Origin of the sequence: Pseudomonas sp. PS01298 (genome assembly GCF_029959745.1) — a bacterium.
Taxonomy (GTDB): Bacteria; Pseudomonadota; Gammaproteobacteria; order Pseudomonadales; family Pseudomonadaceae; genus Aquipseudomonas; species Aquipseudomonas aylmerensis.
This window is the reverse complement of the sequence record NZ_JASCPP010000041.1, coordinates 1-51094: the sequence shown is the minus strand read 5'-3', so window position 1 is coordinate 51094 and position 51094 is coordinate 1. Positions and strand designations below refer to the sequence as shown.

Annotated in this window: 40 protein-coding genes and 1 pseudogene; 17 read left to right on the top strand and 24 right to left on the bottom strand. The window is 63.0% G+C overall.

Translation table 11 applies throughout. From position 1 onward, the window contains the following. Positions 1 to 88 precede the first annotated feature (88 nt). The 5 genes from QMX97_RS16200 to QMX97_RS16180 form a co-directional block, all read right to left on the bottom strand. Positions 89 to 1258: a hypothetical protein gene (locus QMX97_RS16200; RefSeq protein ID WP_282397248.1), complete on the bottom strand. Its 1170-nt coding sequence runs from the start codon at positions 1256 to 1258 to the stop codon at positions 89 to 91. 84 nt (positions 1259 to 1342) lie between these two features. Further along, on the bottom strand, positions 1343 to 2983 hold the full coding sequence (locus QMX97_RS16195) for an ABC transporter ATP-binding protein (RefSeq protein WP_282397247.1): 1641 nt from the start codon (positions 2981 to 2983) through the stop codon (positions 1343 to 1345). A 2-nt stretch (positions 2984 to 2985) separates the two neighbouring features. Continuing rightward, positions 2986 to 3822 carry an ABC transporter permease gene (locus QMX97_RS16190; RefSeq protein WP_213554549.1) on the bottom strand — a complete coding sequence of 279 codons (837 nt, stop codon included), beginning with the start codon at positions 3820 to 3822 and terminating at the stop codon, positions 2986 to 2988. Beyond that, positions 3819 to 4772, bottom strand: coding sequence for an ABC transporter permease (locus tag QMX97_RS16185; protein WP_201144220.1), 954 nt, complete (start codon positions 4770 to 4772; stop codon positions 3819 to 3821). The genes QMX97_RS16190 and QMX97_RS16185 overlap by 4 nt, the downstream gene beginning before the upstream one ends. A gap of 49 nt (positions 4773 to 4821) precedes the next feature. After that, entirely contained in the window at positions 4822 to 6465 is a 1644-nt protein-coding gene (locus QMX97_RS16180) for an ABC transporter substrate-binding protein (protein WP_282397246.1), read from the bottom strand. Between the two features lie 256 nt (positions 6466 to 6721). On the opposite strand from QMX97_RS16180, the gene QMX97_RS16175 reads away from it, so the two are divergent. Beyond that, entirely contained in the window at positions 6722 to 7654 is a 933-nt protein-coding gene (locus tag QMX97_RS16175; RefSeq protein WP_065906715.1) for a LysR substrate-binding domain-containing protein, read from the top strand. A gap of 104 nt (positions 7655 to 7758) precedes the next feature. On the opposite strand, the gene QMX97_RS16170 is transcribed toward QMX97_RS16175, so the two are convergent. Further along, positions 7759 to 9063, bottom strand: coding sequence for an ATP-binding protein (locus QMX97_RS16170; protein ID WP_065906717.1), 1305 nt, complete (start codon positions 9061 to 9063; stop codon positions 7759 to 7761). Then, the gene (locus tag QMX97_RS16165; protein ID WP_282397245.1) at positions 9060 to 9800 is read right to left on the bottom strand and encodes a response regulator; all 741 of its coding nucleotides are present in this window, start codon (positions 9798 to 9800) and stop codon (positions 9060 to 9062) included. Before QMX97_RS16165 ends, QMX97_RS16170 begins: the two co-directional genes overlap by 4 nt. 237 nt (positions 9801 to 10037) lie before the next feature. On the opposite strand from QMX97_RS16165, the gene QMX97_RS16160 reads away from it, so the two are divergent. The 5 genes from QMX97_RS16160 to QMX97_RS16140 all read left to right on the top strand — a co-directional run bounded on the left by QMX97_RS16160 (position 10038) and on the right by QMX97_RS16140 (position 14505). Beyond that, a complete protein-coding gene (locus tag QMX97_RS16160) occupies positions 10038 to 11072 on the top strand; it encodes an isopenicillin N synthase family oxygenase (protein ID WP_282397244.1) in 1035 nt (344 codons plus the stop codon). 13 nt (positions 11073 to 11085) lie between these two features. Continuing rightward, positions 11086 to 11880, top strand: a complete 795-nt coding sequence (locus QMX97_RS16155; protein ID WP_282397243.1) for a MetQ/NlpA family ABC transporter substrate-binding protein — start codon at positions 11086 to 11088, stop codon at positions 11878 to 11880. Beyond that, the gene (locus QMX97_RS16150) at positions 11877 to 12623 is read left to right on the top strand and encodes an ATP-binding cassette domain-containing protein (RefSeq protein WP_201144223.1); all 747 of its coding nucleotides are present in this window, start codon (positions 11877 to 11879) and stop codon (positions 12621 to 12623) included. The genes QMX97_RS16155 and QMX97_RS16150 overlap by 4 nt, the downstream gene beginning before the upstream one ends. After that, the gene (locus QMX97_RS16145; RefSeq protein WP_106804093.1) at positions 12620 to 13285 is read left to right on the top strand and encodes a methionine ABC transporter permease; all 666 of its coding nucleotides are present in this window, start codon (positions 12620 to 12622) and stop codon (positions 13283 to 13285) included. The genes QMX97_RS16150 and QMX97_RS16145 overlap by 4 nt, the downstream gene beginning before the upstream one ends. Positions 13286 to 13425: 140 nt before the next feature. Then, positions 13426 to 14505 carry a sigma-54 dependent transcriptional regulator gene (locus QMX97_RS16140; RefSeq protein ID WP_106804092.1) on the top strand — a complete coding sequence of 360 codons (1080 nt, stop codon included), beginning with the start codon at positions 13426 to 13428 and terminating at the stop codon, positions 14503 to 14505. Here QMX97_RS16140 and QMX97_RS16135 read toward each other — a convergent pair. Then, positions 14483 to 15892, bottom strand: a complete 1410-nt coding sequence (locus QMX97_RS16135; RefSeq protein ID WP_282397242.1) for a PLP-dependent aminotransferase family protein — start codon at positions 15890 to 15892, stop codon at positions 14483 to 14485. The genes QMX97_RS16140 and QMX97_RS16135 overlap by 23 nt on opposite strands. A gap of 123 nt (positions 15893 to 16015) precedes the next feature. Here QMX97_RS16135 and QMX97_RS16130 point away from each other — a divergent pair, with 123 nt between their 5' ends. The 3 genes from QMX97_RS16130 to QMX97_RS16120 all read left to right on the top strand — a co-directional run bounded on the left by QMX97_RS16130 (position 16016) and on the right by QMX97_RS16120 (position 19067). Continuing rightward, on the top strand, positions 16016 to 16648 hold the full coding sequence (locus QMX97_RS16130; protein WP_282397241.1) for a LysE family translocator: 633 nt from the start codon (positions 16016 to 16018) through the stop codon (positions 16646 to 16648). 82 nt (positions 16649 to 16730) lie between these two features. Further along, complete coding sequence (locus tag QMX97_RS16125) at positions 16731 to 17789, top strand: diguanylate cyclase (RefSeq protein ID WP_282397240.1); 1059 nt, start codon at positions 16731 to 16733, stop codon at positions 17787 to 17789. A 48-nt stretch (positions 17790 to 17837) separates the two neighbouring features. After that, positions 17838 to 19067, top strand: a complete 1230-nt coding sequence (locus QMX97_RS16120; protein WP_106804088.1) for a M20/M25/M40 family metallo-hydrolase — start codon at positions 17838 to 17840, stop codon at positions 19065 to 19067. Between the two features lie 176 nt (positions 19068 to 19243). On the opposite strand, the gene QMX97_RS16115 is transcribed toward QMX97_RS16120, so the two are convergent. The 4 genes and pseudogenes from QMX97_RS16115 to QMX97_RS16100 form a co-directional block, all read right to left on the bottom strand. After that, positions 19244 to 19552: a contact-dependent growth inhibition system immunity protein gene (locus QMX97_RS16115; RefSeq protein ID WP_065906731.1), complete on the bottom strand. Its 309-nt coding sequence runs from the start codon at positions 19550 to 19552 to the stop codon at positions 19244 to 19246. Next, positions 19549 to 20875 (bottom strand): annotated as a pseudogene (locus QMX97_RS16110) (RHS repeat-associated core domain-containing protein); the annotation flags it as partial. The pseudogene QMX97_RS16110 and the gene QMX97_RS16115, both read right to left, overlap by 4 nt. A 296-nt stretch (positions 20876 to 21171) precedes the next feature. Beyond that, on the bottom strand, positions 21172 to 24255 hold the full coding sequence (locus QMX97_RS16105; protein ID WP_282397239.1) for an efflux RND transporter permease subunit: 3084 nt from the start codon (positions 24253 to 24255) through the stop codon (positions 21172 to 21174). Between the two features lie 2 nt (positions 24256 to 24257). Beyond that, on the bottom strand, positions 24258 to 25364 hold the full coding sequence (locus QMX97_RS16100; RefSeq protein ID WP_282397238.1) for an efflux RND transporter periplasmic adaptor subunit: 1107 nt from the start codon (positions 25362 to 25364) through the stop codon (positions 24258 to 24260). 101 nt (positions 25365 to 25465) lie between these two features. On the opposite strand from QMX97_RS16100, the gene QMX97_RS16095 reads away from it, so the two are divergent. From QMX97_RS16095 to QMX97_RS16065, 7 genes are all read left to right on the top strand, one after another. Then, positions 25466 to 26671 (top strand): multidrug effflux MFS transporter, encoded by a 1206-nt coding sequence (locus tag QMX97_RS16095; RefSeq protein WP_282397237.1) that lies wholly within the window; start codon positions 25466 to 25468, stop codon positions 26669 to 26671. Between the two features lie 76 nt (positions 26672 to 26747). Then, positions 26748 to 27614, top strand: coding sequence for a pirin family protein (locus QMX97_RS16090; protein ID WP_065909908.1), 867 nt, complete (start codon positions 26748 to 26750; stop codon positions 27612 to 27614). 166 nt (positions 27615 to 27780) lie between these two features. Further along, entirely contained in the window at positions 27781 to 29226 is a 1446-nt protein-coding gene (locus QMX97_RS16085; RefSeq protein ID WP_282397236.1) for a mechanosensitive ion channel family protein, read from the top strand. 122 nt (positions 29227 to 29348) lie between these two features. Next, positions 29349 to 30773, top strand: a complete 1425-nt coding sequence (gene aldA / locus QMX97_RS16080; RefSeq protein ID WP_213554559.1) for an aldehyde dehydrogenase — start codon at positions 29349 to 29351, stop codon at positions 30771 to 30773. A gap of 142 nt (positions 30774 to 30915) precedes the next feature. Beyond that, entirely contained in the window at positions 30916 to 32229 is a 1314-nt protein-coding gene (locus QMX97_RS16075; protein ID WP_282397235.1) for an MFS transporter, read from the top strand. A gap of 1 nt (position 32230) precedes the next feature. Further along, a complete protein-coding gene (locus QMX97_RS16070) occupies positions 32231 to 33448 on the top strand; it encodes a mandelate racemase/muconate lactonizing enzyme family protein (RefSeq protein ID WP_065909902.1) in 1218 nt (405 codons plus the stop codon). A gap of 26 nt (positions 33449 to 33474) precedes the next feature. Next, on the top strand, positions 33475 to 35088 hold the full coding sequence (locus QMX97_RS16065; protein ID WP_282397234.1) for a GMC family oxidoreductase N-terminal domain-containing protein: 1614 nt from the start codon (positions 33475 to 33477) through the stop codon (positions 35086 to 35088). 159 nt (positions 35089 to 35247) lie between these two features. On the opposite strand, the gene QMX97_RS16060 is transcribed toward QMX97_RS16065, so the two are convergent. Beyond that, the gene (locus QMX97_RS16060; protein ID WP_282397233.1) at positions 35248 to 36351 is read right to left on the bottom strand and encodes a DSD1 family PLP-dependent enzyme; all 1104 of its coding nucleotides are present in this window, start codon (positions 36349 to 36351) and stop codon (positions 35248 to 35250) included. Between the two features lie 57 nt (positions 36352 to 36408). On the opposite strand from QMX97_RS16060, the gene QMX97_RS16055 reads away from it, so the two are divergent. After that, positions 36409 to 37035, top strand: a complete 627-nt coding sequence (locus QMX97_RS16055) for a PAS domain-containing protein (protein WP_120448449.1) — start codon at positions 36409 to 36411, stop codon at positions 37033 to 37035. A gap of 1 nt (position 37036) precedes the next feature. Here QMX97_RS16055 and QMX97_RS16050 read toward each other — a convergent pair whose 3' ends face one another. The 11 genes from QMX97_RS16050 to QMX97_RS16000 form a co-directional block, all read right to left on the bottom strand. Next, on the bottom strand, positions 37037 to 37414 hold the full coding sequence (locus QMX97_RS16050) for a RidA family protein (RefSeq protein ID WP_120448450.1): 378 nt from the start codon (positions 37412 to 37414) through the stop codon (positions 37037 to 37039). 12 nt (positions 37415 to 37426) lie between these two features. Next, on the bottom strand, positions 37427 to 38674 hold the full coding sequence (locus tag QMX97_RS16045) for a dicarboxylate/amino acid:cation symporter (protein ID WP_282397232.1): 1248 nt from the start codon (positions 38672 to 38674) through the stop codon (positions 37427 to 37429). Positions 38675 to 38808: 134 nt separating this feature from the next. Continuing rightward, positions 38809 to 39768: a threo-3-hydroxy-L-aspartate ammonia-lyase gene (locus tag QMX97_RS16040; RefSeq protein ID WP_282397231.1), complete on the bottom strand. Its 960-nt coding sequence runs from the start codon at positions 39766 to 39768 to the stop codon at positions 38809 to 38811. Positions 39769 to 39873: 105 nt separating this feature from the next. After that, complete coding sequence (locus QMX97_RS16035; RefSeq protein ID WP_065909916.1) at positions 39874 to 40662, bottom strand: ABC transporter ATP-binding protein; 789 nt, start codon at positions 40660 to 40662, stop codon at positions 39874 to 39876. Between the two features lie 11 nt (positions 40663 to 40673). Then, positions 40674 to 41435, bottom strand: a complete 762-nt coding sequence (locus QMX97_RS16030) for an ABC transporter permease (protein WP_106804076.1) — start codon at positions 41433 to 41435, stop codon at positions 40674 to 40676. An 8-nt stretch (positions 41436 to 41443) separates the two neighbouring features. After that, a complete protein-coding gene (locus QMX97_RS16025) occupies positions 41444 to 42196 on the bottom strand; it encodes an ABC transporter permease (protein ID WP_120448455.1) in 753 nt (250 codons plus the stop codon). A 215-nt stretch (positions 42197 to 42411) separates the two neighbouring features. Beyond that, positions 42412 to 44877 carry a TonB-dependent receptor gene (locus QMX97_RS16020; RefSeq protein ID WP_282397230.1) on the bottom strand — a complete coding sequence of 822 codons (2466 nt, stop codon included), beginning with the start codon at positions 44875 to 44877 and terminating at the stop codon, positions 42412 to 42414. A gap of 151 nt (positions 44878 to 45028) precedes the next feature. After that, positions 45029 to 47269, bottom strand: a complete 2241-nt coding sequence (locus tag QMX97_RS16015) for a TonB-dependent receptor (RefSeq protein WP_282397229.1) — start codon at positions 47267 to 47269, stop codon at positions 45029 to 45031. A 329-nt stretch (positions 47270 to 47598) separates the two neighbouring features. After that, positions 47599 to 48657 carry an ABC transporter substrate-binding protein gene (locus QMX97_RS16010; protein WP_065909890.1) on the bottom strand — a complete coding sequence of 353 codons (1059 nt, stop codon included), beginning with the start codon at positions 48655 to 48657 and terminating at the stop codon, positions 47599 to 47601. A 102-nt stretch (positions 48658 to 48759) separates the two neighbouring features. Continuing rightward, positions 48760 to 49809 carry an ABC transporter substrate-binding protein gene (locus tag QMX97_RS16005; protein WP_065909885.1) on the bottom strand — a complete coding sequence of 350 codons (1050 nt, stop codon included), beginning with the start codon at positions 49807 to 49809 and terminating at the stop codon, positions 48760 to 48762. 20 nt (positions 49810 to 49829) lie between these two features. Next, complete coding sequence (locus QMX97_RS16000) at positions 49830 to 50981, bottom strand: LLM class flavin-dependent oxidoreductase (RefSeq protein ID WP_065909883.1); 1152 nt, start codon at positions 50979 to 50981, stop codon at positions 49830 to 49832. Between the last annotated feature and the right edge of the window lie 113 nt (positions 50982 to 51094).

Genomic DNA, 51094 nt, shown 5'->3' with positions numbered 1-51094 from the left:
GGCAAGCCCGCTCCCACAGTTGGACCGCGGCGCCGATCAAATGTGGGAGCGGGCTTGCCCGCGAAGGCGTCAGTAATGACGCCGCCTATTAGAAGTAATACCCAATGTTCATGTACAGCTGATTTTCCCATTGGTTACTACCCCCAGCCCCCAAGCTCTGGGTATAGCTGCTCCCACCAATATACGGATCGTTCTTGCCGATCAACCACTCCGTCGCCACCCACAACTTGCTGACCGAAAACGACGTCCCCAGAATCACCCGCTGCGAGGTCTTGAACTGATCCTCGGATTTATCGAACGCACTGTAGTTGGCATACAGCTTCACCCCACTGACCTGGTCGAACAGGTACTTGCCGCCGACGTCATAACTCAGGTCCGCCACGTACAAATTGCCCCGGCTGGCCACGTTGAAGGTGCCGTCATAACCGCCCAACGTCACCACGCTGTCGGTGCCCGGGTTGCGCGGTGACATCTGTTGGCGCGCTGCCTGCAGCTGCAGGCCCCACGGGCCGTTCTTGCCCAGGTAGTGGACGGCTACTGCGTTGCGGCGGCCGTCGTTGCCGGTGTCTTTGTTTTCCAGGGTCGAGGTCAGGCCGGACACGCCGACTTCGGACTTCCAGCCGCCCAGGTCGAGGGCCTTGGCCACGCGCAGCACCACGGTGTTGCGTTCCTGGTTGTCGCTGCCGTCGGCGACGTAGCTGTCGGCGCCGGAGATCACGCTGGAATAGGTCACGCCCTTGCTGGTGCCTTTGCCTTGCCAGGCCGGGCGCAGGTAGTAGCCGGCCTGGACGTTCCAGTCGCCGGTCTGCTGCACGTACTTGGCACCGACCTGCTGCACGTCTTCCAGGCCGATCACGTTGCCCAGGGTTTCATAAAAGGTGCTGCCGAAGTACGGCTGCAGCCCGAACGGCACGGTGTTGAGGCCGACTTGCACCTGTTGCTCGGGGTTGAACTTGTAGCCGACCCAGGCGAACTTGGCGAACTGGATATCGCCGTAGTTCTTGGTGTACTGGTAGGGGTACGAGCGCCCGTAGAACCGGTACTGCGCTTCGCCGATCCAGCTGTCGGAGTTGTACTTGGCGCTGAGGTACACGGTGTCGAGGCCGAACTTCTGGATGTCGCGGTCCGGGTCATAGTCCCAGCGTGCCCGGATGGCGCCGCCGAGGTCGAGGTTGTCGGTGACTTGCACGGCCATGGCCGGCGCCGCGAGGGCGCCGAGCACAGGGATAAGGGTGAAGTAGCGCATCGTTGGTCGCATGGTTTTACTCTCGTTTTTAGTTATTTTTGGCAACAGCAGCCCGTTGCCGCAGCGAACGCTGCGACGCGGGGAAAAGGTTTCAACTCAGTGCGCGGCGGGGCGGATCAGCCGTAGCGGCGGCCCGGCCGCCGGCAATTGCGACGCGCCGGGAGCCGCGGCGAGCAATGCCTGGGTGTAGTCGTTCTGCGGGCGCAGCAGCACCTGTTCGGCGGTGCCGTATTCGACCACCTCGCCCTGGCGCATCACCGCGATGTGGTCGCTGATCTGCGCCGCCACGCGCAGGTCGTGGGTGATGAACAGGATGCTCAGGTTCAACTGCTGCTGCAGCGTGGCGAGCAATTCCAGTACCTGCTTTTGCACCGACACATCCAGCGCCGACACACTTTCATCGGCGATCAGCACTTCCGGGCGCATCGCCAGGGCGCGCGCAATGCCGATGCGCTGGCGCTGGCCGCCGGAGAACTGCCGAGGCTTGCGCTGCAGGGCATCGCGCTTGAGGCCCACCTGCTCAAGCAGGTCGCCGGCTTCGGCCCAGGCATCCTTGGCCGACAGCCCCCGCAATTGCGCGGCGCGCGCGATGATGTCACCGACACGGTGGCGGGGATTGAGCGAGCCATACGGGTCCTGGAAAATCATCTGGATACGCCGGCGATTGGCGGCCAATGCCGCGCCGCGCAGGGCCAGGAAGTCGGTGTCGCCGACCCACACATGGCCACTGTCGCTGTCCACCAGGCGGATCGCAGCCTTGACCAGCGTGCTTTTGCCCGAGCCGGATTCGCCGACAATCGCCAGCGTCTTGCCGCGCGGCAGGTTCAGCGACACATCGCGCAGCGCCGCCACCGAGCTGCCGCCGACCGTGTAGGTCTTGGTCAGGTGCTCGATGCGCAAGGCCATTTCGCCGTCCTCGCTCGGCACATGCAGTTCGGGATGCAGTGCCGGCACCGCCGCAATCAGCTTGCGGGTGTAGGCATGAGCGGGCGCATTCAGCACCTGGTCGCGTGCGCCGATTTCCACCAGGCGGCCACCTTCCATCACCGCGATGCGGTCGGCAATCTGCGCCACCACGCCAAAGTCGTGGGTGATAAACAGGATGCCGTGCTGCCCGCGCCCACGCAGGTCGCGCACCAGCTTCAGCACTTGGGCCTGGGTGGTCACGTCGAGGGCGGTGGTGGGTTCGTCGGCGATCAGCAGGTCCGGGTTCATCGCCAGGGCCATGGCAATCACCACGCGCTGGCATTGCCCACCGGACAACTGGTGCGGGAAGCTGTTGGCGATGCGCGGCGGGTCCGGCAGTTGCGTGGACGCCAACAGCGCAAGCATGCGTTCGCGGCGCTCGGCGGCGGGCATCTGCGGCGCATGAATGTCGAAGATCTCTTCGACTTGCCTGCCGATGCGAATCGCCGGGTTGAGTGCGGCCATCGGCTCCTGGAAAATCATCGCAATGCGGTTGCCGCGCAATGCCCGCAGGCGCGCGTCGTCGAGGCGGCAGATATCCTCGCCGAGGAAGTCGATGACCCCACCGGCATGCCGCAGGCCCTTGGCGTAATCGCCCATGATCGCCGCCGACAGCACGGACTTGCCCGAGCCCGACTCGCCGATCACACAGAGGATTTCGCCCTTGCGCACGTCCAGGCTGATGCCTTGCACGGCGTGGCTGCGGTCGGCGCCCTTGGGCAGTTCGACGGACAGGTTGTCGACCCGCAATACGGTTTGCTGGCTGCTCATGCTCAACTCCTTGCGCCTTGCTGCGCGTGTTCATCCAGCCCGTCGGCGAGCAGGCTCAGGCCGAGCATCAGGGTGGAGATGGCGATGCAGGGGAAGATCACCAGGTGCGGGAAGGAAATGGCCATGGCGCGGCCGTCATTGATCATGCCGCCCCAGTCCGGGGTCGGTGGCGGCAGGCCGAGGCCGAGGAAACCGAGGGCGCCGATCATGATCGCGGTGTAGCCGATGCGCAGGCAGAAATCGACGATCAGCGGCCCGCCGCAGTTGGGCAGGATTTCCACCAGCATGATCCGCAGCGAGCCTTCGCCCTGGGTGATGGCGCTGAGCACGTAGTCGCGCGAGCGGATGTCGATGGTCAGCGCGCGCATGATGCGAAAGATCGCCGGCGCGCTGGTGAAGGTCACCGCGATCAGGATGTTCAACGCCGAAGCGCCGAGGGCGATGATGATCACGATGTACAGCACCAGCACCGGGAACGACAGCACGGTGTCGGCCACATACGACAGCACCGCGTCGACCCAGCCATTGAAGTAACCGGCGCACAGGCCCATGGCGATGCCCACGGCAAAGGCGGTGAGGGTGGCGAGGATCGACCAGAACAGCACGGTGCGCGTGCCCCAGATCAGCCGCGAGAGAATGTCGCGGCCAATCATGTCGGTGCCCAGCAGGAACCGCGCGCCGTCATCGCCGGCAGTCAGCGGGGTCAGCAGCGGCGTGAAACTTTCCAGCGGATCATGCGGCGCCAGCCACGGCGCACACACGGCGATCAGCACCCAGCCGCCGACCAGCAGCAGGCCGAGCAGCGCCAGCGGATGCTTGAAGGATTTGAGCAGGTTCATGGGCGGCCTCCGCCGAGACTGCGCAGGGTGATGCGCGGGTTGAGCCAGGTGTAGGCGAGGTCCGAGAAGATCTTGCTGATGCCCACCACCACGCCGCTGATCATCGCGCAGGCTTCGATCAGGTAGACGTCATGGTTGAGCGAAGCGGTATAGAGCAGCGAGCCGAAGCCCTTGTAGGCGAAAAATACTTCCACCACGATCACGTTCGACAGCAGCCAGGGGATGTACAGCATGATCACCGTGACCGGCGCGATCAGCACATTGCGCAGCGCGTGGCGCAGCACGATGCGTGCCGTGGAGGCACCTTTGAGGCGCGCGGTGCGGATGTACGGCGCTTGCATCACCTCGACCATCGACGCGCGGGTGATACGCGCCAGGTAGCCGATGCCGAACAGGCACAGCACCATCAGCGGCAGCACCAGTTCGACGGCGCTGAAGCCGTCACTCATGCTGCTGACACCGGGCAGCCAGTTGAGCCAGAACACAAAGATCGCCGAGACGAATACGGCGCTGGCGAAGTCCGGGATCGAGGTGGTGACGATCGACAGGAACGACACCAGCCGGTCGACCGGCGAGCCCTGGCGGATCCCCGCGAGGACGCCCAGGGTCAGCGCCACCGGCACCATCACCAGCAAGGCCAGCCCGGCCAGGGTCAGGGTTTGCCAGAGGTTGGGCAGCAGCAGCTTGAGCACCGATTCGCGAAAGTACACCGAAGTGCCCCAGTCGCCACTGACGAAATCCTTCAACCACACCAGGTAACGCCACGCGAACGGCTGGTTATAGCCGTGTTCCAGCAGCCACGCGGCGCGCTGGTCGGCGGCGGAGTAGGGGCCGAGGACGTTGATTGCCACGTCCTCGATATTCAGTTCCAGCGCCAGGAACACAATCAGCGATACCGACAGCAGGGTCGCCAGCAGCATCAGCAATTTGCGCAGTAGAAAATGAGCCATCAGGTGCACGCTCCGACGGGGGGATGGGAAGGGGTGTTGCGCCTGTCGATCAGGCGCTCAGCCAGACACTGCCCATGGGGTAGAAGTCGGAGGGGTGGACCTGGAAGCCCTGGACCTTTTTGCTCACGGCGGTGAACTTATCGCCCCAGAACGGCTGCACGATCACGCACGCGTCCTGCAGGATCTGCTCGACGTCTTGCATGGCCGCCGCGCGTTGCTTGGGGTCGATGATGCCCATGGCCTTGTCCAGGGCCGCATCAAAGGCCGGGTCGTGGTAGTGGCTTTCGTTCCAGGCGCCGCCGCCACGGTAGGCCAGCTCCAGGGACATCACCCCGAGCGGGCGGTGGGCCCAGTAGGTCAGGCTGAACGCGGCCTTGTCCCAGATCGGCCAGTACTGGGCCGCGGGCACCACCTTGAGGTTGATGCGGATGCCGGCTTCCAGGCAGTTCTGTTGCAGGATCTGCGCGCAATCCTGCTCATAGCGGCCCTGGGTGTTGCCGACGATCAGGTCGATGTCCAGGCCATTGGCAAACCCGGCCTCGACCAGCAGTTTTTTCGCCGCCGCCACGTCGCGCTCGCGCTTGGGCAACGCAAAGTACTCGGGATGAGAGGGCGCCACGTGGTGGTCTTCGCCGAGGGTGCCCATGCCGCGATAGGCGACCTTGAGCATTTGCGCGTTATCGGCGCACAGCACCACGGCCTTGCGCACCCGCACATCGGTGAACGGCTTCTGGTCGCAGGCCATGCGCATCACCACGGTCTGCGCGGATTTGCAGCTGAGCAGCTGCGCGCCCGGCAAGCGCTTGGCCAGGTCGAGTTCGGCCACGGTCACGCGGTACAGCACGTCGACCTGGCCGGCCTGCAGCGCGGCGAGGTGGGTGGACACGTCGGTGCCCATGTCGATATAGCGCAACTCGTCGAGGTTGGCCGGCTTGCCCCAATAGTCGGCGCGCTTGGCGAACGTCGCCTGCTTGTTGACCGCGAATGACACCAACTTGAATGGCCCGGTCGCCAGCGGGTTCTTGGCCCAGTCATCGCCAGCCTTGAAGCTGCGATGGACCATGGCGCAGGTGAACGCGTTGAGCATCTCCGGGATCGCCAGGATCGGCCGCTTGAGTTGCAGGCGGAACTGGTAGTCGCTGATTTTTTCGAAGGCCTTGATGTCCTGGAACGCCGTGCGGTTGACCGACTTGGAGTCGGCGGCGATCCAGCGCTGGATATTGTGCTGGACATCGTCGACGTTGAAGCTGTCGCCGTTGCTCCACTTCACGTCCTGGCGCAGGTTGAAGGTCCAGGTGGTGAGGTCGTCGGACGGGCTCCAGCTTTCGGCGAGGTACGGGTGGGTGATGTTGTCGGCGTCGACCCAGGTCAAGTATTCCAGCGCGTTGCGCAGCAGGTTCGACGCCTCGATCCAGGTGATCAGCATCGGGTCCTGGATTTCCTGGATCGCGCAGGCAAAACGCAGGCTGCCGCCTTGGCGGGCCGGCGTACCGTCGGCGGCCTGGGCATCGTTGCCGAGCAGGGCTGTGCCGATAAAGCTGCTGGCGCTGGCCACGGTGATGCCAAGGAGGGCGGCGGTGCGCAGGAATTGCCGGCGGTTGATCTCGCCGCTTTGCACTTGATTGCACAGGGCTTCGACGGCGGGGTGCGGCGCGTTACCGTCCAGGGTCGCTAAAACGTTGGAATCGGACATGGGGCTGCTCTCATGTTGTTTTTATTAGAGATGCCCGCAGTTTTGTCATCGGTGCGACGATCGACAAACGATAAATTCAGCGGTTAAACGTTCCTTAAACGCATGTTAGTCGGCGTGGCGGTGGCGGTGTGTCGAGATAGACGCGCCGCTGGCGTGGCGATCGTTACTGCGCGATACAAAAAATCATGTTGGCTAGGAAAAAACTGCTGGCTCATGGGATGCTTGGCGCCTCGTCAGTCGTCCTCGAGTGCTTCCCATGAAACGCAAAATGCCCGGGCTCAATGCCCTCAAGGCTTTCGAAGTGGCCGGCAGTACCGGCAGTTTTACCCGGGCTGCCGAGCTGCTGAACGTGACCCAGAGCGCGGTCAGCCGCCAGGTCCGGCAGTTGGAAGAGCAGCTGGGCGAGAACTTGTTGGAGCGTCGTCACCATCACCTCGAACTGACCAGCGCCGGGCGCGTGTTGCTGCGCGCGCTGCACCAGTCGTTCGACAAGATCGAGTTGACGGTGCGCAGCATCCAGCAGAAAACCCATTCCAACCGATTGCACGTCAACGCGCCGCCGACCTTCACCAGCCGCTGGCTGATGCCCCGTCTGGGCCGCCTGCGCGAGGCCCATCCGGAGCTGGAACTGAGCATCACCACCTGTTTGCAGGACAGCCTGGCGCAGACCAGCACGCTGGATTGCGCGATTCGGTTTGGCAACGGCGAATGGGATGGCCTCGACAGTTCGTTGCTGATACAGGAGCGGCATATCGCCGTGTGCGCGCCGTCGCTGTATGCCCGTGAGTGCAGCGACGAGGGCGTGGACCTCAACCGCATGACCTTGTTGCATGTGCTGGCCAGCGAAGACCAGCGCTATCTGACCTGGAAACACTGGCTGGACGCGGCGCGCATCCACGGTGTGGATACCCAGGGCGGGTATGAATTCGACCTGCTGGACCTGGCCATTCGCGCGGCCACCGATGGGTTGGGGATCACCATTGCCGACTGGCATATGGTCGCGGCGGAGTTGGCATCGGGGCAGTTGACCCAGGTGTTGAACGTGCATGTGGAGGGGCATCAGTCCTATTGGCTGGTGACGCGGCCGGAGCAGACGGATTTGCCGCAGTTGCAGGTGTTCAGCCAGTGGTTGCAGGAAGAGATCTGGTTGGCGCAGCGGCAGTTGGAGCCGTCTACGGCGGCGAACTGACGGATTTTCTGTAGGCGCGGGCTTGTCGGCGATCGCACCGACGCGGCAGGCCTGCTACACCCGTGTGTCCGCAGCGCCGGCAAGCCAGCGCCTGCTGGGACATCTCACAAGCTGATCTTGATCTGCGCGCACAACCCGCCTTCCGGGCGGTTGCTCAAGGTCAGCGAACCGCCAATGGCCACGACCAGTTGCTGGGCAATCGCCAGCCCCAGCCCGGTGCCGCCGGTGCCACGGTTGCGTGAGCTTTCCACGCGGTAGAACGGTTGCATGACCTGCACCAGTTCGTCTTCGGCGATGCCGGGGCCGTCGTCCAACACCTTGATCGACAGCTCGCCCTCGGTCGTCGAACCGACTTCCAGCTGTGCGGCGCCGGCAAATTTGAGGGCGTTGTCCACCAGGTTGACCAGCACTCGCCGCAGCGCATGGGGGCGGGTGTCGAGCACCACCGCACTTTTGCCGCTGAGGCTTACCTGCTTGTGCATGTCCTGGTAGTCGAACACCAGGCTGTCGAGGAAGGCGTCGAGGTGGATGCGGTGGCTGGCTTCGGTGGCGCCGTGCACGCTGCGGGCATAGGCGACGCCTTCGCGCACCAGGTGCTCCATTTCGCTGAGATCACCCCAGAGTTTGTCGCGATCAGCCGAATTCTCCATGAACTCGGCGCGCAGTTTCATGCGCGTGATCGGGGTTTGCAGGTCGTGGGAAATCGCCGCCAGGATCTGCATGCGTTCCTTGAGGTATTCGGCGATACGTTGCTGCATGGCGTTGAACGCGGCAGCCGCGTGGGCCACTTCGGTCGGGCCGTGTTCATCCAGCGGCGTCGGATGGGCGTTGGGGTCGAGGGTCTCCACGGCGCGAGCCAGGCGGGTCAGCGGGCGAATGGCGAGGCGCACGGCGAACCAGGTGCAGCCCAGCAGCAGCGCGAGTTGCAGCACCAGCACCACCGGCAGCCAGTAGGCCACGGGTAGGGCGGCGGGGCGTACGTCGAGGGTGATCGGGTTGCCGTCGGCCAGGGTCAGGTGCGCCTGGAAGTGCTTCTGCAGGCCAGGGATCGTGCGAAAGGTCAGGGCGTACTGTTCGCCCAGGGCTTCGGCGATCGAGGTGGCGGCCATCGGGATGTCATCGTTGCGCATCGGCTCGCCGGGCTCGCCGGCGTTGAGCAGGTAGCGGTAGTTCTGCCGGTCGATGCGCGGCAGCCAGGCCGCACGTTCGTTGGCGGGCAGGCGGTCGAGGATCGCCACCGAGGTCGACACGTCGTTTTCCAGGTTGCCGAGCATGGCAGTCCGCGCGCTGATATAGCGCTCGTAGAACTGCGCACTGAAGGACAGGCCATGGGCACACACCAGGCTGATCAGGAAGATCAGCGACAACTGCGACGCCAGGGTGCGTGGCCAGCCGAGTTTGAAGGTCATTGATCGGCCCCGAGGATTTCCACCGCCAGGGAAAACACATAACCCTCGCTGCGCACGGTCTTGATATAGGCCGGCTCGCGCGCATCATCCAGCAGGCGCTGGCGCAGGCGGCTCACCAACAGGTCGATGGAGCGGTCGAACAGGTCGGCATCGCGGCCCTGGGTCAGGTTGAGCAACTGGTCGCGGTTGAGCACTCGCTGGGGGTGGTCGAGGAACACCCGCAGCAGGCGGTATTCGGCGCCGCTCAGCGCCACCAGGGTGTCGTCTTCATCGAGCAGGTGGCGCGCGGTGGTGTCCAGGCGCCAACGGCCAAACCGGATCAGGCGCCCGGTTTCGCTGACCAAAAGGTTCGGCGGCAGCATCCGCGTGCGCCGCAACACTGCGTTGATGCGTGCAAGCAACTCGCGGGCGGCGAAGGGTTTGACCAGGTAATCGTCAGCGCCCATTTCCAGGCCGATGATGCGGTCGGTTTCATCGTTGCGCGCGGTGAGCATCAGCACCGGCGTGGCCTTGTGCTTGCCCACTCGCAGCTCACGGCACAGCTGCAGGCCGTCGTCGCCAGGCATCATGATGTCCAGCACGATCAGGTCGACGGGGGTGGTGTCGAGGAAGCTGCGCATCTGGCGGCCGTCGGCGACCACGGTGGTGCGCATGCCGTTTTTTTTCAGGTAATTGCCCACCAGTTCGCGGATCTCGCGGTCGTCATCGACGATCAGGATGTGATCGACATGGTCCATGCTGTCTTCCTCGTTAAATACTCATGGGCGGCAGTCTAGCCAGTGTCGGCGCGCTTGCCTTGTGCCCTTTGTATTGCAGTGTATCTGGCGATAAGGAGATACACGACGAAGCAAAAAGCCAGCGCGGAAGGTGGGTCGACCTGCCTAAGCTAATTCTAAAAAGATATTTATTGCGGGTTTTTAAGATCGTTTAGCTTGGACGCTTCTCAAGGATTCTGTTCAAGGAGCGAGCCGCCGATGTCCCACGTGCAGTCCATCACCACGTTGCCCTTGCTCGACCTGTCGCAGCTCGATGGCAGCCCGCAGCAACGCCAGCAGTTCCTCGACGAGTTGCGCCTGGCGGCGCGGCATATCGGGTTTTTCTACCTCACCGGCCACGGGATCGACCCAGCGTTGCTGGCCGAAGTGCAGCAGCAGGCGCGCGCGTTCTTTGCCTTGCCCGAGGCCGACAAGCTGGCGGTGGGCATGCTCAATTCGCCGCACTTTCGCGGCTATAACCGCGCGGCCTCGGAGATCACTCGTGGGCAGCCGGACCTGCGCGAGCAATTTGACGTCGGCGCCGAGCGCGAGCCACTTGATGCGGGCCACCATCCGGCGGCCTGGGCGCGCCTGCAAGGCCCTAATCAATGGCCGGTAGCCTTGCCGCAACTCAAGCCGCTGGTGCTCGGCTGGCAGCAGGCGATGACGCAGATGGCGCTGCGCCTGTTGCGTGCCTTTGCCCAGGCGTTGTCGTTGCCGGAAAACGCCTTTGACCCGCTGTACGGCGACAAGCCCAACGAGCATATCAAGCTGATCCGCTACCCCGGTCGTCACGCCCAGCAAAGCCGCCAGGGGGTGGGGGCGCACAAGGACTCCGGCTTCCTGAGCTTTTTGCTGCAGGACCAGCCCGGCTTGCAGGTGGAAGTCGAGGAGGGCCGCTGGATCGATGCGTCGCCGCGCCCCGACACACTGGTGGTGAACATCGGCGAGTTGCTGGAACTGGCCAGCAATGGCTACCTGCGCGCCACCGTGCACCGGGTGGTATCGCCGTCGCTGGGCAGCGAGCGCCTGTCGCTGGCGTTCTTCCTCGGTGCGCAACTCGACGCGGTGGTGCCGGTGTTCCCACTGGCGCCAGAGCTGCTGCGCGACGCCCATGGCCCGACCAGCGATCCGCGCAATCCGTTGCTGCGCGAGGTCGGCTGGAATTACCTCAAGGGCCGCCTGCGCTCGCACCCCGATGTCGCCCAACGTTTCTACGCCGACGCCACGCTTCCCCACGCACTGTCCGCCTGATCAGGAGATCACTATGTTGAAGAAATCTGCACTTACCCTGGCGGCGTTGTTGGCCTCTTTCAGCGTGTCGGCCGCCGACGCCTTGCGCGTGGCTGCCGACCCGATTCCCCACGCGCAAATCCTTGAATACGTGCAAAAGCTCGACCCGGGCCTGAAGCTGAAAATCATCGAGATCCCCAGCGGCGTGAACTCCAACGAGTTGCTCGCGCATGGCGATGTCGACGCCAATTACTTCCAGCACCTGCCGTACCTCAATTCCCAGGAGCAGGCGCTCGGCCAGAAGTTTGCGGTGGCGGCCACCGTGCATATCGAGCCGCTGGGCATCTACTCCCATCGCCACACCAGCCTCGCCCAGGTGCCGGACAAAGGCACCGTGGCCGTGCCGAACAACGTCACCAACCTCAGCCGCGCGTTGTACCTGCTGCAAGCCAACGGCCTGATCAAACTCAAACCGGGCTTCAACGACGCCTCCAAGGACCAGGCCACGCCCAAGGACATCGCCGAGAACCCCAGGCACTTGAAGATCCTCGAAGTCGAGTCGCCGCAGATCCCGCGGGCCCTGGATGACGTGGACCTGGCGGTGATCAATGGCAACTTCGCCCTGGAAGCCGGATTGCAGCCGGCCAAGGATGCGCTGGGGCTGGAAAAGGCCGAAGGCAATCCGTATGCGAATATCCTCGTGACCACGCCGAAATTGCTCGAAGACCCGCGCATCAAGCAGCTGGCCAACGACCTGCGCTCACCGGCGGTGGCCAAGTTCATCAGCGAGAAATACGCGGGTTCCGTGATCCCGGTGGCGGCCGAATGATCGTCGTCGAGGCGGTCAGCAAAACCTACGCCGATGGCCAGCCACCGGCGCTGGATAACGTGTCGTTGCAGATTGCCGATGGTTCGATCTTTGGCATCGTCGGGCGCAGCGGCGCGGGCAAAAGCACCTTGCTGCGCTGCCTCAACCTGCTTGAGCGGCCGACCTCCGGACGCATCCTCATGGACGGCCAGGACCTCACGCAACTGAGCGACAAGCGTTTGCGCCAGCAGCGCCAGCGCATCGGCATGATCTTCCAGGGTTTCAACCTGCTGCATTCGCGCAACGTGGCGGATAACGTCGCGGTGCCGTTGGAAATCGCCAATATGCCCAAGCCTGAACGTGCCGTGCGAGTCGCCGAGTTGCTGGCATTGGTGGGCTTGAGCGACAAGGCCCAGGCCTTTCCCTCGCAGCTGTCGGGCGGGCAGAAACAGCGCGTCGGCATCGCCCGTGCATTGGCGGCGCGTCCGGCGTATCTGTTGTCGGATGAGGCCACCAGCGCCCTTGACCCGGAAACCACGGCGTCGATCCTCGAATTGTTGCGCGACATCAACCGGCAACTGGGGGTGACCATCGTGCTGATCACCCACGAGCTGGAGGTGGTCAAGGCGATCTGCGACAGCGCCGTGTCCCTGGCCGATGGGCGCGTGGTGGAAAGCGGCAGCCTGGTGCAATTGCAGGCCGACCCATCCTCGCGCCTGGGCCGTTCGCTCGCCCCCAGCCTGCAAGTGGTGAGGGCCGTATGAAAACCGACTGGCAGGACATCCTGCAATTGCTCCTCAACGCCACCGGCGAAACCCTGTACATGGTGCTGCTCGCGGGGTGGTTCACCCTGCTGATCGGCCTGCCGCTGGGCGTGCTGCTGTTTATCAGCCGGCGTGGCGGGCTGCTGCCGTTGCCACGGGTCAATCGTGTGCTCGGCGGGGTGATCAACCTGGGGCGCTCGTTGCCGTTCGTGGTGATGTTGATTGCGCTGATTCCGCTGACCCGCCTGATCGTCGGCACCACCCTGGGCAGCACGGCGGCGGTGGTGCCGATCACCATCGGCGCGTTTCCGTTTTTTGCGCGGATTGTCGAGACCGCGCTGGATGAAGTGGACAAGGGCCGCATCGAAGCCATCGTGGCCATGGGCGGCGATATCCGGCATGTGATTCTCAAGGTGCTGTTGCCCGAAGCGCTACCGGCGCTGGTGGCCGGGGTGACCTTGACGCTGGTGATGTTGATCGGCTTTTCGTCGATGGCCGGGGTGATCGGTGGCGGCGGGCTGGGCGACCTGGCGATCCGCTACGGTTACCAGCGTTTCAACAACCAGATCATGGTGGTCACGGTGATTGTGCTGGTGGTGCTGGTGCAGGGCGTGCAAAGCCTGGGTGATCGGTGTGTACGCTCATTGGCGCACCGTCGCTGAGGGGGATGCGCGGCTATCGCAGGCCAGCCAGCGTCTAGGGCTTATGGTTATTTGCTAATGAATTTTAAGTATTTTCGGTTATAACGAGGAGTCAGTACAGTCACGCTTCATCTTCCATCCTTGCCGCCGGGAAATTGTTCATGAGCCGTCCCCACGGGCACCCCACGCCGATCCTGACCTTGCCCCAGGGCGAAAAGGATCCGCTGTCGATTCGCGCCAAGGCCCTGGTGTTTTCCGACCCGCGCTCACTGCAATTGCTCGACTACCTCAAGCGTGTCGGGCCCAGCGAAGCGCCGGTGTTGATCAATGGCGAGACCGGTACCGGCAAGGAGTTGGTGGCGCGCTACATCCACAGTGCCAGCGGGCGCACCGGTGCGTTTGTGCCGGTGAACTGCGGCGCGATCAGCGAGAACCTTGCCGAGAGTGAGTTTTTCGGTCACGAAGCCGGTTCGTTTTCCGGGGCGTCCGGGCGGCGCATCGGCTGGTTTGAAGAGGCGGATGGCGGCACGCTGTTTCTCGATGAGATCGGCGACCTGCCACTGCCTTTGCAAGTGAAGTTGCTGCGGGTGTTGCAGGAACAGGAGGTGGTGCGCGTCGGTTCGCGCAAGCCGATCAAGATCAATATCCGCCTGGTCACTGCGACCAACATCGACCTTGAGCAAGCCGTGGAAGCGGGCAATTTCCGCCTCGACCTGTTCTACCGCATCAACGTTGCCCAGGTGCAGGTGCTGCCGCTGCGCGAACGGCCGCTGGATATCCTGCCGTTGGTGGAGCACTTTCGCCGGCTGTACAGCGCCAAGTTGAAAATCGCCGAGCCGATGCTCTCCGAGTCCGCCACCCAGGCACTGCTCGATTACCCGTGGCCGGGCAATATCCGCGAGCTGGAAAATGTCGTGCACCTGGCACTGCTGGTGGCTGGCGACAAACCGATCATGCCCAACCACCTGAAGTTTTCCGCCGGGCTCAGTGCCCTGCATTCGAGTGCCAACAGCAGCGCGCCGCGCATCCCCCAGGAGGTGATGCGCGAGCAACTGCTGCGCCTGTTCGAGGTGCCGGGGGATACCTTGCTGCACGACATCGAAGACTTGATCGTGCGCGAGGCGTTTGCGTTCTGTGGCTTCAACCAACTGCGAACTGCCGACTTGCTGGGGATTACCCGCAATGCGATGCGCACGCTGCTGGTCAATCACGGCATGCTCAAGGGGCGCGCGAAGCCCTGAGCAACTGTTCGAACAGCTGCTGCACCCGTGGCTCGTCACTGTGGGCCACATTGAAACGCATCGAATCACGGTGCGCCGGGTCGTAGCCGAACAAGGTGCCCGGTGCCAACACCATGCCTTGCTTCAGCGCGGCCTGGGCCAATTGCTCGCCGTCGACTCCGGCGGGTAGCCGCGCCCAGATGAACATCCCGCCTTCAAACCCCATTGGCAGCTCGCAACCGCAGCGCTTGAGCCATTGCTCGACGCGCCCACCGGCTTCCATCAAACGCTGGACCATGCGCTTGCGGTGCTTGCCGTAGCTGCCTTCGCTGAGCATGCGGTAGACGATCTGCTCGAACAGCTCTGAAGTCACGCCGCCGCTCATCAATTTCATATTGGTCAGGTTGGCCGCCAGTTGCGGCGCGGCCACCACGTAGCTGACGCGGGCGTTGGCACTGAGAATCTTGGAAAATCCCGACAGGTAGGTGACCTGCTCCAGGCCGGCGAGGGTGGCCAGGCGTGGCGGCGGATTGGGGTGCAGATCGCCGTAGAGGTCATCCTCGACGATATGGCAGTGGTACTGCTGGGTCAGTTGCAGCAGGCGAAACGCCTGGCTGGGGCTGAACGAATGGCCGGTGGGGTTGTGCAGCACGCTGGTGGTCAAGTACAGGCTGGGACGGTGTTCGGCCAGCAGGTGTTCGAGGGCGGTGAAGTCGAAACCGTCGGGGCGACGTTCGAGGGTCACCACCTTGACCCCATGCAAGGCCAGGTTGGCGTGGAAATTGAAGTAGCAGGGTGCGTCCAGCAGCACCGTGTCGCCGGGACGCGCGAGCAGGCGCATGAGCATGTCCAGGCCTTGCACGGTATTGGGCGTGGTGATGATCTGTTCCACCGGCACCGACAGGCCTTCTGTGTGCAGCTTCTGTTGCAGGGCCTGGCGCAACGGTAGCAGCCCGGCCGGCGTGCCCAGCCCGGCGATGCGCAACGAGGGCGCACGCACGGTGCTGCGCATGGCTTGGCGAATCGGCTCGGCGTCCAGCCATTCCTCCGGCAAGTGGCCGCCGCCGGGGCGCAGATCGCCGCCGGCGGTGGCCAGCGGGCGGCGCAACACGCTGAGCAGGTCCTGGGGCAGTAGTTCGACCCAGGCTGCCGAGGCCGGGCGCACGCGGTCTATCGCCACGAAAAAGCCACGGCCCTGGCTGGAGGTGAGCAGGTTGCGCCCGCGCAGGCGGTCCAGCGCCTCATTGAGGGTGAACTTGCTGACGCCCAGCACCTGGGTCAGTTCACGCACCGACGGCAACTTGCTGCCGGGCGCCCATTCACCGTGCTCGATGGCCTGGCTGAACGCCTCGACGATCTGCTGCACCTTGGGCACGCCCGGTACAAAGGCAATGGCGGATACCAACATGAACCTTCCTTGTGTTTGCTGGTGATTTCACCGGTAAAGTCAGGGCGGATTAGGCCTTACTTTACCTGCCTTGTACACGGCTGCTTGCCTAGACTGCAGGTCTTCTTACCCAAGGTCCACGCCATGACCAGCGCATTGACGCTTTCTTCGTTTCTCTACTTCCTGCTGTTTTGCGCCACCATGACCTTCAGCCCTGGCCCCATGACGTTGCTGCTGTTGAGCCTGGGCCTGAAGGCCGGCCTGCGCAGTTCACTCCCGGCGCAGCTCGGCGCCAGTGTGTCTTACCTGATTTCGATCCTGGTCTTCGCCGTGGGCTTCTCGGAATTGATCAAGGGCAACCAGGCCGTCACCCAAGGAATCCAGCTGGTCGGCGTGGCCTACATCCTTTACCTGGCCTACCGGCAGTGGACCAGCGGCGGCGTGTCGATAGACCGGGTGGGCGCCGTGGACGGCGCGCGCGGCCTGTTCGGCAAGGGTTTGCTCACCGGGTTTTCCAACCCCAAGACCCTCATCATGTTCAGTGCCGTGTTCCCACAATTCGCCGGGGCAGGGGAGCACAGCTCGATGACGGACATCGCCATCCTCGGGCTGACGTTTCTGCTGCTGCAATTTGCCAGCGGCTGCCTGTATTGCTACTTCGGTCAACGCATCAAGCACGTGCTGGAAAATCCCCGGCGCCGAGTGCTGTTGCAGCGGGTCACGGCAGTATTGCTGCTGGGGGTGGCGCTGATGCTGGCGCGCGGCTTTGCACACTGACGGTGACAGCCTTATGAGCGGTAGTGGCGATCTGCCCGTGCCCTGATAGACTCCAGGCATTCCTTCAGGATCTCACCCCACCATGTCAGCTGCAGAAGGAAACGGACTTCCGCTCGCTTCACGGCTGTACAAATCCCGTACCCTGGGGCTGACGCTCGGTTTCGTCTGCGTGGTGTTCGGCATGTATCCGCTGAACCCACCTGCATGGCTGTGGGCCTGGATGCTGATCAACGCGTTCGCGTGGCCGCACCTGGCCTTTCAACTCTCGTTGCGCAGCGCCCAAACGCTGCGCAGTGAGCGCCGCAACCTGTTGTTCGATTCCTTCTGTGGCGGGTTCTGGGTCGGCGCCATGCACTTCAATCCACTGCCCAGCGTGACCACGCTGTCGATGATGACCATGAACAACGTGGCCATCGGCGGCCCGCGTTTCATGCTGGCGGGCTGGGTGGCGCAGGCACTGGGTATTGGCAGCTCGATGCTGATCCTGACCCCGGCGTTTATTGCGGTGACCACCGAGACCCAGCTTTACGCGTGCCTGCCGATCCTGATGCTGTACCCGCTGGCCCTCGGTTGGATCTGCTATCGCCAGGCGGTGACGCTGGCCCGCCACAAGCGCGAGCTGCTGGCGTTGAGCCGCACCGACAGTCTGTCCGGCCTGCTCAATCACGGCGCCTGGAAAGACCACCTGGAAATCGAATTCCAACGCTGCCGCCGCGAGCAACAGGGCGCCGCGATTGCGTTGATCGACATTGATCATTTCAAAGTCATCAACGACACCTACGGGCATGTCACCGGCGATATCGTCCTGCGCCAACTCAGCAAGGTGCTGCGCCAGAACCTGCGCGCCACTGACCTGGCCGGGCGCTATGGCGGGGACGAATTCTGCGTGATCCTGCCGGACATGCCGCTCAACCGCGCTACCGAAGTCATGGACGCCTTGCGTGATCGCTTCAATGCGCTGGCCTACGCCCAGGACCCGACCCTGCGCGTCAGCCTGAGCATCGGCCTGGCGCCGTATCATTCGGCCCACGCCGATTCCACCAGTTGGCTGAACGACGCCGACCAGGCGTTGTACGAGGCCAAGAGCAGTGGGCGTAACCGCGTCAGTTCCGTACAAGGGAGTTGGTTGCGATCGATCTAGTGGGGTAGGGTGTGGCGGCACCTCCCAATAAAAAACAAGGATCGGTCCATGCTCTTCAACTTTCCACGTACCCTCCTGGCCGCCACCCTGGCCTTATCCTTCGCGATGCCGGCCTACAGTGCCGAACCTCACAAACAGATCCAGGCAGACGCCGAACAGTACAAGGCCGAGGCCCTGAAACTGCTGGAGCGCCTGGTGAACATCGACTCGGGCTCCGGCTATGAGCCGGGCTTGACCCAAGTGCGCGACATCGCCGTTGATGAACTCAAGCAACTGGGCTTTACGATTGAGCTGGTGCCGGACAAGGCCGCCAATAACAGCCATGTGATCGCCACCCTCAAGGGCACCGGCAAGGCCAGGATCCTGCTGATGGCGCACATGGACACCGTGTTCAAGGAAGGCTCGGCCGCCGAGCGCCCGTTCCATATCAAGGACGGCCGCGCCTATGGCCCGGGCGTGATGGATGACAAGGGCGGCATCGTCGCCGGCATCTATGCGCTCAAAGTCCTGAAAAACCAGGGCTTCAAGGACTACGCGCAAATCACCTTCCTGCTCGATGCCAGCGAAGAAACCGGTTCCGACGCCGCCTCGGACCTGATCCGCAAAACCGCCAAGGCCCACGACGTGACCCTCAACCTCGAACCCGGCCGCCCGGCGGATGGCCTGGTGGTATGGCGCAAAGGCAGCGCCACCGCCGTGGTCGAAGTCAAGGGTAAGGCCGCCCACGCCGGCGTCGCTCCGGAACTGGGGCGCAACGCCGCCATGGAAGCCGCGCACCAGATCCTGCAACTGGGCAAGCTGGGTGACGAAGAGAAGAAAACCACCATCAACTTCACCGTGCTCAAGGCCGGCGACCGCGTCAACGTCATCCCCGACCAGGCCACGGCCAAGGCGGATGTACGCGCGGCGCTGCCGGAAGAGTTTGATCGGATCGAAAAAGACCTCGCGCGAGTGTCGGCGAACAAGCTGATCCCCGACACCGAAGTGAAGACCAGCCTGTTGCGGGGCCTGCCGCCGATGCCGCAGACGCCGGAGTCGGACAAACTGGTCGCGATTGCCCAGGGCATCTATGGGGAATTGGGCAAGAAGCTAACAATCGAAGGCAGTGGCGGCGCGGCGGACGCGAGTCTTTCCGCCGGCGTGGGCACCCCGACACTGGATGGGTTTGGGATCGTCGGCGGGAATATCCACACACCGGAGGAATACGCGGAAGTGGAAAGCGTGGCGCCGCGTATTTATCTGCTGAGCCGGATGATTATGGAGCTGTCGAAGCGCTGATTTTCCGCTGAGCGACTCTCTTTTGTGGTGAGCAGGCTTGCCCTGCGTGGGGCTGCGCAGCAGCCCCAGAATCGACAAATACTGATTTACCTGAAAGTACCCACTGCCTGCACTGGGGCCGCTTCGCGGCCCAACGTGAGCACGCGCGCTCGCGGTGATCAGATTTAAACGCTTCACTACTTTTCGAGTAAGTAGTTGTCGAACTTATGAATCACATGGTTCAGCCATAGTGGTCCGGATGCCCATTGACTGGGGTAGTAATAGTAGCAATATTGCTCGTGCAGCAAGTTGTCTTGAAAGTCTGACTCATTTTTGTAAGAGGCAATTAGATCCAGGATTTCACGCCTTACCGCAGAGATAACTTCTTTCGATGAGTCTAGTAAAAAGGTGTCAATGACTTCGTCGGCTGAGGCATGATCCTCTGGCCAGTCTTGGTTAAAATAGGCGCCAAAGAATTGCTGAAGTTCAGTTAGTTGGTTATTCATTTTTCTATGGGATATCCAGTCAGTAATAGGTAGCCGTCTGGCATTTCAGGTTTTCGAATCAAAACTAACATAAACTTATAGACAGGAATCGACTCTGTTGTGCCTCTTATAACGCTTAGCCCCACTGTTTGGGTGGAGTGTTCTCTAATAATATGTTTGTTTTTTGTTCCTGCAAGAAATTTGGAAATCTCCTTCTGACGAGAGACCAAACTTATAGACACAATAGCATCCGCTTCCTCTAGTGTTCTGAATGTCGATGCCGCTGGTATGTGCGGCTCCGTATTAAGCCTTTCAACTAATTGCGCATCGGTCTGTTCTACGTGTTTCCTGATCAGGTGCCCGCCAGAATTTTCATGCTTATGTAAGACTCCTTCGGATACCTCTTTCTTTTGATTGGGATCAACGTTTTTACCAGGACACGCACCACTCTTACAACTTAGTCCCAGCGGATCTACCCACCCCGTTGGATTGGGCGCGTACTGGTAACCGTTAATCCCACCCGCCAGCTTCACCGGGTCCTGCGTCAGATAGCGACCAACATCCGGATTGTAGTAGCGATGGCGGTTGTAGTGCAGCCCGCTTTCCTAGTCAAAGTACCGGCCTTGGAAACGCAGCGAATTGTCGACTTTTCCGACGTCTAGGCGGCTGATTTCTCCATAGGCACGGTAATGCGCGGACCAGACGATTTCGCCGTCGGGGGCGGTCAGTTCCTGTGGGGTGCCCAGGTGGTCGAGTTGGTAGTGATAGGCCTTGGTTTCTTTTGGGCCGAAACCTTCCAGCAGTGCCAGTGGACGGAAACTGTCGGGTTCGTAGAGATAGCTGCGATGACGATCCGCGTGATGCTCGGCAATCAGCTTATCGCCTTGCCAGAAAAACTCCGTGGTTGTCCCATCAACGGTTTTGCTGATCCGCCGCCCAAACGGGTCGTAGCGATAGCTCGCGGTGTGGCCGTTGGGTTGGGTGATTCCGATGAGGCGGTGCTGGCAGTCGTAGCGGTATTCAGTGATCAGCGCGTGCGCACGGCCACGTCGTTCGCGGATCAGGTTGCCGAAGGCGTCATAGTCGTAATGGCGGTTGCCCTGGATCATCAGCCGGTTGCCCGCCGGATCGTGGCCGAAGCGTTCTTGCACGTCTTGCACGTCTTGCGAGTGGTCGGCGCGGGTCAGGCGGGCGAGGGGGGGCGTAGTGGTAGTGGTGTTCGCCTTTGCGGGTGTCGAGCAGGCGGGTGAGGTTGCCGGATTTGTCGTAGTCGTACTGGCGTTGGTAAAGGGTGTGCTGCTGTTGACTGACGGCATGGGCGTGCAGGCGCTGATGGTCGTCGTAGTCACGGCCGACCTTGAATACCTGCTCGACATCCAGCGCCGAAGAGCTGAGAAAGCTTTGCGCCAAGGTTTCGTAGGAATTGAGGCAGCGCCTGAAGTCGCTGAGCACGGCTTCGACGTCACGCGTCTTGGCATCCATGGCCGTCAGCAGCAAGAGGCCGATGGTTTGGCTGGTGGCATTGATCAAGGCGCACCCACCAAAACGGCGGGGCTATCGAAAAAAAACATCTGCAATCCCTCGCACTGTGTGATCAGGCGAGGGACTTTGCAGCGGTTTTTAAGTGATATCTGTAGTGCTTATCCGGCAGTCAGGTGGGATGTTTCAGCGGCAGTTGTCTTCTCCCGGCCCAGCACCAAGCTGCAGAGTGCCGGCAGGAACAACAGCGTCAACACCGTGCCTACCAGCACCCCACCAATCAGCACATACGCCAGGGACGACCAGAACACCGACAGCGTCAGTGGAATGAACGCCAGTGCCGCCGCCAGTGCCGTCAATATCACGGGTCGCGCACGGCGGACGGTGGCTTCGATGATCGCCTCGCGAATCGGCATGCCGTGGTCCTGGTTCTGACGAATCTGGTCGGTAAAGATCAGCGTGTTGCGCATCAGGATCCCGCCGATCCCGATCAGCCCCAGGATCGCGTTAAACCCGAACGGCTGGTTGAACAGCAGCAAGGTCGGCACCGCGCCGATCAAGCCCAGAGGGGCAGTGGCGAAGACCATGAACATCACGCCAAACGAGCGCACCTGGAACATGATCACCGTGAGGGTCAGCAGGATCATGATCGGGAACAGCGCCGCGAGCGCGACGTTGGCCTTGGCGCTTTCTTCTACCGGGCCACCGATGTCGATCTGGTAACCGGCAGGCAGCTGCGCGATCAGCGGCTGCAGGTCTTTGTACACGGCCATTTCCACGTCGGGCGGTTGCACGCCGTCGATGATGTCGGCGCGTACTTCCACGGTGGTCGCGCGGTTGCGGCGCTTGAGGATCGGTTCTTCCATCAATGCCTGGAAGTGCCCGACCTGGGCCAGCGGCACCGAAGTGCCCGCGCTGTTGGTCAGGGTCATGTTGTTGAGATTGCCGAGGTTCTCACGCTGGTTGCCCTGGGCGCGGGCGACCACCGACACCGTGCGGTTGCCTTCGCGCACCTCGGTGATCGGGTTGCCGCTGAGCAAGGCGTTGAGCTGGGATTTGACCTCGTTCGGCGTGAAGCCGAGCAGGCGCAGGCGGTCCTGATCGAGGACTAGGCGATAGCCGCTGGTACGCTCGCCCCAATCGAGGAACGCGTCCTTGGTCAGCTTATTCGCGGAGACGACCTTGCGTACCTGCTCAGACACCCCGCGCAGTACATCCAGGTCCGGGCCGCTGACGCGAAACACCACCGGGAACGGCACCGGCGGACCGAACAGCAGTTGCGTCACGCGCACCCGTGCCGCTGGAAACTCACCTGCGGCAATCCGCTCGCGCATGCGCAATTTCAGTGCGTCGCGGGCGTGGGAGTCCGGGGTCTGCACGATCAGTTTGGCAAACGCCGGGTCCGGCAGTTCGGGGTTCAGCGAGAGGAAAAAGCGTGGCGCGCCGCCGCCCACGTAGGTGTCCACCAGGTGGGTCTGCGGCTCTTGCAGCAGCGCTTTTTCCAGCTGCGCGGCCACCGCCTCGGTGCTCTTGAAGGCACTGCCGGGCGGCATGTACACCTCAAGAATCAACTCGGACCGATCAGAGTTGGGGAAGAACTGCTTCTTCACCACGCCCATGCCCAGCACGCACAACACAAACGCCGCGACCACCAGTCCCGTCACCAGCCAGCGCCGCTGCACGCAGGTTTGCACCAGGGTGCGCAGTTTCTGGTAGTAACGCCCGGCATAAATCGCGTCGTGGCCGCCGGGTACCGGCTTGATCTGCGGCAGCAACTTCACCCCCAGGTACGGCGTGAACACCACCGCCACCAGCCACGACGAAATCAGCGCGAAGCCGACGATCCAGAAAATATTGCCGGCATATTCCCCGGCGCCGGAACGCGCGAAGCCCACGGGCAGGAAGCCGATGATGGTCACCAGCGTGCCAGTCAGCATCGGCGCGGCTGTCGAGCTCCAGGCGAAGGTGGCCGCGTGGATGCGGTCGAAGCCTTCCTCGAGTTTCACCACCATCATCTCGATGGCGATGATCGCGTCGTCCACCAGCAACCCGAGGGAAATGATCAGCGCGCCGAGGGTAATGCGGTCGAACTCGCGCCCGGTGAGCAGCATGATCACAAACACCACCGACAAGGTCAGGGGCACCGCAGCGGCCACCACCAGGCCGACGCGAAAGCCCAGCGCCAACAGGCTGATCACCATGACCACCGCCAGGGCGACGAAGAATTTCAGCATGAATTCGTTCACCGCCAGGCTGATGTTTTTTGCCTGGTCGGAGACTTTGGCGAAGTTCACGCCGAGCGGCAGGTCCGCCTGGATTCTGGCTTCCTCGGCCTTGAGGCTCTTGTCCAATTCCAGGCCATTCCAGTGTTTCTCCATGATCACGCCGAGCATCAGCGCCGGGTCGCCCTGGTGGCGGATGCGGTAACTGGGCGGGTCCTCATAGCCGCGGCTGACGGTGGCCACGTCGGCGATGCGCAGCACGTGGCCGTTGACTTCCAGGGGCACGTTTTCGATCAGCGCCAGGCTGTCGAACGCGCCGTCGATACGGATATAGGCACGCGCACCGGCGGTTTCCACAAAGCCCGACGGTGCCACGGCATTTTGCGCGGCGAGGGCGGCGAAGATCTGGTCCGGCTTGATGCCCAGGGTCGCCAGGCGTTCGTAGGAAAACTCGACAAAGATCCGCTGGGCCTGCTCGCCGAGGATATTGACCTTCTTCACGCCCGGCAGGTTGAGCAGGCCCTGGCGCAGGTCTTCGGCCATCTGCACCTGTTGCCGATGGGGCAGGTGCTCGGCTTCCAGGGCGTACAGGGCAAAGTACACATCGGAATATTCATCGTTGAAAAACGGCCCGATCACGCCCTTGGGCAGTTTCGCCGCTTCATCGCTGAGCTTTTTGCGCGTCTGGTAGAACAGGTCCTGGATTTCGCTGGGGCGGGTGGCCTCCTTGTAGGTCATGCGCATCGACACAAAACCCGGCTGGGCGATGGTCTCGACGCGGTCGTAGTAGTCAAGTTCCTGCAGGCGTTTTTCCAGGCGGTCAGCGACTTGCTCCTGCATTTCCTGGGCCGTGGCGCCGGGCCAGGCGGCGGTGATGGTCATGACCTTGACGGTAAACGACGGGTCTTCGGCGCGCCCCAGTTTGCCGAACGAGAAGATCCCGGCGGCGAGGATCGCAATGATCAGAAACAGCGTGACCGCGCGGTGCTTGACCGCCAGTTCGGAGAGGTTGATCCCGCGCATGCTCAGTGGTCCTGTTTGCGGTTGAGGGCCAATACCTGGGCGGGCAGCAGGCGCACGGCGTCGCCGCTGTGCAGCAGGTGCGCGCCGAGGGCGACGATGGTTTGGCCGGGGGCCACGCCGCTGTCGAGCAGGGCATCCTCCTGGCCGAGGCTGGCGACTTTCACCGGGGCGAAGCTGACCTTGTCATCAGCGCCGATCAGCCACACGCCAGTGCCTTGCCCTGCATCTTGCAGTGCGCCGATCGGCACGCGGGTTTGCTGGGCCTGGCCGTCGCCTTGCAGGCGCACGGTGATGGTCGAGCCGAGGGCAAAGCGGTCGACAGCGCCGTGCAGCACATAGCGGGCACGGTAGGTACGGGTCACGGGGTCGGCGCTGGCCGAGAGTTCGCGCAAGGTCGCGGTCACCGCCTGGTCGGGGGCGCCGAACGGGAAGGCCAGGGCTTTCTGCGAGGCCAGGTCGCGCTGGTTTTCCGGGAGATTGACGATGGCTTCGCGCGCGCCGTCATGGGCCAGGCGCGCGACGATTTGCCCTTCGGCGACCACTTGGCCGCGATCCACCCGCACGTCGGTGATGATGCCGTCCCCGTCAGCCTTGAGCACGGAGTAGGTGCGGCGGTTTTCAATCTGGCTGGCATCGGATTGCGCCGCGGCCAATTCGGCTTCGGCGACACGCAGGTTGGTGGCCGACTGGTCGAAGATCTGCCGCGACACCGCGCCGGTATTGGCCAGGCGCTGGTAGCGGTTTTCATCATCGCGGCGCTGGCGCAGTTGCGCCTGGGCGGCATTCACGCGGTTTTTGGCCGAGCGCAGGGCCAGCTCGAAGTCGCCGATGTCCAGCACCAGCAGGGTATCGCCACGGGACACGTGCTGGCCGGGGTCGACCTTGCGCTCGATGACCTTGCCGCTGACGCGGAAACCCAGGTCACTCTCGGTACGCGCCGCGACCACGCCGGTGTAGGCGTTCTGTTGCGTACCGGCAGCCTCGACCTTGGCGGCGAGAACCGGGCGCGGTGGGGGCACCTCGGCGGCGGTGTCGGCTTTGCTGTTGCAGCCGCTGATGACGATCATCAGGGCCAGGGGCGTGAGAAGACGCAGGGGGAGAGGGTGCATGGCGGGCTCCGGGGAAAACCTGTGGGGAAAAAATTATGGACATAATTTTTTACTCATATTATGGTCGAAATATAAATTAATCCAGCCCCCGGATATTCCCCATGGCAAACGCCCCGGCACCCTCGCGAAGCCTGCTGTTTTTACTGGTGGCCCTGACGGCCCTGGGTGAAGTCTCGACCCAATTGATCATCCCCGGCCTGGGTGTGATCGAGCAGGCATTGGTCGCACCGCCGGGTTCGGCATTGATGGCGCTGTCGGCGTTTGTCGCCGCATTCGGCCTGGGCCAACTGGTGTTCGGGCCGCTGTCGGACCGCATCGGCCGCCGTCCTGTGCTGATCGGCGGGCTGGTGCTGTATGTGCTGGCAACCTTGTCGATGCTGCTGGTCAGCGACATCCAGCAATTTATCGCGGCCCGCGTGGTGCAGGGCCTTGGCGCCTGCGCTGCACTGGTATTGGCGCGCACGGTGGTGCGTGACGTGTGGAAGGCCGAAGCGGGGCCGGCCCTGGCGCTGACCATGATCGGCATGCTCTACGCCATTGTGGTGGCGCCGATGGTCGGCGGCCTGCTGATCAAACTGCTGGGCTGGCACGCACCGATCCTGCTGGCGCTGGTGATTGGCAGCGTGGTGTTGCTGCTGGCCCTGGTGTTTTTTCGCGAAAGCAACCACTACCTCGACCCCAAGGCCGGCCATTGGCGCACCCTCGGCGGGCAGTACCTGGATTTGCTCAAGGGCCGCCAGTACCGCGCGTTCGCCGTGGCCCTGGCGTGCACCTATGGCGCCATGTTTGCGGTGATCGCCGGGTCGTCAGCGGTGTTTATCAACCTGCTCGGCTTCAGCAGCCTGGAGTACGGCATCAATTTCGGCCTGATCGTGTCGATGCTGATCGTCGGCTCCACTTATACGCGGCGAAACATCCTGCGCCTGGGACCGCAGCGGATTGTAGCGATGGGCGTGACGCTGGTGGCCATCGGCGGTATCGCGGCCATGGGCATTTATGCGGCGTTCGGCCTGTCTGTGCTGGGGCTGGATATTCCGATTGCCCTGGTGACCCTCGGCGGTGGCCTGGTACTGCCCGGTGCGGTCACCGGCGGGGTGATGCCCAACGCGCACCGCGCCGGCTTGGCCGCGGGGCTGATGGGCTTTGCGCAGATGTTCGGCGCGACCGGCAGCGGCCTTTTGCTGAGCCACTGGCGCGACGGCAGTGCCACGCCGATGATCATCATCCAGGCGTGTTTTGCGTTGACGGCATTTGTGGCTTTCCACTTGCTGCGCCAACGTCCGGCCAAGGGATTGTCCTATATATAGGACGTTCAGGGCCGCTTTTGCCGGCTAGTACTCAACACTTTGTGGACTTATGGTGTACTCACTTTGGAGGTACACCATGAAAAAGTTGATCGGTATCTACACCAGCCCGCGCGCCCATTGGGTCGGCGACGGCTTTCCGGTGCGCACGCTGTTTTCCTACGATTCGATGGGCAAACACATCAGCCCATTCCTGCTGCTGGACCACGCCGGCCCGGCGGATTTCACCCCGACCGAGCAACGTCGTGGCGTCGGGCAACACCCGCATCGCGGCTTTGAAACCGTGACCATCGTCTATGACGGTGAAGTCGAGCACCGTGATTCCACCGGCGCCGGCGGCAAGATCGGCCCTGGTGACGTGCAATGGATGACGGCCGCCAAGGGCATCCTGCACGAAGAGTTCCATTCCGAAGCCTTTGCCCGCAGCGGCGGGGTGATGGAGATGGTGCAACTGTGGGTCAACCTGCCGGCCAAGGACAAAATGGCCGACGCGGGCTACCAGACGATTGTCGACGGTGACATCCCGGTACTGCCGCTGCCCGACGACGCCGGGCACCTGCGCCTGATCGCCGGTGAGTTTGCCGGCTCCCGTGGGCCTGCACGCACCTTCACCCCGATCGACGTGTGGGACCTGCGCCTCAACGCCGGCAAACCCGTGACATTGGCGCTGCACGCAGGACGCAACACCGCCCTGGTGATCCTCAGCGGCACGCTGTTGATCAACGGCGAAGAGGTTGCGCGGCCAGGCCAATTGGCGTTGTTCGAGCGTGACGGCAGCCAGCTCACCCTGGAGTCCAATGACGACGCCAAGGTGCTGCTGCTCAGCGGCGAGCCCATCGACGAACCGATCGTCGGCCACGGCCCGTTCGTGATGAACACCGAGCAGGAAATCCATCAGGCGTTTGCGGATTTCCACTCGGGCAAGTTCGGGCAGATGCACGCCTGACGACCCGCTGCAAAACCCTGTGGGAGCTGGCTTGCCGGCGATAGCATCAGCGCGGTGTAACGCATACACCGAGGCGCCTGCATCGCCGGCAAGCCAGCGCCCACATTTTGTTTCCAGCGTTCCGATTTCATGCGATCTTCCCGTCATTCGCCCTGGAGTCGCCTGGATGCCCTCATTTATCGCTGATCACCCGATGTTATGCGCCGTGGCGCTGATCTTTATCGACATCGCCGTGTGGCGCCTGATCTCCGCCAACCTCGCCAACTGGAAGCTTGCCGCGCGCCTGGCGATCTTCGCGGTGTTCAGCGCCGTGCTGTTCAACGACGGCATGAACCCCATGCAACTCGCGCCCTACACCGACAACACCGCCTTGCACCTGGCCGCCATGGCCTTGCAGATCGGCTGGTGGCTGTTTGCGGCGCGCACGCTGACGGTGTTGCTGGGCACCGTGATGATGCAACGGGTCGGGCATACCGGGCGGTTGTTGCAGGATTTGATGGGCGCGGTGATTTTCCTGATCGCGATCATCGCCGCGATGGCCTACGTGCTCGACCTGCCGGTCAAAGGCGTGCTCGCCACGTCCGGGGCGGTGGCGATCATTGTCGGCCTGGCCTTGCAAAGCACCTTGAGCGATGTGTTTTCCGGGATCGTCCTCAACACCACCAAGCCCTATCAGATCGATGACTGGATCTCGATTGACGGCACCGAAGGCCGCGTCACCGATATCGACTGGCGCGCCACGCGCCTGCAAACCTCCCAGGGCAGCATGGCGGTGATCCCCAACTCGCTGGCGGCCAAGGCCAAGATCATCAATTTCTCGCGCCCGGCGGACATGTTCGGCCTCGCGGTAAGCCTGCAGGTCAGCCCCCATGCACGCCCGCAAACCGTGATCGAAGCACTCGAGCGCGCAATGCAGGGCTGCCGGCCGCTGCTGGCGACGCCCGCGCCGAGCGTCGCGTTCAAGACCTCCGCCAGTGGCGGCGTCGAGTATGAAATCAGCGGGTTCGTGCCGGCCATGGCCCTCAAGCGCGAGGTGCGCAACCAGCTCTACGATCTGGCGTTCCGGCACTTGCAGGCTGCGGGCGTGGGGTTGCTGTCGGCCACGGAAAGCGGCGCGCCGCCGGCCATGTCCGCCGCGCGGGCGTTGCTGGAGCGTTCGTCGATTTTCTCGACCTTGCGCCAGGAAGAGAAAGACACCTTCAGCCAGAACATGACCCTGCACACTTACCGCGCCGGCGAGATGATCCTGCCGGCCGGGGAGGTCAGCGATCATTTGTTTATCGTCGAGTCGGGGGTGGTCTCGGTGATGCTGACCAAGGGCGGGCGCAAATTCGAAGCCGGGCGCATGGGCCCGGGCGAAGTGATTGGCGAGGCGGGGATCCTGTCGGATGAGGCCGCGTTGGCCGACTTTTCGGCGAAGACCTTCTGCACCCTGTACCGCATCGAGAAGGAATACTTGAAGCCGTGCCTGGACGCGCGCCATGACATCAGCGAAGCCATGAAGGCGCTGCTGGATTTCCGCGTCCACGCCGCGCAGGCCTTGACCCAGGAGGCGCCGGTGGTGCCGGCCAAGAAGGGCTTCCTGCAGTGGCTGCGCCAACGCGGCCTGTGAGGTGTAAAACCGACTAACCTGCGTTTTTCGCACGTTACCCCGCGCAATAAATCGTTTGTCCAACGGCTGGCCGATGACAAAACTGCATGTCACTCGGATAACAACAACGTTGGGCGAACCACATGCAACTCGAGCGCAATTTTTTCAACGGTCACTTTGTCGAACCTGCCAGCGATGCCCTGATCGCCGTGTATAACCCGGCCACTGCAACCGTGGTCGGCCATGTCAGTGCCGCCACCGCCGATGAGGCGATTGCCGCCGTCGATGCCGCGGCTGTCGCGCAGAAAACCTGGGGCAAACTCACCAGCATCGAACGCGCCGAACACCTGCGGGCATTCGCCGATGCCCTGGATGCCTGCGCCGAGGCCATCGGCACTGCGCTGGCCAGCGAGTCGGGCAAAAGCCTCAGCGACGCCAGCAACGAAGCGCGCTACGCCGCGCAGATCACCCGCTACCACGCCGAATGGGCGCGGCGCATCGAAGGCGAGATCATCCCCAGCGATACCCCGGACGAAAACCTGTTCCTGCAACGCGAGCCGATTGGCGTCGTCGCCTGCCTGATCCCGTTCAACTACCCGGTCTATACCCTGTTGCGCAAAATCGCCCCGGCGCTGATCGCCGGCAATACCGTGGTGGTGCGCCCGAGCAACAACACCCCGCTGTCGGCATTTGCGATTGCCAGGGCAGTGGTCAAGGCCGGGATTCCAGCCGGGGTGATCAACATCCTGACCATGGACCACGCCACCGCCGCCAGCGTCTGCACGCACAAGGCGGTCGGGCTGATTACGCTCACCGGCAGTGTGAATGCCGGGCGCATCGTGCTGGACTACTGCAAGGCCAATATTGCCAAGCCGTCCCTGGAATTGGGCGGCAAGACCCCGGCGATCATCGAGGCGGACGCCGACCTGGAAACCGCCGCCAGCGCCATCGTCGCCTCAAAGACCACCCACTGCGGCCAGCTGTGCACGGCGGTTGAGCGCGTGTACGTGCACGAAGCCGTCTACGACCGCTTCCTCGCCTTGCTCAAAGCCAGGATCAGCGCGGTGAAATTCGGCGACCGCGCCCAGGATCCCAGCCTGATGGGGCCACTGGTCAATGCCAGCGCGCAAAAGACTATCCATGCCATGGTCGAGCGCGCCGTCGCCGCCGGTGCTGTACTGGAAAGCGGCGGTGTACTGCCAGACGGCCCGGGGCATTTCTACCCGCCGACCTTGCTCAGCGGTTGCCGCCAGGACATGGAGATCATCCAGGAGGAAATCTTCGGCCCGGTGCTGCCGGTGCTCAAGTACCGTGACATCGACGAAGCCCTGGCGATGGCCAACGACCATCAGTTCGGCCTGTCATCGGTGCTCTATACCGAGAACTACCGCACGGCAATGAAGGTGGCGAATGCCATCGAGGCCGGCGAGTTGTACGTCAATCGCACCCCGGCGGACCCGTACCAGGGCTTCCACGCCGGTTGGAAACGCTCAGGGCTGGGCGGCGATGACGGTAAGCACGGGATGCTTGAGTTCACCCAGACCCGCCTGGTGGTCATGAAGTACTAGCCAAGCAGCTACAAGTGTTGAGCTGCAAGCTCCAAGTCAAGGCGTGCAAGGTTTACTGGCCGCCTGAAGCTTGAGGCTGGCAGCTGCCTCTATAAAAACAATTATCAGGGCATCCACACTGTGGGTGCCCGAGGTCATCAAGATGTCCAAGCCTGCACCCGTTGCCCCGGGTTTCGCTGCCGTGCCCGCGGCAAAAAACAGCGACACTGCCAGTCGCTACTTCCAATTGATGTTGCTGGTTCTCGCCGCCGGAGCGATCTACCCGATCCTCTACCTGCGCCAGGTCTACCAGACCACCATGCTCGACGTATTCCAGATCAATCACAGTCAACTGGGCTACCTGTACTCGATGCTCGGCACGATCTTTCTGCTCAGCTACCTGCCCAGCGGCTGGCTGGCGGACCGGCTGCCGCCGCGCTTCCTGATCTTTTTCTCACTGGTCGCCACCGGTGCGCTGGGCCTGTGGTACTCCAGCGTGCCGTCCATGACCGGCCTGATGATCATCTTCGGCTGCTGGGGCCTGACCACCGGCCTGACGTTCTGGGCCTCGGTGCTCAAGCGCGTGAAGATGATTGCCCACCACAGCGAGCAGGGCCGCTTCTTCGGCATCCTCGATGGCGGTCGCGGCCTGGTGGAAGCGCTGCTGGCGACCGTGGCCCTGGGCCTGTTCGCCTTTGCCACCGAAACCCGGGGCGAGTCGGCGGGCGAGGGCTTCAAGCATGTGGTGTACCTGTATTCCTTCACCTGCATCGCCATCGGCTGTGTGCTGGTGCTGTTGAAAGACCCGAAATCCATGGCTGAAACGCCAGCGGTCGAGAAGGGCAAGTTCAACCTGATCGCCGACCTGGCGACCCTGGTGAAGATCCCCGAGCTGTGCCTGGTCACCGCGATTGTGTTCTGCGGCTACCACATGTTCTGGGCCACCTACAGCTTCTCGGACTACCTGCAAGGCAGCGGCATGACCGCCGTGATGGCCGGTACCATCACCACCATCAAGCTGTGGATGCGCCCCATCGGCGGCATCGGCGGCGGCTGGCTGGGTGACAAGTTCTCGAATATCTCGGTACTGATCGTCGCGCTGGCCCTGGTAACCCTGGCCATGCTCGGGCTGATCGTGTTCCCGGCCTTCAACAGCCTGGGCCTGCTGATCGGTACGGTGATCTTCATCGGCCTGATGACCTACGCGATTCGCGGCCTGTACTGGGCCATCCTCGACAGCTGCGACATCCCGCTGCGCATCACTGGTCTGGCCATCGGCATTGTCTCGGTGGTGGGGTACCTGCCGGACACCTTTATCCCGCTGATCAACGGCTATCTGACCGACACCTACCCAGGCAAGGCCGGCTACAACCTGTATTTCGGCTACATCGCCTTCATCGGCGTGCTCGGCACCCTTGCGGCCCTGACCCTGCGCGCCCGAATCAACCGTAAAAAATTCAACCAGACAGGTGCCTGAGATGAAAATCGTCGCCCTTGAAACCCATATCGTTGCCGTCCCGCCGCCGCACATCGGTGGCATGTACTGGCTGTTCGTCAAACTCAAGACCGACTGCGGCATCGAAGGTGTCGGCGAGATCTACGCCGCGACGTTCGGCCCCAAGGCCATGCTGCCGATCATCGAGGATGTGTTCGAACGCTACCTGCTCGACCATGACCCGCACCATATCGAGCGCTTCTTCCGCCAGGCCTACTCGAGCGGTTTCACCCAGCGCCCGGACCTGACCATGATGGGCGTGGTCAGCGGCCTGGAGATGGCCTGCTGGGACATCATCGGCAAGGCCGCCAACAAGCCGGTCTACGAGCTGCTGGGCGGCAAGGTCAACGAGCGCCTGCGTTCCTACACCTACCTGTACCCGGTCAATAGCAAAGGCGAGTACGACTACGACGATCCGGACCTGGCCGCCGAATGCGCCATCGACAACATGAACAAAGGCTTCACCGCCGTGAAGTTCGACCCGGCCGGCCCTTACACCGCGTACTCCGGCCACCAGATTTCGCTGGAAGTGCTGGAACGCTGCGAGACGTTCTGCCGCAAGATCCGCGAAGCGGTGGGCGACAAATGCGACCTGCTGTTCGGCACCCACGGGCAGATGGTGCCGTCGTCGGCAATCCGCCTGGCCAAGCGCCTGGAAAAATACGACCCGCTGTGGTTCGAAGAGCCAGTGCCACCGGGCCAGGAAGACGCCATGGCCCAAGTCGCGGCCAAGACCAGCATCCCGATTGCCACCGGCGAACGGCTGACCACCAAGTATGAATTCTTCAAGCTGCTGCAGGCCGGCGGCGCGTCGATCCTGCAGATGAACGTGGCGCGCTGCGGCGGGCTGCTCGAAGCCAAGAAAATCGCGAGCATGGCCGAGGCCTACTACGCGCAGATCGCGCCGCACCTGTACAACGGGCCGATTGGCGCGGCGGCGAGTTTCCAGCTGGCGACCTGCACGCCGAACTTCCTGATCCAGGAAAGCATCATGACCTGGGGCGGCTTCCACGCCGAAGTGCTGACCAAGCCGCTGCAATGGGAGGACGGCTACATCATCCCGTCCACCGAGCCGGGCCTGGGCGTGGAACTGAACATGGACGTGGTGCGCAAACACACGCCGTACAGCGGTCAGCGCCTGCACCTGCAAATGGCGCCGACGCCGGCTGACGTCAAAGACACTTCGCCCGCCAAGGGCTAAAAAAACGACTTACGCGGTAACCGTGAATGACATATGACTACATCATCGCCGGCGCTGGCGCCGCAGGTTGCATCCTCGCCAACCGGCTGTCCGCCTCGGGTGAATACTCGGTGTTGCTGCTCGAAGCCGGCGGCAAGGACAGCTCCTGGTGGTTCAAGATCCCGGTCGGATTCGCCAAGATGTATTACAACCCGACCTTCAACTGGATGTATTACAGCCAGCCGCAAAAGCAGTTGGCCGGGCGCGAAATCTACGCGCCACGCGGCAAGGTGCAGGGCGGCTCGGGCTCGATCAACGCGATGATCTACGTGCGCGGCCAGGCCCATGACTTCAATGACTGGGCCGCGAACGGCAACGACGGCTGGGGCTTTGCGGACGTGCTGCCGTACTTTCGCAAACTGGAGAATCATCCGCTGGGCGACACCGAGTACCACGGCGGCAGCGGCCCCATCAGCATCACGCCGATGAAGGGCCAGACCCACCCGATCTGCGACGTGTTCCTCAAGGGCTGCGAACAGCTCGGCTACGCCCACAGCGACGACTTCAACGGCCCGCACTTCGAAGGCGCCGGCCTGTATGACGTCAACACCCGCAACGGCGAACGCTGCTCCAGCAGCTTTGCGCACCTGCACCCGGCGCTCGGCCGGCCGAACCTGACGGTGGAGCTGCATGCACTGGTCGACCGCGTGCTGTTCGACGACCAGCAGCGCGCCACCGGCATTGCCGTCACCCAGCACGGCGTGGCGCGCACCTTCAGCGCGCGCAAGGAAGTGATCCTGTGCGCCGGTGCAGTGGACACGCCGAAGATCCTGCAATTGTCCGGCGTTGCCGACCGGCACCTGCTGGCCGAGCATGCGATCCCGCTGGTCAAGCACCTGCCGGCGGTGGGCGAGAACCTGCAGGACCACCTGTGCGCGAGCTACTACTACAAGGCCAATATCCCGACCCTGAACGACGAACTCAGTTCGCTGTTCGGCCAGTTAAAACTGGGCCTCAAGTACCTGCTGACCCGCAAGGGCGCGCTGGCCATGAGCGTGAACCAGGCGGGCGGATTCTTTCGCGGCAACGAGGCGCAGAAGGACCCGAACCTGCAGCTGTACTTCAATCCGCTGTCGTACCAGATCCCTAAAAACAACAAGGCCAGCCTCAAGCCCGAGCCGTATTCCGGCTTCCTGCTGTGCTTCAACCCGTGCCGGCCCACCAGCCGCGGCACCATTCGTATCGCCTCGAAAAACCCACGGGACGCGGCACTGATCGACCCCAACTACCTGAGCACCGAGAAGGACATCGACGAGGTGATCCAGGGCAGCCGGTTGATGCGCAAGATCATGCAGGCGCCCGCGCTCAAGGGCATCACCGTGGCCGAAGTATTGCCCGGCGATGCGGTGCAGACCGATGAGCAGATGCTGCAGTACTTCCGCGAAAACAGCGGCTCGATCTACCACCTGTGCGGCTCCTGCGCCATGGGCTCGGACCCGCAGGTGTCGGTGGTCGACAAACGCTTGAAAGTGCACGGCCTGCAGGGCTTGCGCGTCGTCGATGCATCGATCTTCCCCAACGTGACCTCGGGCAACACCCACGCGGCGGTGCTGATGGTGGCAGAGAAGGGCGCTGACTTGATTCTTGAGGATGCTCGCTAACCCTGGGCGCTAACGATCACGCGGGGCACCCGGCAGTCGCGGTGCTCTCGCGTTTTTCGCCGGCAAGCCAGCTCCTACGACATACGCATTCCCCTGTAGGAGCCGGCTTGCCGACGATGGTCGTTAACGATTACGCGGTGTTCCTGGATTTTTACCGTGCTACCAACCGCGCAGGCGTTCCCAGACCTGCACGTCACCGTTTTCCAGCACTGCGCTGTAGCTGTCGAACTGAGTGCCGGTGGCGCAGGCATGGTTGGGCAGGATGCGCAGGCGGGTACCCAGCGGGAACTGCGCGACCACATCCACTTTCTTGCCTTGGAACTGTGCCACCCCGTGTTCCTGGTTGGCACCGCTCAACAGCAACCCATCTATCGGCTCACCGGTTTCGGTACACACCTGGCCGTAGCCGAAATCCCGCTTCTGCGCCTGGGTGCCGCGATCGCGGCTCATGGCCATCCAGCCAGCGTCGGTAATGATCCAGCCTTTTTCCGGCTGGTGGCCGATCACGGTGGTCAGCACGCTCAGGGCCAGCTCATCGAGGTGGCATACGCCGATGTTGTGCATCACCAAGTCAAAGAACGCGTAGACCCCGGCGCGCAGTTCGGTCACGCCCTCCAGGCTGACGGCCGACAGCGCCGTAGGGGTTGAGCCGACACTGACCTGCGCACACGGCATCCCGGCCGCACGAATACGTTCGGCCGCCGCAACGCAGCGTGCGCGCTCCAGTTCGGCGATCGCCTGCAAGGCTTGCGGCGTGTCCAGGCCGTAGCTTTCGCCGGCATGGGTGAGTACGCCGGCCAGGCTGGTACCGAGCAGGCGGGCAATCTCCAGCAGGCGCGGGTCCTGCGGTTTAACCCCGGAGCGGTGGCCGTCGCAATCGATCTCGATCATCACCGCAAAGGTCTCGGCGTGTAGCCGGCCGAAATCAACGATGGCCTTGGAGCCGGCGAGGCTGTCGGTGATCAACGTCAGCGCGCACCCCTCGCGGCGCAACGCCAACGCCTGGGGCAGTTTGTGCGGTGCCATGGCCACCGCGTAGAGAATGTCGCGGATGCCTTGGGCGAAAAAATACTCGGCTTCCTTCAAGGTCGATACCGTAATGCCGGTGGCCCCGGCGGCGATTTGCGCGGCCACCACTTCAGCACATTTGTGGGTTTTGACATGCGGCCGCAACTGCACGCCCAAGGTGCTGGCGCGCCCCTGCATACGTTGGATATTGCGCTGCATGCGGGTCACATCCAGCAAGGCGGTCGGGGTATCCATGGGTCACACTCCAAAAGGTAAATTGACGGTCTATCCAGTACTGGATATGTTGTCTGAATGAAAAAACACACTCCCGAACAAGTGGCCTTGATCAGCCAGCTCGAACAGATTGCCGAAGGCCTGAGCAAGACCTTCAGCCCGTTTTGCGAGGTCGTGCTGCACGACCTGCGCGACCCGCAGCACGCAATCATGGCCATCCACAACAACCTTTCCGGGCGACAGCCGGGGGACCCGGCGACGGAGCTGGGGTTGGCGAGGATTGCCGATCCCGAATACCCGCAGGTGATTGCCAACTACCAGAACCAGTTCAGCGACGGTCGTCAGGTCAAGAGCACGTCCATCGGTATCAAAGACTCCACCGGCAAATACGTGGCGGCCTTGTGCATGAACGTCGACCTCTCGTTGTTCCGTGGCTTGCAGGGCATGCTGGAGCAATTCGGCTCGGTCAGCGGCGACCGGCCTGCCGAGTCCCTCGACCCCTCTGGTGCCGATGCCATACGCGCCCGCATCGACCAGTTCGCCGCACGCCTGGCCACCACGCCGCGCGCGCTCAAGGCCGCCGATCGGCGCTTGCTGATGCAAGAGCTGAAAGACGCCGGCGTGATGGACATTCGACGGGCCATGGAAACGGTTGCCTCGCATCTGGGTGTTTCGCGGGCGGCGGTCTACACCTACGCCAAATGAACTACGCCGAGCGCGCCACGGCTTCGATTTCAATCAAGTAGCCGTGGTGCAGTTCCGGCACCGGTACCACCGCACGGGCAGGACGGTGATCCCCCAGGGCGGCGGCGTACAAGGCGTCGAACGCCGGCCAGTGCTTCACGCCCACCACATACACCGTGACTTTCACCAGGTCCTCGGGCACGCCACCGGCCGCCCGCAGGATCGCCAATAGATTCTCCAGGGCGACTTGCGCCTGGCGTGCAAACGGCGCCTGCGTGTTGTGCTGTCCGTCCGGGCTCACCGGCAATTGGCCGGAGATATACAGCGAACCCAGATGGCTCACGGCCTGCGAGTAGTGCCCGGCAGGGGCCGATGCAGTGGGCGTATAGTGGATCTTCATGGTCGGCAGTTCTCACACAGGGGAAGGAAGAGGAGCGGATTGTTCATCGGTTGCGCTGTTGCCGATCACCGCCGTGGCCACGCCGCAACCAAAGACGTTGGTGGCGGTGCGGCCCATGTCCAGGATCGGGTCCACCGCCAGGATCAGCAGCAAGCCGGCTTCCGGCAGGCCCACCATCGGCAGGCCGGCGGCGAGTACCACCAGTGAGCCGCGTGCGACGCCGGCGGTGCCTTTGCTGATCACCAGCAGGGTCAGCAGGATCATCACCTGGTGGCCAAAGCTCATCTCGATGCCATACGCCTGGGCGATGAACATCACGATAAACGCCTGATACATCATCGAACCGTCGAGGTTGAACGAGTAGCCCAGGGGCAGCACGAAGCTGTTGATACGCTTGGGCGAGCCGAAGCTGTCCAGTGCGGCGATGGTCTTGGGGTAGGCGGCTTCACTGCTGGCCGTGGAGAACGCCAGCAACACCGGGCTGCGCAGCAACTTCAGCAGGTGCTTGAACCGTGTGCCCAGCGCCAGGAAACCCACACCGCCGATCACCAGCCAGAGCACCGCCAGGCCTAAGTAGAACTGTGCGATCAACTTGCCAAAGCTGACTACCATGCCCAGGCCGTACAGGCTGATGGTGGCGGCAATCGCGGCAAATACCGCCAGCGGCGCGATGACCATCACGTACTCGGTGATGCGGAACATGACCTGGGTCAGCTCTTCGAGCACCTGCAGGATCGGCGATTTCGTCTGGCCCTTGACGAATGCCAGGGCGGCACCGAAGAACAGCGAAAACACGACGATCTGCAGCACCTCATTGTTGCCCATGGCCTCGACGATGCTGCGCGGGAACACATGGGACAAAAAGCCCGACAGGTTCAACGTGGCGGTATTCAAACCGCTGCTGCCGTTGGTGGCTACGCTGAGGCCGAGGCCCGCGCCGGGCTGGAACACGTTGGCCAGCACCAGGCCGATCAACAGCGACACCACCGACGCGATCAGGAACCAGGCCATCGCCTTGAACCCGACACGGCCGATGGAACCACTGTCGGCCATGCTCGCCACCCCGCCGATCAGAGTCGCCAGCACCAGCGGCGCAATAACCATCTTGATCAAGCGTAAAAATACATCGGTGACCATGCTCAAGTAGCCTGCGATGGCCTTGGCTGCTTCGGCGTCCAATTGGGCGTGCAGCACGGCGCCCACCAGCACGCCAAGGAGGATCGCAATCACGATGGCCCGGGCCAGGTAACGGTTTTTCATAAGCACCTCTTGTTGTTATGCCCCGGGAAATACCCGGGGCGTTTTTATCGGCGGCAGAAATTGCAGGCAGCAGGAACCCGTGTGGCCAGCGCGCTCGCCACAATCGGTGTTGAGTATTTTTTTTGTTGGAAGGCTCAGCCCTGGAGCAGGCCTGCGTACTTCTCGATATCGACGTTGCCGCCGGTGACGATGACCCCTACGCGCTGGCCGCGGAACTGCTCCTTGAGCTTGCGCAACGCCGCGAGTCCCAGGCAGCCAGTAGGCTCCACGACCATTTTCATGCGCTGCATGAAGAACCTCATCGAGGCTGCCAACTCGGCATCCGAGACGGTGAGGATATCGGTGACGTGCTCGCGGATGATCGGGAAGGTGTAGTTGCCCAGGTGCTGGGTCTGGGCGCCATCGGCAATGGTCGCGGGGGTATCGATATGCACGATGCTGCCGGTCTGAAACGAGCGCTGGCCGTCATTCCCGGCTTCGGGCTCGACCCCGTACAACAGGCAATCGGGCGACAGCGCGCGGGTGGCCAGCGCTGTCCCGGAGAGCATGCCGCCACCGCCGAGGCCGACAAACAGGACGTCCAGTGGGCCGGTAAATTCCAGCAGCTCCTTGGCGGCGGTGCCCTGGCCGGCCAGCACGTCCGGGTGATCGTAGGAGGGGATCAGGGTCATGCCGTGCTGCTCGGCCAGGGTGCGGCCGATCTGTTCACGGTCTTCGCTGATGCGGTCGTAAAACACCACGGTGGCGCCGTATTCCCGCGTGGCGGCGACCTTGGCGGCAGGGGCGTCGGTGGGCATTACGATGGTTGCCGGCATCTGCAACAGACGCGCGGCCAAGGCGATGCCCTGGGCATGATTGCCGGAGGAAAACGCCACCACTCCGGCCTGGCGCTGCTGCTCATCAAAGCGCGAAAGCGCATTGAATGCCCCGCGAAACTTGAAGGAGCCGGTGCGTTGCAGGTTTTCGCACTTGATGAACACCTGGGCGCCTACCTCGGCATCCAACGTGCGCGAGGTGAACACCGGTGTGCGGTTGGCAAAGCCCTCCAGGCGTTCGGCGGCGTTGATCACGTCATGGTAAGAAGACGATTGCATGGAAAGGACCTCTGAAAATGAACCGAGCACGGGTGGACTGCATTTGTTGTCTGGATAAAATATCCAGAACTATACAAAATGTAAAGTCTTCCGTTGCCGCGGTCTTCAGTGCCCGACCAATTCTTCCAGCAACTGCTCCTTGTAGCCCTGCAACACCGGCGAGGCGCGGTCGCGCGGGTGCGGCAGGTCGACCTGGATTTCATGCTTGATCCGCCCCGGATGGGCATCCATCACGATCACCCGGTCGCCCAGGTACAGCGCTTCTTCGATGTCGTGGGTGACCATGATCACCGTGCAACGCTGCTGTACCCAGATGCGTTGCAATTCACGCTGCAGGTGCACGCGGGTCAGGGCATCGAGGGCGCCGAGGGGCTCGTCCAGCAGCAACACCTTGGGCTTGTTGATCAACGCCCGGGCAATGGCCGCGCGCTGGGCCATGCCGCCCGAAAGCTGGTGCGGGTAGGCATTTTCAAAGCCGCTGAGGTTGACCAGGGCGATATGTTCGGCGACCTGGCGATCTTTTTCGGCCGCGGGCAGCGCGTGGTTTTTCAGCGCCAGGGCGATGTTCTGGCTGACGGTCATCCACGGGAACAGTCGGTGGTCCTGGAACACGATGCCGCGCTCCAGGCTGGTGGACGCGATGCGTTTACCGTCGAGCAGGATGTCACCTTCGTATTCGGCTTCCAGCCCGACGATCAGGCGCAGCAAGGTGGATTTGCCGCAGCCGCTGGCGCCGACGATGCTGACGAATTCACCCGGGCGTACGTCGAGGTGGATGTCCTGCAGCACCGGCAAGGCGCGGCCTTCGATTCGATAGGCTTTGTTCAAGCCGCGAATCTGCAGGGCGCCGGTCTGCACGTGTTGATGAAGGGAAGCGTGGGCGATTGCATTCATATCGAGGCCTTTCAACGGAGGTTGCGCCAGCGCAGCAGGTGGCGGCTCAGCAGGGTGAACAACAGGGTCATCAGGTAGCCGAGCAAGCCGATGCACAGCACGCTGAGCACGATGACTTCCATGCGCGAGCCGGCCTCGGCGTTCATCATCAGGTTGCCCAGGCCGGCACCCGAGGACAGGAACAGCTCACTGCCGATCGCCGTTACCCAGGCAAACGCCAGCGCATGCAGGACACCGGTGGCGATGCTCGGCAAGGCTGCCGGCAACAGCACCTGGGTAAATTGCTGCAGCGGGGTGAGGACCAGCACCTGGCCGACTTCGCGGTAGCGGCGCTCGACGTGGCTGAAGCCCTGGTAAGTGTTGAGTACCATCGGGTAAAACGCCGCCAGGCTGACGATCAGCACTTTGGAGAACTCGCCATTGCCGAACCACATGGCAATCAGCGGGATCCAGCCGAGCATCGGCACCTGGCGAATCGCATGGAACAACGGGCCGATCAAGCGGTTGGCCACGCTGGACAGCGCCATCAGCACCCCCAGCGTCACCCCGAACAGAATGCCCAGGGCCAGGCCACTGCTGGTGCGCGCCAGGCTCGCCAGCAGGTTGACCAGCAGTTCGCCGTTGCCAAGCATCTCCAGCAACGCCGAGCCAATTGCCGACAATGGCACGAACGCATACGCGCCGGCGGCGTCCTGGCGAGAGGCATATTCCCAGGCGAGGATCAGCAGCAGCGGCAGCAACAGCCCACGGGCTTTTTTCAATACAGGCAGCATCGGAACTCCTAGCGGGTTTGCCAGCGGAACAGGCGTTGTTCGATGCGGCGAAAGGCATAGTCGAGGGTAAAACCGATCACTCCGGTGACCACCACGCCGACCATCACCACGTCGATGCGCAGCATCTGCCGCGCCATCTCGATCATCTGGCCCAGGCCACTGTCGGCGGCCAGCAATTCAGTGGCCACCAGCACCACCCAGGCGCGGGTCAGGCTGATGCGAAAGCCGGTGATGATCGGCGGCGCCGCAGCGGGCAGGGCCACCAGGCGCACAAAAGTCGGCCAGCGCAGGCGATACACGTCCGCCACTTCGAAATAGCTGCGCGGGATGCCCCGTACACCTTCGCCAGCGGCCAGTGCCACCGGGAAGAACGCGGTCTTGGCGACGATGATGATCTTGAAGGTTTCGTCGATGCCGAACAGCAGCACGAACATCGGGATCAAGGCGATGCTGGGGATCTGGCGCAGGGTATGAAACAGCGGGCCGCAATACGCCTCGACGTTTTTCGACAGCGCCATCAGCACGCCGAAGGCCAACCCGCACAGCGAGCCGATGCCAAAGCCGAGGCCCAGGCGCGACAGACTGTTGCCGAGGTGTTCGAGCAGCTCGCCACTGGCCAGCAGGTCTTCGAAGGTCTGCAGCACCTGGGCGGGCGGTACCAGCAGGTTGCGCGGGAAAATCCCGAGGTGGGCCACCAGCGTCCAGACGGCCAGCAGGGCCACGGGTGAGATAAGCCAGGTGAGGTATCGAAGCAGGCGCATGGCAAGTCTTAATTCAGCTGAATACCCAGCAGCTATCGCAAGACATGTGCCACATCACTGAATCTCCCAGTAGGTGCTGGCTTGGCGGCGATGGGCCCTTCAGGTGTGCGCATTTGCGCAGGACATCATCGCCGGCAAGCCGGGCTCCTACAGGGGGAGGTCGCTGGGAAATGGTGATCGGGTGCTGCTGGAGCAGCACCCACTCAGCAGTCTTCTCAGAAGTCGTAGCTCACACTGGTGTAGTAGAACGCACCCTGCGCGCCTTCCGGGCTGGTGATCGAGTACTTGGGCACGCCATACAGCTGCGCGCCGTCAGCCTTGTCCGGGTGCGAGTCGAACAGGTTGATCGCGCCCACCGAGACCTTCACGCCCTTGTGGAAGGTGTAGGACAGGTCCAGGTCAGTCACCCATTGCGGGCTGTAGGTCTGGTCGAGGTTGGGGTTGGTGGCGTTGAGGCTTTTCCACTCGCCGTAGCGGCGCTGGGCAATGGTCAGCCCCCAGTTTTCATACAGCCAGTTGGCGCTCAGGGTCAGCTTGTTTTGCGGGGTGCCATCTTCGATCAGGCCCTGGGTATTGCGCCCGATGATTTGCGAGCCCTTGATATTGCCGACGTCGCGCAAGCCGGTGATGGTGGTGTTGTTCTGCGCAAAACCACTGCTCAGGTTCAGGCGGCCCCATTGCTGCAGGTCCCACTGGTAGTTGCCGGTCAACTCGACGCCGTCGGTGCGGGTGTCGGCCACGTTGGTGTAGAACGCCGCGCTCTGGATATTCGCGTAGGGCGTGCCGGCGAAGATCGGCGAGACCACGCTGGCGGGCAATTGGTCGGAGAGGGTGATGCGGTTATTGATGTTGATCCGGTAGGCGTCCACCGTCACCGAGGCATTTTCCAGTGGGCGCCACACCAGGCCCAGGGAGTAGTTGGTCGACTCCTCGGGCTTGAGCGCCTTGCCGCCGAGTGCCTGGGCCTCCGGGCTATTGGCACGCAGGGTGCGTTGCTGCACCTCGACGTAGTTGCCGCTGCCCGGCGGTTGCTCCACCACCTGCACGCTGAATGAGGACATGCCGCTCTGCACCAGCGACGGCGCGCGGTAGCCGGTACTGGCGGTGGCCCGGGCGGCGATCTGTGGGGTGAAGTCATAGCGCAGCGACAGCTTGCCGTTGGTGGTGTCGCCAAAGTCCGAATAGTGCTCGGTGCGCACCGCCACGCCGGCCTGGAATTTCTCGGTGATCTGGCCTTCGACGTCGATGTAGGCACCGAGCACCTTGCGGTCCAGCGAGGCCGCATCGACCTGGGTGATGCCCGAGTAATAGCCCGGAATGCGCCGCCCGGTGATCGGGTCGATGGTGTTGAACAGCGGCCCGTTCTGCCAGCCGGCGGCTTCGCCCGCGCTCAACTGGTAGTTTTCCTTGCGCCAGGCCAGGCCCGCCGACAGGGTCAGCGGCTTGAACAGCAGGTCGGTGGGGAAGTCGCGCACCCAGTCCAGGGTCAGGTTGGTCTGGTCGTTTTCGCGCTTGCCGGTGTAGATCGACGACGGGCTGTTCACCCCATAGCTGGGGTTGATCGCATTGCGGTCAGCGGACTCGAGTGTGTTGTTGCCATGGTTCAGGGCCAGGTCGAACTTGCCCAGTTGGTCGTTCTCGAAGCGCAGGCCGCCGGTGACCGCGTAGTCTTCCAGGCTGTAGCGGGTGATCGGCAAGCGACCGTCCGGGTAACGCTGCAACGCGGTGCTGCCGTAGTTGTTGCGCAGGGTGGTCGGCGGGTCGAAGAAGCCTTCGGCGTCGGTGTTCTTGTGGGCATAGGTGGCAAAGCCATAGGCGGTCAGGCCCTCGCCGACGCCGATCTCGCTGTTGGCGACAACATTGTACTGGTCCGAGACATTGCCCGCGCCCCAGCGCCAGGTGCGGTAGCGGTTGTTCTGCTCGCGGGGCGTGTTGACGCTGGTGTCGCCGGGGTAAAAGATCCGGTTGTCGGGGTTGGTATCGCTGGCCGGGTCTTGGCTGCCGGCGTCGAAACTCAGGGTCAGGAAACCGTCGTTGGGCAACGCGAAACCCTTCCAGCCGCTGAGCTTGCGCTGGATGCCGTCGCCCTTGTCGTAGCCGCCGAAGCGGTAGCCGAGGTTGCCGCCGTCATCGTTTTCCTTGAGCACAATATTGATCACCCCGGCGATTGCATCCGAGCCGTACTGAGCGGCGGCGCCGTCGCGCAGGATCTCGACGCGCTGGATCGCGCTCAGTGGGATCAGGCTCAAATCCACCGCCGCTGCGCCACGCCCGTTCACCAGGCTCTGGCGGGTGATGTTGGCGCTGCTGTGGCGGCGCTTGCCATTGACCAGCACCAGCACCTGGTCCGAGGCCAGGCCACGCAACGAGGCGCCTTGGGCGATGGAACCGGCGAAGGCGCCCTGCGGCGACTGTGGGAAGTTGAACGATGGCGACAGGGCGGTGAGGGCACCGGACAAATCGGTGGCGCCGGTCTGTTGCAATTGCTCGCCGGAGAGCACGTCCACCGGTGCCGCGCTTTGCAGGGCGGTCAGGTCGCTGCGCCGGGTGCCGAGAACCACCACGGTGTCGAGGTGATCGTTTTTTGCGGTCGGTTGGGTCTCGTCTGCCGCGACGACGGGCAGGGCAAGGCTGCCCATGACCAGCGCGATGGCGCCGGCCAACGGAGTACGTTGGAACATGGAAGTGGTCCTTTCAACAATAGAATGACTGGATAGTGGCGATGGCGGGCCGGGTGTCGTGGCTCAAGCAATGGGGGCCAGTTGTGGGCGCTGGCAAGCCAGTTCCCACATTGATCCTGCTAGGCGGATAAATACCCCCCCAGCCTCTGGCTTAGAAGCGGCTGGTCACGCTCAGGCCCACGGTGCGCGGGTCGCCATAGGTGATCACGTATTGGCCGAGGCCACCGTTGGGCCGGCCATGCACTTGGTAGCGGCGATCGGTGAGGTTGTTCACGAACCCGGTGACGCTGAGTTTTTCATCCGCGCTGTACCAGGTCAGGCGGCTGTTGGCCAAGGTGTAGTGCGCTTGGCTCAAGTCCTTGTCGGCGCTGCTCTGGCGGTCGGCGAGAAAGTATTCCTTGTCACGAAAACTCACGTCGGCACCGGCCACCAGCTTGCCGCCGATCTCCAGCGGGAAGGTGTAGTCGCCACCCAGCGATACCACGTTGCGCGGTGAACGCACGAAGCTGTTGCCGCTGTAGTCGCCGGTGACCGCGCCCGTGGTCGGGTTGGTGTTCTTGAAGTCGGTGTACTCGGTATCGAGGAACGACACCGCCGCGCGCAGGTGCAGGTAGTCGGTCGGCTGGCCTTCGAGTTCCAGCTCGGCGCCCTTGACCTTGCCCTTGGCGCCGTTGGTCAGCGCCGTGGTCAGCACGCCGTTGTTGACCGTCAGCAGGTTGACCTGAATGTCCGAGTAGTCGTAGTAGAAGATGTTCGCGTTGGCCGTGAGGCGGTGGTTGAACCACTCGGACTTGACGCCGAATTCATACGCGTCGAGTTGTTCCGGGTCCACCGTGGTCAACTGCGACAGGCTGGTCGACAGCCCGGTGTTGAAGCCGCCGGACCGGAAGCCGTGGGCATAGCGCAAGAACACCCGCACGTTGTCGTTGATGCGGTATTCCGGGGTCAGGTCGTAGGTCCAGGCCTCCCAGGTCTTGTTTTCCTGGCGATTGCCGTTGCTGCCGGCAGCGGCCAGCGGGATCAGCGGGCCGTTGGCGGTGGCGCGGGTCAGCTGCGCGAGGTTGAGGTCGATGTCTTTCTTTTCCTGGGTCCAGCGCAGGCCACCGGTCACGCTGAAGTTGTCGGTGAAATCGTAGGTCAGGTTGCCGAACAGCGCGTAGCTGTCGGTCTTGTGGTCATAGCTCAGGTCACGAAAGTCCGTGGCGCCGTTGATCTGGTTGGAGCCGGTGCCGTTCGGTGTCGGGCCAGGCTGGATAAACCGCCCGGCGCTGCTGTCGAGGTCTTCGTGGAAGTAATGGGCGCCGGCCAGCCAGCGCAGGGTTTCCTGCTGGGGCGAGGCCAGGCGGATTTCCTGTGAATACTGGGTGTATTTGTTGTCGGCGGTGGACGTGCCGTTGACCTCGTACGGGGTGTAGTCGGCGTCGCTGCTGGACTGGCCGCGAATGTAGTCGTAGGCCGTGATCGACGTCAGCGTGTAGTCGCCCAGGTGCCAGTTGAGCGTCAGCGAGGTGCCGTCGTGGTCGAGCTTGGAATCGTCCTTCACGTTCAGCGCGATATTGCGCCCCAGAGGGCGCTGGTAGCCGACGTTGTAGTAACGGCCCAGGGTCAGCGCACCGTTGGCACCATCGCCCTTGAACTCGCGGGCGTGGATCTTCCACAACGCGTCGAGGTCATCATTGAGCTGGGCGAAGAATTGCAGGCGCACGGCCTTTTTATTCACGTCGCCGTAGGTGTGATCGTCCACCAGGTTCTTCTGGAAACCGTCGCGTTCCTCGGAGTACAGCGAGATCCGCGCGGCGAGTTTTTCATCCACCAGGGCACCGCCCAGGGCGCCACTGAGGATGCGTTCGTTCTTGCTGCCAAAGCCGATAGTGCCGAACCCGTCGGTGTCGAAGGTCGGCTTCTTGGAGATGATGTTCACCGCACCCGCGGTGGTGTTCTTGCCGTACAACGTGCCCTGTGGTCCGCGCAGGATCTCGATGCGCTCCAGGTCCCAGAGCGGCCCGCCGCCGGCAATCGGCGCGTTCAGGTAGACGTCATCGGCATAGATGCCCACCGGGTAGACGGTCGCTGCGCCGGTATCGCCGGTGCCCAGCCCGCGGATGTACCAGCGCGGCCGCCCGTCACCGTCCGGGTTCTTCGCCGAGGCGTTGGGAATGAAGGTGGTGATGTCGCCCATATTGCGTACGCCGTCGGCGACCAGGGTGGTGCCCTGGACCGCCGACACGGCCACCGGAACCTCTTGCAGGGTTTCCTCGCGGTGCTGTGCGGTGACGGTGACGGTCTTGAGTGACGGCTCGGTTTTAGTGGTGTCTTCTTCAGCGGCGTGCGCGCCACCGGCGACCAGTAAAGCCAGCCATAAGCCCTTGGTGATTGGATTGATTTTATGCATTGCAGTCTCCCCCGGAAAAGTGTCCTTGAAGGGGGTAGAGCAGAGATCGTGCCAAGAGGATTTCAGTGTTGATACAAGCGCATAAGATGTTGAATCTAAACACTAAAAAAACATATTTTGGTGGAAATAGGCAGGCGAAAAAAGTCCTCGGGACAGGCCTGTGGAACAATCAGCAGAAAGTGCTTGGCGGGTGCTGCTGGAGCAGCAGGAGAGGTGTTGCCAGGACAACACAATTGGCCCTGGTTTCAGCGGATTTGTGGAAGCCCGGCTTGTCGAATCGTCGCAGCTCGGCGATGGCGTCATCGAGATCGCCATCGCCGGTGCGAGGGTTACACGGCGACGCGAGAGGTGGAACCGATGACTTTTTCCAGCACGCTGAAATCGATCCAATCGCGCACATCAAAACGGCGTGGGATGAAGTTCCAGCGGAACAGGAAATCGGTGAAGTCCTGCAGTGCTTCAATCGAGCGGGAGTCGAGGGTCGTGCGCAGACGCCGATGCGCGTCCTCGCCATACGCCGCCGTGACCCAGTACTCGCTGGTATTGAGTTCCTTGGCGAGAAAGCGCCGGGTTTCGTCCGGGTTGGCCCAGGCCCACTGCTCGGTGCGCAACACCGTGTCGACGATCTTCACGCTGGCATCGAAGTGTTCCTGCAGCAGGTGGATATCCACCGTAAGCGTGCGGGGCGTGCCGTTGTTGGAGCGGATCAGCGGGTCCGGGTGCGAACCGGTGTCGACCACCACATGCAGGCCGAACTCGTTGGCCAGATGCACGGCATGCGCGCCCTTGAGGAAGATCGCGTCGATGTCGCCGCGCAGCAGGCCGATCAGCTCGTTGTTGCGCCGGCTGAAACGGCTGACGCCCAGGCTGACTTCCGGCCCATAGACGTAGGAGGTCTGGTTGTCGCTGTAGGTGCCGCCGTAGGGGTAGTCCACCAGCTCCACATCCGAGACCTCCAGGCCTTCGAGCTTGAGCGCATTTTCCAGCCCGCGCAGCGCCTGGGCACGGGTGAAGTCGATTTGCACGTTGGCCCATTTCGGCAGGCCGAAGCGCCGGTTCTTCAGGTCGCGCACGCTCTTCACGCCGCTTTCGGCGGTGGTCAGGATCAACTGCACTTCATCACTCCACGACAGCCCCAGCACGCGGGTTTCGACGCCGCTGGCATAGGCCCAGATCGCCGGGATATTGCCGCCGTGGCGCACCGAATTCTGCAGGTGATGGTCATAGTGCGCTTCACGCACTTCGCGCTCGGTGGACTCGCGCAGCGATTGGATATTGGTGCCATAGGGCAGGAAGGCTTCGGCGAGTCGCCCGGACTGCACCGCAATGCCGAGCCCGGTGGGCACCGGGCTATGGGTGTACCAGAGAGTATCGAGTGGTTTGCTCATAAAATTCTTCGTTCCAATCCATGAAGTCTTCTGTGGGCGCCTGGCTGGGTGGCGATGGCGTCCGCAAACACGCTATCGCCGGCGAGCCGGCTCCTACAGGGGTTAGCCGGCGAGTGCGGTGTTGCCTTGGAGCAGCGCCTGCAACGGCCGCGCGTCAATCCATTCGCGCACATCGAAGCTTTGCGGGATAAAGCGCCACCGGTGCAGGAAGTGAGTGAAGTCCTGCAAGGCTGCAATGGCTTGTTCATCCAGCCCGGTACGCAGGCGCAGGTGGGCATCGTCGCCATAGGCGGCGGTCACCCAGTATTCGCTGCTGTTGGTTTCCCGCGCGAGGTAGCGCCGGGTGTCTTCCGGGTGGGTGTGCGCCCACTGCTCGGCACGCAGCACGGAGTCGAGGATGCCGGTGGCCACGTCAAAATGCTGGTCCAGCAGGTTCAGGTCGACCGCCAGGGTGCGCGGGGTGCCATTGTTGCTGCGGATCAGCGGGTCGGGGTGAGCGCCGGTGTCGATCACCGTGTGCAGGCCGAAATCATGCGCGTGCTGCGCCGCGCTGGCGCCTTTGAGGAAGATCGCGTCGACTTCGCCGCGCAGCAGGCCGATCAGCTCCAGGTTGCGTCCAGTCGTCTGCGCAGTCACCGGTGTGCCGGCCACGTTGCGCACTGCGCTGTCGCTGAAGGTGCCGCCGTATTGAAAGTTCTTCAGCTTGACGTCGCCGACCTTCAGGCCTTCCAGCGACAGGGCGTTTTCCAGGCCACGCAGGGCCTGGGCGCGGGTAAAGTCGATCTGCGCGCCGACCCAGTCCGGCAGGCCGAAGGTACGACCCTTGAGGTCCTTGACGGTCTTGATGCCGCTGTCCTGGCGGGTCAGGATCAATTGCACTTCGTCCGCCCAGGACAGGCCGATCACACGGGTTTCACGGCCTTGGGCGCGGGCCCAGATTGCCGGGATATTGCCACCGTGGCGCACGGAATTCTGCAGGGTGTGGTCGAAGTGCGACTCGCGCACGGCCTTGTCATTCGACTCGCGCAGCGACTGCACCTCGGTGCCGAGGGCACCGACAGTGTCTTGCAGCCAGCCTTTTTGCACGGCAATGCCCAGGCCGGTCGGCACAGGACAACGGGTGTACCACAGGGTGTCGAGAGGTTGCGTCATCAAAGGGGCTCCCCCAGCGTTCAGGCGCTGGCTTTCAAAGGTTGGACGGCCGGGCGTTGGTGCACCAGCGGCAAGACTTCCTGGCCAATGCGCAGGGCCTCTTCCAGGTGCGGATTGCCGGCGAGGATAAAGGTCGAGAAACCGGCGTCGCGGTATTCCACCAGGCGCTCGGCGATGTTTTCGTGGCTGCCCACCAGGCCCACGGTCGGGCCCGGCTTGGCCTTGGCAAAACCGGCCCAGAGGTTGGGACCGATGATCAGGTCATCAAAGCGGTCGACGTTCTGGTGGTAGGCGGTTTGCCGGGCGGCACCGACCGAGTCCGAGCCGCTGGTAAAGCCCTTGGCCACGGCACTGGTCTTGCCATCGAGCTTGTCGAACTGGCGGCGCAGGTCCTTCCAGGCCAACTCTTCGGTTTCGCGGGCGAACAGGTCGACACGCAGTCCGAAACGCACGGTACGCCCCTGTTTATCGGCCAGTTCGCGCACCCGGTCGATGTGCGGCTTGAGCTTGTCGATCGGCTCGGCCCAGTTCAGGTAGACGTCGGCATGTCGGGCGGCCACACCCAGCGCGGCTTCGGAGAACCCCGAGAAATACACCCCCGGCTTGCGTTCGTTGTGCAGGCCGGCGGGCAGCGAGCCGTTTTCCAGTTGGTAGATATCGCCGTCATAGGAGAATTTCTGGTTTTCCCAGAGGCCCTGGATGATGTCGAGGAACTCGCCGGTGCGCTTGTAGCGCAGGTCATGTTCGAGAAAGTCGCCGTTGGCGCGTTGGCTGGCCGGGTTGCCGCCGGTGATGATGTTCCACTCCAGGCGACCACGGCTGAGGTTCTGCAGGATCGCGGCTTGCTGCGCGGCATAGGCGGGCAGGGTCCAGGTGGCCTGGAAGGCGATCAGGAACTTGATGCGCCGGGTTTCCCGCGCGAGTGCCGCGGCGGCAATCCACGGCTCGGGGCCGGTGGGTAGCAGTGCGCCTTCGAAGCCTGCGAGTTCGGCGGCCTTGGCCACCTGGGCGATGTAGTCGATGTAGGTGAAGTCATCGGGCTCGCCATTCGGCAGGCGGCCGGGGGCGATATGGCCGGGGCGGTAGTCCGGGTTGCCCCGGTTGTGCTTGTCGGTGGTCAGCTGCGGGCCGTCGGTGCCCAATGGCAGGCGCCAGAAAAATTCAGTGCTCATGGGTGCTCCTGATTTCAGTCGTGCAAGGTGCGTGGACCTGATTGAGGGGATGTGTGCAACGGGCATGCCATTGGGGTTGGGGGGTAATGGTTGCGGGGGGTTGGGGGGGATTT

What these genes read in the sequence shown, in the direction of transcription:
- QMX97_RS16200 (WP_282397248.1), bottom strand. Translation starts at nt 1,258, where the DNA reads ATGCGACCAACGATGCGCTACTTCACCCTTATCCCTGTGCTCGGCGCC.
- QMX97_RS16195 (WP_282397247.1), bottom strand. Translation starts at nt 2,983, where the DNA reads ATGAGCAGCCAGCAAACCGTATTGCGGGTCGACAACCTGTCCGTCGAA.
- QMX97_RS16190 (WP_213554549.1), bottom strand. Translation starts at nt 3,822, where the DNA reads ATGAACCTGCTCAAATCCTTCAAGCATCCGCTGGCGCTGCTCGGCCTG.
- QMX97_RS16185 (WP_201144220.1), bottom strand. Translation starts at nt 4,772, where the DNA reads ATGGCTCATTTTCTACTGCGCAAATTGCTGATGCTGCTGGCGACCCTG.
- QMX97_RS16180 (WP_282397246.1), bottom strand. Translation starts at nt 6,465, where the DNA reads ATGTCCGATTCCAACGTTTTAGCGACCCTGGACGGTAACGCGCCGCAC.
- QMX97_RS16175 (WP_065906715.1), top strand. Translation starts at nt 6,722, where the DNA reads ATGAAACGCAAAATGCCCGGGCTCAATGCCCTCAAGGCTTTCGAAGTG.
- QMX97_RS16170 (WP_065906717.1), bottom strand. Translation starts at nt 9,063, where the DNA reads ATGACCTTCAAACTCGGCTGGCCACGCACCCTGGCGTCGCAGTTGTCG.
- QMX97_RS16165 (WP_282397245.1), bottom strand. Translation starts at nt 9,800, where the DNA reads ATGGACCATGTCGATCACATCCTGATCGTCGATGACGACCGCGAGATC.
- QMX97_RS16160 (WP_282397244.1), top strand. Translation starts at nt 10,038, where the DNA reads ATGTCCCACGTGCAGTCCATCACCACGTTGCCCTTGCTCGACCTGTCG.
- QMX97_RS16155 (WP_282397243.1), top strand. Translation starts at nt 11,086, where the DNA reads ATGTTGAAGAAATCTGCACTTACCCTGGCGGCGTTGTTGGCCTCTTTC.
- QMX97_RS16150 (WP_201144223.1), top strand. Translation starts at nt 11,877, where the DNA reads ATGATCGTCGTCGAGGCGGTCAGCAAAACCTACGCCGATGGCCAGCCA.
- QMX97_RS16145 (WP_106804093.1), top strand. Translation starts at nt 12,620, where the DNA reads ATGAAAACCGACTGGCAGGACATCCTGCAATTGCTCCTCAACGCCACC.
- QMX97_RS16140 (WP_106804092.1), top strand. Translation starts at nt 13,426, where the DNA reads ATGAGCCGTCCCCACGGGCACCCCACGCCGATCCTGACCTTGCCCCAG.
- QMX97_RS16135 (WP_282397242.1), bottom strand. Translation starts at nt 15,892, where the DNA reads ATGTTGGTATCCGCCATTGCCTTTGTACCGGGCGTGCCCAAGGTGCAG.
- QMX97_RS16130 (WP_282397241.1), top strand. Translation starts at nt 16,016, where the DNA reads ATGACCAGCGCATTGACGCTTTCTTCGTTTCTCTACTTCCTGCTGTTT.
- QMX97_RS16125 (WP_282397240.1), top strand. Translation starts at nt 16,731, where the DNA reads ATGTCAGCTGCAGAAGGAAACGGACTTCCGCTCGCTTCACGGCTGTAC.
- QMX97_RS16120 (WP_106804088.1), top strand. Translation starts at nt 17,838, where the DNA reads ATGCTCTTCAACTTTCCACGTACCCTCCTGGCCGCCACCCTGGCCTTA.
- QMX97_RS16115 (WP_065906731.1), bottom strand. Translation starts at nt 19,552, where the DNA reads ATGAATAACCAACTAACTGAACTTCAGCAATTCTTTGGCGCCTATTTT.
- QMX97_RS16105 (WP_282397239.1), bottom strand. Translation starts at nt 24,255, where the DNA reads ATGCGCGGGATCAACCTCTCCGAACTGGCGGTCAAGCACCGCGCGGTC.
- QMX97_RS16100 (WP_282397238.1), bottom strand. Translation starts at nt 25,364, where the DNA reads ATGCACCCTCTCCCCCTGCGTCTTCTCACGCCCCTGGCCCTGATGATC.
- QMX97_RS16095 (WP_282397237.1), top strand. Translation starts at nt 25,466, where the DNA reads ATGGCAAACGCCCCGGCACCCTCGCGAAGCCTGCTGTTTTTACTGGTG.
- QMX97_RS16090 (WP_065909908.1), top strand. Translation starts at nt 26,748, where the DNA reads ATGAAAAAGTTGATCGGTATCTACACCAGCCCGCGCGCCCATTGGGTC.
- QMX97_RS16085 (WP_282397236.1), top strand. Translation starts at nt 27,781, where the DNA reads ATGCCCTCATTTATCGCTGATCACCCGATGTTATGCGCCGTGGCGCTG.
- aldA (WP_213554559.1), top strand. Translation starts at nt 29,349, where the DNA reads ATGCAACTCGAGCGCAATTTTTTCAACGGTCACTTTGTCGAACCTGCC.
- QMX97_RS16075 (WP_282397235.1), top strand. Translation starts at nt 30,916, where the DNA reads ATGTCCAAGCCTGCACCCGTTGCCCCGGGTTTCGCTGCCGTGCCCGCG.
- QMX97_RS16070 (WP_065909902.1), top strand. Translation starts at nt 32,231, where the DNA reads ATGAAAATCGTCGCCCTTGAAACCCATATCGTTGCCGTCCCGCCGCCG.
- QMX97_RS16065 (WP_282397234.1), top strand. Translation starts at nt 33,475, where the DNA reads ATGACATATGACTACATCATCGCCGGCGCTGGCGCCGCAGGTTGCATC.
- QMX97_RS16060 (WP_282397233.1), bottom strand. Translation starts at nt 36,351, where the DNA reads ATGGATACCCCGACCGCCTTGCTGGATGTGACCCGCATGCAGCGCAAT.
- QMX97_RS16055 (WP_120448449.1), top strand. Translation starts at nt 36,409, where the DNA reads ATGAAAAAACACACTCCCGAACAAGTGGCCTTGATCAGCCAGCTCGAA.
- QMX97_RS16050 (WP_120448450.1), bottom strand. Translation starts at nt 37,414, where the DNA reads ATGAAGATCCACTATACGCCCACTGCATCGGCCCCTGCCGGGCACTAC.
- QMX97_RS16045 (WP_282397232.1), bottom strand. Translation starts at nt 38,674, where the DNA reads ATGAAAAACCGTTACCTGGCCCGGGCCATCGTGATTGCGATCCTCCTT.
- QMX97_RS16040 (WP_282397231.1), bottom strand. Translation starts at nt 39,768, where the DNA reads ATGCAATCGTCTTCTTACCATGACGTGATCAACGCCGCCGAACGCCTG.
- QMX97_RS16035 (WP_065909916.1), bottom strand. Translation starts at nt 40,662, where the DNA reads ATGAATGCAATCGCCCACGCTTCCCTTCATCAACACGTGCAGACCGGC.
- QMX97_RS16030 (WP_106804076.1), bottom strand. Translation starts at nt 41,435, where the DNA reads ATGCTGCCTGTATTGAAAAAAGCCCGTGGGCTGTTGCTGCCGCTGCTG.
- QMX97_RS16025 (WP_120448455.1), bottom strand. Translation starts at nt 42,196, where the DNA reads ATGCGCCTGCTTCGATACCTCACCTGGCTTATCTCACCCGTGGCCCTG.
- QMX97_RS16020 (WP_282397230.1), bottom strand. Translation starts at nt 44,877, where the DNA reads ATGTTCCAACGTACTCCGTTGGCCGGCGCCATCGCGCTGGTCATGGGC.
- QMX97_RS16015 (WP_282397229.1), bottom strand. Translation starts at nt 47,269, where the DNA reads ATGCATAAAATCAATCCAATCACCAAGGGCTTATGGCTGGCTTTACTG.
- QMX97_RS16010 (WP_065909890.1), bottom strand. Translation starts at nt 48,657, where the DNA reads ATGAGCAAACCACTCGATACTCTCTGGTACACCCATAGCCCGGTGCCC.
- QMX97_RS16005 (WP_065909885.1), bottom strand. Translation starts at nt 49,809, where the DNA reads ATGACGCAACCTCTCGACACCCTGTGGTACACCCGTTGTCCTGTGCCG.
- QMX97_RS16000 (WP_065909883.1), bottom strand. Translation starts at nt 50,981, where the DNA reads ATGAGCACTGAATTTTTCTGGCGCCTGCCATTGGGCACCGACGGCCCG.